We start from the raw sequence: 55,643 nt of genomic DNA, 5'->3' as shown, positions 1-55,643 counted from the left end.
CAACCTCCGTGGATCAACTGGTAATACCAGTAGATCCAGTATCCGATTGTCAATGACTGGCGTCAAGACGCTTTTATCACAGGGTTTACGCTGCTTTTCCAGAGAAACGCTGGGACGTATCCTTCGCCATCTCCAAGAAAACAGACTGGTAATACCAGTTGAGATAACAAGCCGAGCCACCTGAGGAGGAAACCGCTGTGTCCCTGACCACCGCCCCATCGCTAGCCCCCGAGCCCGCCGCCGCCCGCGCGGCGGCGGCGCAGGAAAACGCCGTCTACCGCAAGGTTGCGTGGCGCCTGCTGCCGTTCCTGATGCTCTGTTATGTCGTGGCCTACCTGGACCGCGTCAACGTGGGGTTTGCCAAGCTGCATATGCTTGGCGACCTGCAGTTCAGCGAGTCCGCCTACGGGCTGGGCGCAGGCCTGTTCTTCATCGGGTACTTCTTCTTTGAAGTGCCGAGCAATGTGCTGATGCACCGCATCGGCGCCAAGGCGACCATCTCGCGCATCATGATCATGTGGAGCGTGATTTCGGCGGCGATGGTGTTCGTGCAGACCACCACGCAGTTCTACGTGCTGCGCTTCCTGCTCGGCGCGGCCGAGGCTGGCTTTTACCCCGGCATGATCCTGTACCTGACCTACTGGTTCCCGTCGCACCGCCGCGCGCGCATGGTGGCGCTGTTCATGTGCGCGATCCCGGTGTCGGGCATCTTTGGCGGCCCGCTCTCCGGCTTCATCATGGAGTCCATGCAGGGCGTGGCGGGGCTGCGCGGCTGGCAATGGATGTTCCTGATCGAAGCGCTGCCTTCGCTGCTGGTCGGCGTTGCCGTGCTGGCCTACCTGGACAACAACATCCGCTCGGCGCGCTGGCTCACGCAGGGCGAGAAGGACCTGCTGGAGCGCAACATCGCCAACGAGAACGCCACCAAAGGCGGGCACATGACCATGCGGCAGCTGTTCTCGGACCGCCGCATCATCAAGATGGCCTGCATCTGCTTTTGCACGGTGATGGGCCAGTACGGGCTGACGTTCTGGCTGCCGTCCCTGATCCGGCAGGCCGGCGTGAGCGGCGCGCTGAATATCGGCCTGCTGACGGCCATCCCGTTCTCCGTCGCGGTGTGTTCGATGATCCTGGTCAGCCGCAGCTCCGACCGCATGCGCGAGCGCCGCTGGCACCTGATCGTGCCGTTTTGCTGCGGCGCAGCCGGCCTGGCGCTGAGCGCGATCTTCAGCGACAACGTGGTGCTCTCGCTCGCCGCACTGGCGCTCGCCGCGGGCGGCAGCCTGGCCACGTCGCCGTTGTTCTGGAGCCTGCCGACCGCGCTGCTGTCCGGCGCGGGTGCCGCTGCCGGCATCGCCATGATCAACTCGTTTGCCAACCTGGCGGGCTTTGTCAGCCCTTACATGATCGGCCTGATCAAGGACGCGACGCAGAGCACCAACCTGGCCATGTTCGTGCTGGCTGGCGTGCTGCTTTGCGGCGCGGCGCTGACCTATACGGTACCGGCGCGGCTGGTGAACAAGTAAGTCAGGCAGGTATGCGATGGCGCTGCCCGGGGCGTGCTCCGGGCGGGTCGTCGAGTACAATTTGCCGTCAATCCGGCGGCAAGCGCCGGCCTCCATCTTTCACGATCCCGCGCAGGACTTCATCGCACCCAATGGTCACAGCTACCGCCATCTCCGCCAACGCCGCGAACCTGATCCGCGAGTGGATCGAGGGCGGCAAGTATCCGGCCGGATCGCTGTTGCCCTCGCAGCGCGACCTGTCGGAGCAGCTCGGCATCAGCCGCACCTCGCTGCGTGAGGCGTTGTCCACGCTGCAGGGGCTCGGGCTGGTGGTCTCGCGCCCCGGCAAGGGCGTGTACGTGGCCGCCGACGCTGGCGACGGCGCACCACCGCCATGGCGTTTCTCCAAATCGCATTCGCTGACCGATATCTACCAGTTGCGCTTCGCGCTGGAGGGCTTCACCGTGGGGCTGGCCGCGGCGGCGCTGCTGCCGGAAGACATCGACGCCCTGCGCGAGAACACCGAGGCCATGCGGGTGTGCATCGACGCGTCCGACTTCACGCAGGCCGCCCGGCTGGACTTTGATTTTCATATGCGCATCATCGCGATCGCCGGCAACCGCGCCATCGCCGATATCCTGCGCAACAGCACTGACGTCATGCAGGAAAGCCAGCGCTTGCCGTTCTACCAGCGCGGCAGCCGCCATGCCACCTACACCGAGCATTGCGCCATCATCGACGCCTTGGCCGCGGGCGATGCCAGCCTGGCCCAGCGCGCCATGTCGGATCACATCGTCCGGGCGGCCCAGCGCGCCGGCGTGCATTTCCCCGCGGGCAGCCGCGCGGGCGACGAGGCGGCGCCGGGCCATCTCCCCGGCTGAGCGGGCCTTGCGGACGGAGCCGATAAAGGCATCCAGGATTTCTCCTAAAGTTTCTGCGTGCATCGCCGTTATCCAGGCGACGACGCAGGCGGAGTCCACATAAAAAAGGGGAGATGCAGCAATGATGTCATTTGCCAACCTGACCATCCGTACGCGCCTTGGCGTGGGATTCGCGGTGGTTTTGCTCTTGATGGCCGCGGCAATCGCGGCCGGGCTGGACCGCCTGCCTGGTGCGAGCGGCGGCGGCGCGCAGCAGGCCATCGACGGCGCGCGTACCTTGATGTTTACCCTATGGCTTGTCGCGCTTCTGGTTGGCGCCGCCTTCACCTACGGCATTGCGCGCAGTATCGCCGAGCCGCTAGGCGAGGCTGTCTATATCGCCGAGACCGTGGCCTCCGGCGACCTCAGCAAGGAATTCGAAACCGAGCGCAAGGGCGAGTTCGGCCGCTTGCTGGCCGGCATGGGCGAGATGGAGGACATGCTCACGGACCTGGTGACCCGCATCAAGGAATCGACCGATTCCATTTCCGACGCCTCCAAGCAGATCGCCGCCGGCAATGCCGACCTCTCGCAGCGCACGGAGGAGCAGGCCTCGGCGCTGCAGGAAACCGCATCGAGCATGGGCGAGCTGACCGCCATGGTCAGGCAGAATACCGAGCGCGCGCACGCGGCCAATGAACTGGCGGCGAATGCCTCGCATATTGCGCAGCGCGGCGGCACCGTGGTGGGCGAGGTGGTGGAAACCATGCAGGCGATCAGCGCCAGCTCCAAGAAGGTCGTCGACATCATCGACGTGATCGAGGGCATTGCGTTCCAGACCAATATCCTGGCGCTCAATGCCGCCGTGGAAGCGGCGCGCGCGGGCGAGCAAGGGCGCGGCTTTGCCGTGGTGGCCGGCGAGGTGCGCACGCTGGCGCAGCGCAGCGCCGCGGCCGCCAAGGAAATCCGCGGTCTCATCGGCGATTCGGTTGAGCAGGTGCGCAACGGCTCCGCGCGGGTGGAGCATGCCGGCCAGACCATGCGCGAGATCGTGACGGCGTCCAGCCAGGTCACCACCATCCTGGGCGAGATTTCGGTGGCATCGGCGCAGCAGAGCGGCGGCATCGAGCAGGTCAATCAAGCCGTGATGCAAATGGATGCGGTCACGCAGCAGAACGCCGCGCTGGTGGAGCAAGCCGCCGCCGCCGCGTCTGCCCTGGCGGAACAGGCGCACCAGTTGCAGAACGCGGTGGGCGAGTTCAAGCTGGAAGCCACCCCCGACGACGACGCCCCTGGGCAACACCGCTTTGCCGGCACGCTGTAGGGCGCGCACGCCTGATCGCTGGCGGCAGGCCTTGTGATGCGGGCGCGGCTTGCGTGCCGCGTCCTGGTCAAATCGGCTTGTATTTCTTACACGGATGGTGGGCATTTACCGCCATCGTGTTCTTGCCTGTCTCCCTCCGCACTTCATTTTTCCTCCGCGCAAGCATGATGAGCGCCCGATGCGGCGCTTCTCGGCGGCATCCTGCGCCGCAGCCACTATTCTTCAATCGGGCATCGAAGTTGCGAGCCAGTCCATGGCGACAAGCCATTCGCGTGGACTGTTCGTGCTTTTGGCCTTGTTGACGATGTCCTGCCAGGGCCAGCGCGGCCACCGCGGCCAGCGTGGCTACAGCGGCTAATAAAAAGGAGTGCCTGATGACGAAAACCGTGAGAAGCAAACTGCTGTTGGGCGTGATGCTCGCCGGCGGGTTCCTGGTTTCGGCCCAAAGTTCTGCGCAGCCGGACCGCGACTCTGACCGTGGCTACCAATACCGGGGCCAGCCGCAGCCGCACCGGGATGACCGTGGGCGGCCGGGTGACGACCGTGACAACGCGCGTAGCGGGCCGGGCCAGTGGCATAAGGGCGACAGGCTCCCCGCGGAGTACCGTGATCGCCAATATGTGGTGGATGACTGGCGTTCGCACGAACTGCCGAAGCCATCGAAGGGCCACCACTGGGTTGGCATTGGCGCGGATTACTACATGGTCGCGCCAAATGGGGCGATTGTGGATGTGGGCGGACGGCGCTAGAACGTTCTTCCCTGCCTGATCCGGCCTCATACGATCCTGCGGCCGGATTCCGGGTGCGCGCAGGGCATGGATCGATCGCATTCCATGACTACGCGCAACGTCGACGTAATCGGCGTCGTCTAAACTCAATCGGGATACAAGCCTGGAGCCGGCCACGATGGCGGCTCCGGGTGCCGGCTGCGCGCACTTTGAATCGACGTGTCTGACACTTGGTTTTTTGCTGGGGCGTAGCCTGCGTCCGGGCTGGTATCTGGCGCGCGCCGTCATGGGCGCGCCGATGGTTGACGGACGGGGGCTTGCGTGGTTGCACAAGGCGCGGCCCTGTCCGGTTTGTCCCCCACAGAAAAAAGAGGATTAAAGATGTCAACTCGTCGTCATTTCTTGAAAGGCATTCCGATCATCGCGGCGGCCGGCGCGCTGGGTGTCTCCCTGCCAGCCCGGGCGCAGGGAAGCGGCCCGATGGTGGATGAAAAGGACCCGCAGGCGGTCGGCCTTGGCTACAAGGCGGATTCGTCGAAGGTGGACAAGGCCAAGTACCCGAAGCATGACACCAGCCAGCATTGCGGCAACTGCCAGCTCTTCCAGGGCAAGGCGGCGGACGCAAGCGGCGGCTGCCCGCTGTTCGCCGGCAAGCAGGTCGCGACCAAGGGCTGGTGCAGTGCGTGGGTGAAGAAAGCGTGAAGAAAGCTTGATGCAGGTTGATGCAGGTTGATGCAGGTTGATGGAGGCTTGATGCCGTGAAGGCGGCGCTCGCGCGTCTGGGCGCGTGCGCCGCCTTTTTTCGTTCAGGCATCGATCGGCCACTTGGGCCGGCGAATGTGCCGATAGGGCAGGGAGCGCAAATTGAGCGAGACCGAGCCTGGCGCGTCCGCGTAGATGACATGGCGCGCGATCCGCGAGAACGCGGTGTGGAAGTGCTGCGCGGATTTGACGATGATTAGCGTCTTTTCGGACAGCCGGCAGCCGAGCTGCGTGAAGACATCGGTGTCCAGCGCCTGCGCGCGCCGCGTGATCAGCACGATCTCGATGCCATCCGCCTCCACCAGCGCCGCGTTGCCCACCGCCGCCGGCGCGCCCGACAGCCCCGTCATGATCATGTCAGGAACCAGCGCCTTCACGGTGCAAGCCAGGTCGATGGGCTCGCCGGACATCGGGCTGACCTTGCCGCCGATGCGCAGCGCCAGCCGCGTGCCGACGCCGGCACTAAAGGCAATGCGCACAGCGATGGGATCCCACAAGGGGCCCACCGCCACGTTGCCGATGCCACGCGCGCGCAGGCGATGCAGCAGGAACGTGGCATCGCCCGCCGCCCCGCCGCCGGGGTTGTCGGCCGCATCCGCGATCACCACGGGCGCGCCGCCCGGCGCCTTGGCCAATGCCAGCGCCTGGTCGATGGCCGCATCCGGGCCAGGGTAAGCGGGCGTCAGGGTCTCGCGCATGCGGATCAGCTCGTCGGCCAGGCGCCGCGCGAGCCGGTGCGCGGCTGCGCCATCGCCATTCGCGTACACCAGCAGCTTGGTGCCCATGTCTGGCACGTCGCCCCACGGGAAGCCATGTGCCACGGAGACCGAGAGGATGCCGTCGTGTCCCTCCAGTGCGATCAGCCGGTCGACGTAGCTGCGTGCCGGCTCCTGGTTGGTCCGGATGGTGACGACCATCGCGCAGTCGGCCACCGCCGCCACGGGGGCGATGTGGCCCGCCACCTGCGCCGCGCATAGGTCCACCAGCTCCAGCGCTCGCTCGCGGATATCGGTGTGCGGATATTCCTTGTAGGCCACCAGGATGTCGGCATGCGCCACCATGTCATCCGACAGGTGGCAGTGCGGGTCCAGCTCGGCGCCGATCACCACGCCGGGGCCAACCAGCGCGCGCACGCGGGTGAGCAGGTCGCCCTCGCAGTCCGCGTAGCCATCGGCCACCATGGCGCCGTGCAGGCCCAGCACCACCATGTCGACGGGCAGCGCCCGCCGCAGGTCGCCGAGCAGTTCATCGCGCAGCGCCTCATAGGCGTGACGCGTGGTGACGCCGCCGGGCTGCGCGCCCGCGGCCATGCCCTCGATCACCACCCAGCCGCGCGCGCGGCCGCGTTCGCGCGCGGCCCACAGCGGGCCGCTGAACATGGTCATCTCCGGCGGGTGCGTGCCTGCGGGAAAGTAGCCGCGGTCGACGAACGCATCGAGCGCGGTCGGCAGCGGGGCGAAGGTGTTGGTCTCGGTGGCCAGCGAGCCGGTAAAAACGCGCATGATCTGCCGGCCTAGTCCGCGGTGGCGCCAGAGGCCTTGACCACCGCGCCCCATTTGGTGATTTCCGAGCCGACAAACTGGCGCAGCGCCTCGGGCGTGCCGCCGCCCGGCGTCGCCACCATCGCGGCGAGCTTCTCGCGGGTTTCCTTCTCGGCCATGATCGCGTTGACTTCCTTGTTCAGCGTATCGACGATGCTGCCCGGGGTGCCAGCGGGCAGGAAGAGCGCATACCACGACACCACTTCATAGCCCTTCAACCCGCCCGCATCCACGGTGGGGATCTCCGGCGCGAAGGGCTGCGGGCTGGCGCTGGTCACGGCCAGCGCGCGCAGCTTGCCGCTCTTGATCAGGGGCATGACCGATGGCGCCGTATCGAACATCACCTGCACCTGGCCCGCCATCAGGTCGGTCAGCGCCGGCGCGCTGCCCTTGTACTGCACGTGCTCCATCTGGATGCCCGCCATCATCTTGAACAACTCGGCCGACAGGCGCGTGGACGAGCCCGCGCCGGACGACGCGAAGAAGATGCCCTTGGGATGCGCTTTGGCATAGCTGATGAACTCCGCCACCGTCGTGGCCGGCACCGACGGGTTCACCGCCATGATGTTCGGGAAGCGCGTGAGCAGCACCACCGGCGCGAAGTCCTTCTGGAAGTCGAAGGGCAGCTTCTTGTACAGCGAGACATTGATGGTGCTGGCATTGGAGCCTAGCAGGATGGTGTAGCCATCATTGGGCGAGCGCGCCACGCCGGCCGCCGCGATATTGCTGGCCGCGCCAGGACGGTTCTCGACCACGAAGCTCTGCCCGAGCCGTTCCGAAAGCCGGTTGGCCACCAGCCGCGCCACGGCATCGGAGGAGCCGCCGGGCGCGTAACCGACCACGATCTTCACGGGTTTGACCGGGTACGCGGGGTCTTGCGGCGCCGCGCCCGCGGCCTGGTGACAGAGCACGCCCAAGGTTGCGGCTGCCAGGATTGAAGCGAAGGGTTTCATGCTTTGTTTGCTCGAAGGGGATCGTGGTCGCGGATTTGCCGCCCGCACATTATTCGCAATTCCAGTCGTCCGAATCAATGTAAGCTTGCCGGGAAATTGTTGCCTATTTGGCAACGATTGGCGGAGTTTGAGCCAGTCAGGAAACGTGAAACAGGAACGGAACATGGAAGGCGGACTGAGCGCGCGGCGCCTGCAGTATTTCTTCGAAGCGGTCAACACAGGGTCGGTGCGCGGCGCGGCCGAGCGACTGGGCGTGGAGCCGTCGATCGTCAGCCGGCAGATTCAGCTGCTGGAGACCGAGCTAGGCGTGGCGCTGCTGGAGCGCAAAGGCCGGGGCATCGTGCCCACGGAGGTGGCCGCCATCGTGATGGACCATTGCCGCGACCGCCAGGCCAGCGAACAAGCGCTGATGGCCCGGCTCGATGAAGTGAACGGCCTGCAGCGCGGGGATATCCAGCTGGTGGCCAGCGAGGGCTTTGTGGATATCCTGATGAGCGGGGTGGTGGATGCGTTCTGCCGGCAATATCCCGGCATCCGCGTCTCGCTCAAGGTGGCGGGCGCCTCCGACGCCGTGCGCGCGGTGGCGCACGACGACGCGCATATCGGCGTCTTGTTCGGCGCGCCCGCGGATCCCGCCGTTCGCGTGGTCACGGCGCGCACGCATCCGCTGTGCGTGATCGCCTGGCCGGACCATCCGCTTGCGCGGCAGCGCAAACGGCCCGCCCTGAAGGACGTGGCGCGTTATCCGGTGGCGCTGATGGCGCCGGGATTCGGTTTGCGCCAGCTGATCCAGATGGCCGAGCTGTCCGAGAACATTGTTCTCACGCCCAGCTTCGTCGCCAACTCCATCCTCACGCTCAAGCGCTATGTCGAGTGCCGCCTTGGCCTGACCTTCACCTCCTCGAATTCCGTGGTGACGGAAGTCGCCAGGGGCGAGCTGGTGGCGCTGCGCACCACCAACCCCATCTTCGAGGCCGCGCAGTCGCGCCTGATCGTCAGGGCCAACCGGCCGCTGACCAGCGCGGCACGCGGCATGCTTGAGCGCATCGAAGCGTCGCCGTTGTTTGGTGGCGGGCAATGAGGGCCGGCGGGCTGCTCGCAGGCGTGGCCGTGGCTTAGCTCGGCATGGATGCCTGGGACAGGCTCGCCGTGGCTGGCGCCGCGGCGAGCCGTGCCGCGCGGCAAAGCGCGGTGGCTGTCGCAAGGCCCTGGGTCACGACGGCCATTGGCCGGTACAGCGCCGTGGCCAACACCGAAGCCATGCGCTCTTGCGTCAACGGGCCAAATGCGGCAAGGCACCTCTGCAGCGGCGGGGACGTCTCGGCGGCGATCAGGAATGCCAGGATTTCCGTGCCGGCTTCGCCCAGGCCGGCGGCCTGCGCCAAGGCCGTGGCGCGGGGCCAGGCCGGATACGCGGTGATGTAGGCGGGGTCGGCAGCGTAGCGGACGGCTTGCGCAATACCGGGGTCTTGCGCCGCCAATTGCACCCGCCGAGGATCTTGCGCCAGCTCCGCGCGCCGCAGCAGCCGTCTTATCCAATGGCAGACCACGGCGGGAGGCGGCATGTCATTCGTCATATCGGCGCTGGGTGCGGCAGGGAGCATCGGGGTTCCGGTTTGTTGTTTGTTGGTTTGCTTGTCTGTTTATCTATTTTCAGTGCGCCAGTTCCACCCGGCGTTCCGCCTGGCGCCCAAGCCGCACGCTGTGGTCGTGCAACGTGGCCTTCATGCGCCTGAGCGAGGCCGTCAGCGCGTGGCGTTCCTCGGTGCTGAAGGGGGCCACGGAGACGGAGTGGAGCGCCTTCAACCCTTTCCAGACGCGGTCCACCTTGGGCTCGGCGCGCGCGGGAATCAACGGCTGGCCGGCGGGATCGTATGCGATCCAGCCGTCGGCGTGCAAGGCGTCCAGCAGGCTTTCCGAGTGCGCCGCGGATATCGGCATCAGGCCCAGGTAAGGCTCATGGCGAACAAACTCTTCCTGGCGGATAGCGCGCAGCAAGATCCATTTCGGATAGTCGAGTCCAGCATCGCACAGAGTCTGGTCCAGCACGCGCTGCCATTCGCGCACGCTGTCCATCAAAGCAAGAAGTACGGATTCCGTCGGTTCGAGAGCCTTAGGCTGCATTGCTTTATCTCCTGTCTTTCGGGCTTGCCAGACCAGGGGCCGGCGCGTGGCCGGCCCGGGCGGCGCAGGGGATGCGGCGGGCGTCGCCTGCCTTGATTTCCTGCGGAGCAGACATTAGCAGACAACTTCTGCCATGGCGAAGTGCCCCTGCGGGCCGAAAGGTCTGGCAGTGCATTACGCAGCGCAAACCAAGGGAAAATCCCAAGTGGCTTGTCCGGTGCGCATCACGCCGGCGTTCGCGCCGCGAACTTCGGTGCGGTTGCTGGCCGGCGTTGCTTTACAGCTCGATGACAAGGCCCGGATTGAAACCCGGGTTTTCGAGCTTGCCATCCCGTGCGTAGCCGCGCGGGTTGCACACCACGCGGGTGGCGCCCAGGCGATAGTCGAAGCTGTCATGGGTATGCCCATGCACCCAGAGCGCAGGCTGCCATGCCGCGATTTCCTGGCGCAGGTCGGAGACGAAGCTGGCGTTGAGGTGCGAGCCGGCGAACTTGGGGCTGATGCTCAGCGGCGACGGCGCGAAGTGCGTGATGACGACGGTCTGGCCGTCGTGGGGCGCCTGGAACCGCTGCGCCAGCCAGGCCACCGAATCCCTGAACAGCGCCTGCGACGTGGCGGGCGTGAAGCGCTCCTCGAAATCCGGCGCAACGCGGATGCGGGAGAAGTCGCGCATCAGTGACTGGGCGTCGCGCAGGCCATCTTCGCGCTGCTGCGGGGAGGAGAACAAGCGGTAGTCCGACCACAGCGTGCAGCCGAGAAAGCGCACGCCACGGTAATGCCATTCCGAGCGCTCCAGCACCTGTACCTGCGTGCCGGCCGCGCCGGCGCGCAGGGCGTCCATGGTGGTGGCCAGGTCGCTGCCGTAGAACTCGTGGTTGCCAGCCACGTACAGGGTGGGCAGGGTGGCGGCCGCGGCCCATGCCATGGCTTCCCGGGGGCGCCAGATGTCGCCAGCCAGTATCATCACGTCGACATCGGGATTCGGAAAGTCCATCGGATAGACCGAAAGATGCAGGTCCGAAACCAGGCCAATTTTCATGCGTCTCTCCTTGGGGGGCTGGCGATGCCAATTCCGGCGCCATGCCTGGATTGCAATCCATCGCCATTAATCGCCATGAATCGCCATCAACGTCTGCGGGGACCCACAGAGTAATGCAACAGCCGGATTCGCGACATTCACCGGACATTCCCGCGCTGGCAGGCACGGTCGGGCACTACTGCGAAGCCCGGCCCCGGCCTGAACTCCAGCCGCACTTCCAGTGCGTGTGGACCAGTGCCTTGCCAACTGACCACGCCGGTGCGATCGCCGTCGTGCCGGACGGCTGCGTGGATGTGCTCTGGCGCGCCGGCCGGCTGCTGGTGGTCGGGCCTGACATCACCGCGGCCCGGCCGGACCTGACGCCCGGCGTGGTGGTGCTGGGCGCGCGCTTTCAACCGGGCGCGGCGCTGCCCTGGCTGGGCCTGCCCATGTCGGAGATCGTCGGGAGCCAGGTCGAGCTGGCTGATCTGTGGGGCGCGCGTGGGCGGGAATTTGCCGGGAGGATGGAGGAGGCCGCGGCTGCAGGGCGCGAGGTGGAAGTATTCCAGAGCCAACTGGCGCGGACGGCGTTGAGCGTCGACGCCCCGAGCCGCGAGGCGGCAGCCATCTTCGCGCTGGTGCAGGCCAACGCCGGCATGGCGGGCGAGACGATTCCCCTGCTCCTGCGCCGGCTGGGCCTTGGCGAGCGCACGCTGCGGCGCCGCAGCGTCGAGCATTTCGGCTATGGCGCGAAGACGCTGGAGCGGATCCTGCGGTTCCAGCGTGCGCTGTCGCTGGCGCTGGCATCGACGCAGCGGGCAGGCGGCAGGGCAGGCAACCGGGCAGGCAGGGCGGACAGGTCCGACTTTGGGCTTGCCGCGCTCGCGGCGGATGCGGGCTACGCCGACCAGGCCCACCTGAGCCGGGAGATCCAGTCGCTGTGCGGCATGACGGCGTCGGCCCTGCTGCGCCAGTTGTGCGCGCCAAAGGCTTGATTGGCCGTTTTGTTCAAGCTTTGCCACGGCATCCGGGTGAAAATGGTGTTCCTTATCCATCACCAGGGAGTTCGCCATGGGCACCAGAGGTCAGGACCGGCAGATCGACAACATCGAGTTCAACGTCAGCGACATCGCGCGCAGCAAGGCGTTCTATGGCGCAGCCTTTGGCTGGACCTTTACCGACTACGGCCCCGCCTACTGCGAGTTCAGCGATGGCCGGCTGACCGGCGGCTTCACCACCGGCGAAGAGGTCCGCCCCGGCGGGCCGCTCGTGATCCTGTACGCGGATGATCTGGCACGGGCGCAGCAGGGCGTGGAGGCGGCCGGCGGCACCGTGGTCCGGGCGGTCTTCTCGTTCCCGGGCGGGCGGCGTTTCCACTTCCGCGACCCGGACGGCTACGAGCTGGCGGTGTGGTCGGCGGCATAGCGCAGGCGCGTCGCCTGGCGCTGCCTTAGCGGTCTTTTCGGCGGTCAACTCGGCCATTTGCCTATCTGCCGGCGACGCCGTCGCCTGCAGATATTCGCGTTATCCCGTATTGTGTCGGCTTGCCATGCCCTCTCTCGCATCGGGAGGGTGAGCCATGGTGCATGTATCAAACAATCGGGCAGGGCGCCGGCGCATCGCGCGCGGCTTCCCGGGCGCGGCGGTAACTGGCAAAGACAGTGTCGAACACAGCAGAATCCAATCTCCCCTCTCGCGCGGCGGATGCGCCCATGACGTCGCTGGAGCGCCGCGGCATGGCCGCCATCCTGGTGGCGGTCTCGCTCGCTACGCTCGATACGGCAATCGCCAACACCGCACTTCCCAACATCGCGGCCTCGCTGCATGCCACCCCGGCGGCATCCGTCTGGGTCATCAACGCCTACCAGCTCGCCATGGTGGCCACGCTGCTGCCGTTCGCGGCGCTGGGCGGCATCGTCGGGCACCGGCGCGTGTATCTCGGCGGCTTGATGCTGTTCATCGCCGCGTCGGTGGTCTGCGCGCTTTCCTGGTCGCTGCCCACGCTGGTGGCAGCCCGGTTGCTGCAGGGCGTGGGCGCCAGCGCCATCATGAGCGTGAACGCGGCGCTGATCAGCGCGATCTTTCCGCCGCATCGGCTCGGGCGTGGCGTCGGGCTCAACGCGCTGGTGGTTGGCGTGTCGTTTGCGGTGGGGCCCACGGTGGCCTCGATCATCCTGTCGCTGGGGCCGTGGCCGTGGCTGTTTGCCGTGAACCTGCCGATCGGCTTGCTGGCGCTCTACATCGCCTGGCCCGCGCTGCCCCAGACGGTGCGCGGCGCGCACCGCTTTGACCGCGTCGCCGCGGGGCTCAACGTGGTGATGTTCGCCTCGCTGATCTTTGCGCTGGGCGAGGGCGCGCAACGCGCGCCGCTGGGGCAGTCGCTGGCGGCGCTGGCCTTGTTCCTGGTGGCGTTCGTGCTGCTGCTGCGCCGCGAGCGTGGACATCCCGCGCCGATGCTGCCCATCGATTTGCTCAAGCGGCCCATGTTCGCGCTGTCGACCATGACCGCGATCTGCTCGTTCGCCGCGCAGGGGCTGGCCTTCGTGTCGCTGCCGTTCTACTTCGAGAGCGTGCTGGGGCGCAGCCCGATCGAGACGGGCTTCCTGATGACGCCGTGGTCGGCGGTGGTGGCGCTGATGGCGCCGCTGGCCGGGCGGCTGTCCGACCGCTATGCGCCGGGTTTGCTTGGCGGCGTGGGGCTGGCGGTGATGTGCATGGGCATGGTGTCGCTGGCGCTGCTGCCGGCGCATCCCAGCGCGCTGGATATCGGCATTCGCATGGCGATTTGCGGCGCGGGCTTCGGCTTCTTCCAGTCGCCCAACCTCAAGGCACTGATGTCGAGCGCGCCGCGCGAGCGCGCTGGCGGCGCCAGTGGCGTGATTGCCACCGCGCGCCTGCTCGGCCAGGCAACCGGTGCGGCGCTGGTCGCGCTCAGCTTCGGCATTGCGGGCCGCCACGGCCCCACCCTGGCGTTGGCGATCGGCGCGGGCTTCGCGGGCGTGGCCAGCATCGCCAGCGGGCTGCGTCTGATCACGCGTGAGCCGGGCGCGGCCGCGCTGCGGCCCTCGGGCGAGTGACCGGCCGCCGGTAGTTCACCGGCGCCGTCATCGCCGTTGCTTCCGTCTTTGCCGTTGCTGCCTCAGAAGCCCACGGGCGCGTGCGGCACGTAGGGCGCCTCCAGCGCGGCGATCTCCTCGGCGGTGAGGCCGAGCGAGAGCGCCGCCACGGCGTCCTCGATATGGTGCGGCTTGGACGCGCCGATGATCGGCGAGGTGATCTCCCGCTTCTGCGACAACCACGCCAGCGCGACCTGGGCAGCCGGCACGCCGCGCGCCTGCGCAATGGCGTGCACCTGTTCCACCACCTTGCGGTCCGACGCCTCGGTATCGCGGTACAGCGTCTTGCCAAACGTGTCGCTCTCCTCGCGGGCGCTGCCGGCATGCCACGGCCGGGTCAGGCGGCCGCGCGCCAGCGGGCTCCACGGCATCACCGCGATGCCCTCGGCGGCGCATAGCGGCAGCATCTCGCGCTCCTCTTCGCGGTTCAGCAGGTTCACATGGTCCTGCATGCTGGCGAACTGCGTCCAGCCGCGCAGGCGCGAGGTGTAGATGGCCTTGGAGAACTGCCAGGCATACATCGAGGACGCGCCGATATAGCGCGCCTTGCCCGCCTTGACCACATCGTGCAGCGCTTCGAGGGTTTCCTCGATGGGCGTATGCGGATCCCAGCGGTGGATCTGGTACAGGTCGACGTAGTCGGTGCCCAGGCGGCGCAGGCTGTTGTCGATCTCGGCCAGGATGGCGCGGCGCGACAGGCCGGCCCCGTTCGGGCCGGGGCGCATGCGGCCGTGGACCTTGGTGGCGATCACCACGTCGTCGCGGCTGGCGAAGTCTTTCAACGCGCGGCCGACGATTTCCTCGGAGGTGCCGTCGGAATACACGTTGGCGGTATCGAAGAAGTTGATGCCAGCCTCGATCGCCTGCCGGATCAGGGGGCGGCTGGCTGGCTCGCCAAGCGTCCAGGGGTGGTTGCCGCGCTCGGGCACGCCGTAGGTCATGCAGCCCAGGCACAGCCGGGAGACTTTCAGTCCCGTCGCGCCAAACCTTACATAGTCCATCTTGCCTCTCCTTGAATGCGTCGCCGCCATCGATGCCGGGCGGTGGGCCCGCGGCGGACTCCGGCATGGTATGCCAATTCCAGCGAGGACGACGGCGCTCAAGGCAGCACGTAGCCACCATCGACGAACAAGGTGGATCCCGTCATATAACCGTTGCCGAACAGGAACAGCACGGCATCCGCTACTTCATCCACGTTGCCAACCCGGCCAAGCGCGGTGCTGCGGCTGTAGCTCTCGAACGCGTGCGAGCGCAGCTCGGCAGGCCGGCGCTGCCACAGGTCGCTGTCGATGGTGCCTGGTGACACGCTGTTGACCCGCACCGGCGCTAGGTCGAGCGCGAGCGAACGCCCAAGGCCCTCGATGGCGGCATTGCAAGCCGCATAGGCCGAGGCGCCCTTGATCGGGCGCGCCCCGGCGGCGCCGGACATCAGCACGATGGCGCCATCCGGCGCGATCTTGGGCGCGGCTTCGTGCACGGCGTGGTACTGGCCCCAGAACTTGCTGCGAAAGGGGCTTTCCACCGCATCGTGGTCATCGCTGTGGATAGACGCGACCTGGTAGGTGGCGCCGGGTGCGAACAGGTAATCGAGGCGGGTAATCCTGGCGAAGAACGCTGCGACGGATTCGCGCTCCGCCATGTCGACCACATGGCCGCAGGCGGCGCCGCCGGCAGCTTCGATGCGGGCGAGTTCCGCATCCAGCGCGTCTTGCGAGCGGCCGCCGAGGATCACCGCGCCGCCGGCCGCGACGACGCGGCTGGCCACGGCGCGGCCGATGCCGGAGGTGCCGCCGATGATGACGGCGGTCCGGCCGGACAGCGGCTGGGTTGGATGGGTTTGGGTGGTCTGTGCGTGCATCGATGCGTGCCTTGTCTTGAGCGTTGTCGTGAGCATTGCCGCGGGCTTTGTCGCGGTTGTTAAGGGGAATCCCAAATTGACGCTATGGGTCTTGGACTATATTCTGGAACCTCAATCCATAAAACGAACCATTACTCATGAGCACACTCGTTAATGCCGCCGATGTCCTCAAGCTCATCGCCAAGCTCCGCAGTGACATCACGGTGACCGACGTGGTGACTCATCTCGGGCTGGCCAAGAGCTCCGCCTCGCGCACGCTCAGCATGATGGCCGAGTACGGCTTCCTGGAGCGCGACAGCGTCTCGCGCGCCTACCGGCCGGGCGCGGTGGTGATGGAGGCCTCTTACCACTTCCGCGCCTCGCATACCGCGCTCACGCTGCTGCAAGGCGTGCTCGACAAGCTGGTCGGCGAGACCGGCTACACCGGCTATATCAACGTGCTGGACGGTGCCGATTCGGTCGTCATCCAGATGCGCACCGGCGCGGGCTCGCTGCAGGTCTACACGCCGCCGGGGTCGCGCGCGCCGGCTTATGCTTCGTCCATCGGCCGGGCCATCCTGTCGCGCCTGACCGATGAAGAGGTCACGGCGCTGGTGCAGGACGGCTTCGAGGTGCGGCGCGGCAACATCCCGCGCACGCGCAAGGACCTGCTGGCGCGGCTGAAGGAAGCGCGGGAAACCGGCTGGGCGCTGTCGCGCGGCGAGTTCGTGCAGAACGTGGCGGGGATTTCCGCCGCGCTGCGCGATCCGACCACGCGGCAAATCTATGGCCTTGGCATCGCCATGCCGGTGCAGGACCTCACCGATGCCATGGTCCAGCGCTTTGGCGCGCGCATCGTCGAGGCCACCAGCGACGCCGGCCGGCAGATCGGCGACCCGTACTGGCTCGCCTTTGCGCCGCGCTGACGCCGCTGCGGCCCCTGTTGTGGCCCCTTATTGCCCGGCATCCTCCTGCCACGATCCGATCACGCTGGCGATCGATGCCGTCAGGCGCTTGGCGTACGGCACGTGCAGGAACTCGTTCGGGCCGTGCGCGTTGGCGTTGGGGCCGAGCACCCCGCACACCATGAACTGCGCGCGGGGGAAGGCCTTTTCCAGCATGCCCATCAGCGGAATCGTGCCGCCTTGCCCCAGATAGCCGCAAGACGCGCCGAAGTACTGCTGCGAGGCCGCCTCCAGCCGTGAGGCCAGCCACGGCGCCGTGGCCGGTGCGTTCCAGCCGTCGGCCACGCTCTTGTCCGGCACGAAGGCCACGCGCGCGTTGTATGGCGCGTGGCTTTCCAGCAAGCGCTTGAGCTCCTGCGCGGCTGCCGCGCTGTCGACCAGCGGCGGCAGCCGCAGCGACAGCTTGAACGCCGTGCGCGGGCGCAGCACATTGCCCGCGGTAGCCAGCGGCGGCAGGCCTTCGGCGCCCACTACCGACAACGCCGGGCGCCAGGCGCGCCGGATCAGCGCGGTGGCGGGATCGGTGGTGGATGGCAGCACGCTGGCGCCGTCCGCGCCGCAGGCCCACGCAAAGCGCTTCCACACCAGGTCGCCAAGCTGGCGCGCCGCATGTTCAGCCTGCGCCTGGCGCTGCGGCGGCACCTCGCAATGGAAGCTGGCGGGCAGGATCTCGCCCGAAGCGCTGTCTTCCAGCCGGTCCAGCACATGGCGCAGCACGCGGAAGCTGGACGGCACGATGCCGCTGGCATCGCCGGAATGCACGCCTTCGTCCAGCACCTGTACTTCCAGGCATCCGCTGACATAGCCGCGCAACGACGTGACCATCCAGAGCTGGTCGTAGTTGCCCGCGCCCGAGTCCAGGCAAACCACCAGGCCGATGCGCCCCAGGCGGTGCGCCAGCGCATCCAGGTAGGCGGGCAGGTCATAGCTGCCGGATTCCTCGCAGGTCTCGATGATGCCGACGCAGCGCGGATGGCTGGCGCCGCCCGCTCTCACGGCCATCACGGCGGCCAGGGCGGCATAAAGCGCGTAGCCGTCGTCGGCGCCGCCGCGGCCGTAGAGCTTGCCGTTCTCGTACTTTGGCTCCCACGGCCCGAGGTCGCGGCGCCAGCCGTCGAACTCAGGTTGCTTGTCGAGGTGGCCATAGAAGAGGATCGTGTCGGCGCCCGCGTCCGCGGTGGCCGGGATCTCGAAGAACAGCAGCGGCGTGCGCCCCGGCAACCGGATCACCTCGACCGTCATGCCCGCGATCTTCTGTGCCTCGGCCCACGCGGCGGCCGAGCACACGACGCGATCCAGCAGGCCCCGCGCTTGCCAGCCGGCGTCGAAGGCGGGGCTCTTGGCCGGCACGCGGATGTAGTCGTGCAGCGCGGGCAGGATTTCGCCGTCCCACTTCGCATCGATAAAGGCGCCGATGGCGCGCAGGCCCGCCGCCGGGGCGGCGGCGTCCTGGCGGGGCGCGGCTGCCGTCATGCCGCCGGCTCCAGGGGCGCGAACGCCGTGCCCAGGGAGGCCTCCAGCGGCTGATACAGCTCGCGCATGTTCATGGTGCGCGACAGCAGCAGGCGCTCGCCGGGGGCCACCAGCACGCGCAGCCGCATGCCCTGGCGCACGCGCGCCGAGACCACCGGCTGGCCGTCGTCATCGAAGGTCATGATCAGGTTGGGGAAGGCACTTTGGCGCTCGCCGTGCTGTTCCAGCGTCATGTACTCGTTGATAAAGCGCAGCTCGGTGCGCGCGGTGTCGTCGAACACCAGGTGCCCCACATCCAGCCCCTCGCGCTGCTCGCAGCGGTACTCGGCCACGATGCCGTCGGCCACGATGCGCCCGCCCAGCGCCGCCGCCGCCCCATCGACGCCGCCGGACAAGAAGGCGCGGCCCACCTCGATGGCATGGCTGATCGCACCAGGCGCGCCGTGCGCGGCGGCGTAGCCCACCGTCACCGGGTTGCGTGCCACCGCCACCACGCCGCCTGCCTCCACGGACGCGCGGCGCACCAGTGCCGAGGTCAGCTCCAGCCGGCCGGAAGCCACACCTTCCAGGTAGCGTGCCTGGGCGCCGCCGGCGAAGGCCTGCACGGAGACGTAATCCGCCTCGGTGTGCAGTCCGAGCGCGCCCATCACGCTCGACGGGTGGGCGCGCCCGTTGCAGGCCAGGTCCATCACGGGGATGCCGGTGATGGCGGCATGGAACCAGCCATTCACCGTGGTCTCGGCGCCGTTCTCGTTCGAGTTCAGCGCCACCAGCGGGCGCCCGCCGGCATGTTCGCGAATCAGCTCCAGCGTGCGCAGCAAGTGCGCGGGGCGCACGCAGGGCAGCGGCGCGGCGGGCGCGCCGACGATGGCCACGGTGGTGGTGATCGCCTGCGGATCGAACTCGTCCACGCTCCACAGTTCCGGCACGCCGGCGGCAAGCGCCAGCCGGGCAACGCGCAGGCCCTCTTCGATCAGGCCGCCACCGCCACCGCCCAGGATGGCGCCGCCGAGCACGGCGGCTTCCACGTCGTCTACCGTCAATTGTCTTTTCACTACAGGCTCCTTTGATGGATGGATGTTTACTTCGTGTTGTGCCGGCTTCCGGCTTCCTGCCGCTTACTTTTTCAGCGGCAGGCTCTTGGTCAGGCCGCCGAAGAAGCTGAAGAGCGCGTCGCCGGCGATCACGCCGCCGGCAAAGACTTCAAGGCGCTCCTTTGCGGCCTGCCCTTGCCAACGCAGCATGGCGGCGCGCACCACCAGGCCAGCCGCCACCATCCAGCCTGCGGCCGGATTGGTGATGAGCAGCCCCGTGGCCAGCAGCACGCCAAGCTGCTGGCGCGCGCCGCCAATCAGTTGCAGCGCCATGCCGGGCAGGGCCCACAGCAGCAGGTTGCGCGCGGTGTCCGCCGAGATGCCGGCCTTGATGGCGGCGGCATAGGCGTTGTTGATGGGGGCGAACTGATGGTTGGCGAACAAGCCCCGGTAGGACGCCAGCACCACCACGATGGCGACCAGGAAGCCCACCATCGCCGCGATCAGCTGCTCGCGCCGGCCTTCGCGCTCATAGGCGGCATCCGCGCCTTCGCCACGCAGGATGTAGCCCGCCTTGAGGTCGTAGCCCATGTCGGCAAAGGCGGGGCCCGTGGCGGCGGAAAAGCCCGCCAGCACCACCAGCGCCTGCGGCGGAAACCCGATCCAGATGCCGATCAGCAAGGAGATCAGCGCCACCGCGAACGCGGGAAACCAGCCCGAATGCATGGCCGCGATGCCAACGATCAGCTCATGGACAAAGGCGGAGAACGCACCGTAGAGGATGAAGCCGAGCAGCAGCGGCAAGGGCATGCCTGCCTGCAGGCCGGTGGCCAGGGCCAGGCCCGCCATGATGGCCAGATAGCCGAAGCCGCCGAGCCGGAACGAAGCGCGCATGCGCCGGGCGTCGGCGCGGGCATCCACCGTGGCGCCCGCGCCCTGGCTCGCGGCCTGTGCGCACTGCGCGGCCTTGCCGAACATGGCCCGCGCCACCTGCGCCAGCGCCACCAGCCCGGCGCCGATCATCATGCCGTGCGGCACGTAGTGCGAGCCGATCTCGGTGCCGAACAGCGGCATCGAGTAACCGCGCAGCAGCAGACCCACGGCAAACGCCGTCATCGCGCCAAAGCTGCCGATAAAGGCCACGCCAAAGGCCGACATCGGCAGCTTGAGCAAGCCACCGGCCACGCCGGTGACCAGCCCGCCGGCCAGCAGCCAGGCTTGCTTGCCGCCGCTGTCGCCAGCCTTGATGGCCTCGGCCGCCGCCACGCCAAGCGGCCAGGCGCCGGACGCAGGAAAGGCGGGGGTATCGAACATGCGGTAGAGCAGGTAGGCGTCCAGCAGCATGGCCACGGACACGCCGGCCAGCATCGGCAGGATCAGCTCGGGCATGCCCATCACGTAGGGAATGCCGATCGGCAGGATGAGGCTGTTGGCCGCGCCGAAGGTGGCCGACGAGATGCTTGTCTGCGCCAGGTTCTGCACGTGGACCGAGCGGAAGCCGGACAGCACGGCAAGCGGGATGCGGGCCAGCGTCATGGCCACCAGCGCGCCGATCAGCGAGGTGTTGGGCGTGATGCCGAGGGTGGTCAGCAACTGGATGCCCACTACCGCACCGAACGCGCTGATGGCGATCATGAGCAGCAGGTTGGCGGGCGCCAGCGCGCGCGGGTGGCGCGCCGGCGGTGCGGCGCTCTCTAGCGGGATCGCAGCGTCATGCATGAGGCAGTCTCCGGGTGTGTGGGTTGGCGGGGCGGGTTCAGAAGGCGTGGCGCAGCCCGACCTGGATCGTGCGCGCGTTGGCGCCCGGGTAGGCCAGCGGCAAGCCCGGGCTGGTGTTGCCGCCAATCACATTGCCCGCGCCGTTGTGGTTGTTCAGCCAGGCCGTGGAGGTGTAGACGCTGGTGCGCCTGGACAGCGAGTAGACAAAGCCGAAGCCGAACAGCGAGGCATCCAGTTGCGCGGGGCTGTGGTCGTTCAGGAAGCTGTAGCCCGCCAGGAAGCGGCCAGCCTTGCCGACCGGCACCGCAACGCTCAACGTGTACAGGTCCTGGTCGATACGGCCGAAATACACGTCATCCGCGATGCGCTGGCGCTGGTAGCCGCCGTGCAGCGCGAACAGGCCGAAGTCGTAGTTGCCGCCCGCCATGTAGGTGGTGATGCTGCCGTTGGTCACGACATTGGGCAACACCACCACGGGCTTCACCACTTCGCCCAGCGCCGCCGCGGAGGCGAACTTGCGCACGCCATAGGCTGCGACGAGGCGCATCGGGCCACTGGCATAGTGCACGTTGACGCCATACGAGTCATCGCCTGCGCGCGGCGCGGTGCTGCGTTCGCCAAGCGCCAGCATGGCCGCCATCGTCAGCCCGCCAAACGAGGGGCTGGTGTACTTGATGGCGTTGTCGATGCGTTCGCCGCCGGGGTAGAGGCCAAGGTTGGGGAACTGCGGGGCCATGCCGTTTTCGAAAGCATCCATCTGGAACGCCACCGACACCAGCGGGCTGTATTGCCGGCCCAGCGTCAGGGCGCCTGCGCGCCCGCTCAGGCCGACATAGGCTTGCCGCCCGAACAGGCGGCCGCTCTGTCCAGCCACCCCGGTATCGCTGTTCAGGCCGTTTTCCAGCACGAATACCGCCTGCAAGCCGTCGCCGAGGTCTTCCGTGCCGCGCAGGCCGAAGCGGGATCCGGCGTATTGGCCGGACTGCATGCGGGCCGTGGTGGGGCCGCCAGCGCTTGAAAGATCCAGGCCCGTGTCCATCAGGCCGAACAGGGTGACGCTACTTGCCGTGGCCACGGCGGGGGCGCACAGCAGGGTACAGGGCAGCCATGCCCAGGTCTTCCGATGCATCGATTCTCCTCCAGCGTTTTTTCTCTTTTTTATCGAGTTCCATTTTATGGAACCAAGATCCATAAAATGGATGTGCGTATGGTAATGCATGGAGTCTGGTTGTCAAGGAGGGGTTGCAGCCAGGCCGTTCGAGCCCGTTCGAGCCCGTTTGAGCTGGCGAGTGCAGGCAGCCGCTGGCGCGGCGGTAAGGCTTTGGAGGGAGTGCGCTCGGAGAAGAGCGATGCTTGCGGGGGAGGGCAGGTTGCACGGCTTGCAGCGCTGACCCCGACATTGCCGTGCCGTTCGGGCAATGCGCTTGCGGCAGCGAGAGCCTAGCGCCGATTTCCGGGCAACCGTTGAAACGTGTCGATGCGCTGTCGCGGGTTAAGGGGTTGCCGGATTGAGGTTGGTGCTTCGGCGCGCCTCGCCAAGGCGCCGCACAAAGAACGACAGGATTTCGTCGCGCGCGGCCACTGTCGGCTCGCCAGCTTCGTCGATCAGGTGGACGGTGACGACGCTGTGCGGGCAAGGCACGTGCTGGGCAAAGAAGGCAGGGACATCGGGGTTGGCGGCGCTGTCCGGCAGCGCGCGTCCCACGAATCGGTCGCCAAGGGCCTCGGCATACGCAGTGAAGCGTTCCGCCCTGCAAAACCGATCGCCTTCAAATCGATACGCCAGCACCGTGAGATCCTCCCGCTCGAGCCGCTCGCGCACCACGGCGAGCTCCCGGGGCGCCATTTCGATGCCACCCGGATCATCCAACGGCAGCGAGGGCTGGCAGATCACCGGCGCCAGCATCGCCGGCTCAAGCATCATCGACAGCGCGAAGTTGCCGGTGAAACACATGCCGATGGCACCGACGCCGGGGCCGCCGCATTCCTGGTGCGCCAGCCTCGCCAGCGCCCTTAGCCACTGTGTCACCGGGCTCGCCTGATTGGCAGCGAATGCGCGAAACTCTGCGCTAACGCAGGCGCGCCGAAAGACCGCCGCACCTGCCTCGGCGTCCGGCACTGCCCCGTCGCGGCCGAAGAGCGACGGCATATAGACCGTCAAGCCCGCATCGCGTACCCACCGGGCAAAGCGTGCGACGTGCGGGCTGATGCCCGGCATCTCCGTCATGACGATCACGGCAGGCCCCGAGCCTGCCACGTGGACCACTTTGGCCACGCCGTCGAGCGTGATCGTGCGGTGCGTGAAATCGTCAAGGGGATCTTCCTCCATCATGCTGCGGTTCGCCATGGCGTCGTCTCCTGTGCGCTGGATAGTCAGGCCGCGTCGGCCAGATGCTGCAGGTGCGCGTAGCCGGCCACCAGCGCGAAGCGGGGCAACTGCCAGACATCGCCATTGACCCCCCAGGTGCCGTCGGCCACATCGTGGAGCCTCACCGAGGTGGCCAGGCGCCGCTGGTCGCCGGCTGGCCGAGCCTGCTGGAAGGCGTCGTGCATCAACCGCACGTACAACGCCCTGGCCGGCGCGTCCAGCACGCCTGCGGGCACATAGACCGTCGCGATGCAGGGCAGCACCTGCGATGACATGTCGACGCCGCCGCACGTCCACAAGCCGGCCTCCGCTTCTTCGATCACGACCCAGATCGCGAAGCGCTTGCGCGGGTCGTCGGGCATGCGCTCAGCCATGGCGGCGGCGTCGCTGATGCGGCGGGCGAGATCTGCGCGGGCAGGGCCGGCAAACGCGCCTTTGGGAATGTTGACGAGGATATTGGGCATCGAAGCGTGGTTGTCGTTGGGGTAGGTGCATTAGACGCTTCGGTCGGGTAGACTTTGAGTGTCAATTTAGACATCTTTAGGGCGTTTTCGGCCAATGAGGGATTTCACCGTTCTGGCGCTGTCCGGCGCCTACTCAACCAGCGTGGCTACGACGCTGGATATCCTGCGCGCGGCTTCGTTGCTTGCGCCGCGCATGCATCTGCCCCGGCCGACCTGGCGCGTTGTATCGACGTCCGGGCGTTCCGTGCCGTTGAGCGGCGGCATGCATATCGAAGCCGCGGCCTTGCCAACGCGGCCGCGTGCGCAGGCCAGGCATGCGACGACCTGGATCGTGCCGGGGCTGGGCATCGACGATGCCAACGCCATCGCCAGCCGGCTGGCGCAGGAGGATGCGCGGCTGGCGGCCCGGGCTGTTGCCACGCATGCCGCCGCTGGCGGCCATGTCGCGGCATCCTGCTCCGCGGTGTTCTTGCTACAGGCCGCGGGCCTGCTGGCGCAGCGCCGGGTCACGACATCCTGGTGGCTGGCAGCCGAGTTGCAGCGCCTGGAGCCGCGTTGCATCGTCGATGCCGACCGCATGGTCTGCGCGGATGAGTCCGTGAGCACCGCCGGCGCGGCATTTGCACAGGCCGATCTGATGCTTCACCTGTTGCGCAGCCGGTTTGGCGTTGCGCTTGCCGACGCGGTGAGCCGGGTCCTGCTGATCGACGGCCGGCAAGCACAAGCGCGCTTCGTGGTGCCGGCCATGTTGTCCAACGGCAATGCGCTGGTCGGCCGGCTGGTGGCACGGATCGAATCCGCGTTGCCGCAGCCACCCAGCATCCAGGTGTTGGCGGACGAGTTCGCCATGTCCCAGAGAACGCTGTCGCGGCGCGTGCGCGAGGCCACGGGCAAGAGTACCTTGGCGCTGGTGCAGAGCGTGCGGCTCAACCGCGCCCGCATGCTGATCGAATCGAGCCGGATGTCCGTCGAGCAGGTTGCCGAGCAAGTGGGCTATGAGGATGCCACGGCGCTCAGGCGCCTGATGCGCAAGAGGGCGGGCGTCACCCCAAGCCAGTATCGAACGGCGGGTGAAGCGGCTTGATGCGGGTCGTCATCGGCGACCATTCAATGGCGCAGGTGATATGGCGCATCCTCGTTGCCCTCTTCGGGGCTTGGGGGCGCGGCAGGCGCCCAGGTGTCGATGGAAAGCCCAGCATCGACCGCAGCCAATTGCCGGAGTGTCTGCGGTGATACGTAGACGCCGACGTTTTCGATATCCCCCTCGCAGAACAGAAAGCACAAGATATAGCCATCGCTGCCGAGCGCCGCGCGGATGTGCTGATACATCGGGGAGATCTTCTCTATCAGCGACATGATGTGCTCATCCGCTGAACATCCCTCGATCTCATCGCGGGATGTCACTTTCAGGACCGAGTGAGGAACGACGCCCAGCGCTTGGCGTTCCCCTTTCCGAGAGTAGTCGTAGGTGCTGAGCCCTATGGTGTCGGCAAGCGCCTCGGGATCGAATTGATCGCCATAGAAACAAAGGCTCGCATACATTCTGGTTAGCATTTTTCCCGTTCCGTGCGTGCAATGTCTGGCTGGCTGTCCGATTGTTGCTCCCGCGCCGAATGCAATTCGTGCGTCATTCGTTTTCTATCTTCCCCCCTTTCTCCCTTCCCGGCCAGCCGGCCAGCCACGAGAGTAGAATCTCGCAAAATTTTTCGCTTGTGGCGCACGGGAATCGACATGACACAGGGCAACGCCAATGCCAACGCCGCCGCGGTGACCGGGCTGGAGCCGGCCGCGGCAGCAAATCCACCGCACGGCCGGCAAGGCCTCACGGAACAGGAGCAGGGCGCCTACGCTCGCAAGGCCGTGATCGCCTCGGCGGTCGGCTACGCGCTGGACGGCTTCGACCTGCTTATCCTCGGCTTTATCTTGAGCGCGGTGTCTGCCGGCCTCGGGCTGACCAGCACCCAGGCGGGCTCGCTGGTCACCTGGACGCTGGTGGGCGCGGTGGCCGGCGGCATCTTCTTCGGCATCCTGAGCGATTACGTGGGCCGGGTGAAGGTGCTGACCTGGACCATCCTGCTGTTTGCCGTCTTCACCGGCCTGTGCGCGCTCGCGCAGGGCTACTGGGACCTGCTGGCCTACCGGACCATTGCCGGCTTTGGCCTTGGCGGCGAGTTCGGCATCGGCATGGCGCTGGCCACCGAGGCCTGCCGGCCCGGCCAGCGTGCCCGCGTTTCCTCCTATGTGGGCCTTGGCTGGCAGGCGGGCGTGCTTGCCGCGGCGCTGCTGACGCCGGTACTGCTGCCTTATATCGGCTGGCGCGGCATGTTTGCCATCGGCGTGCTGCCGGCGGTGGCGTCGTTCGTGGTGCGCCGCTTTATCGGCGAGCCGGAAGTGTTTGTTGCCAGCAGCAAGGTGGCGCGCAAGGGCAACCCGCTCAAGATGCTGGTGGCGGATGCCGCGACCGCGCGTGCCAGCCTGGGCGTGGTGGTGCTGTGCTCGGTGCAGAACTTCGGCTATTACGGCCTGATGATCTGGATGCCGACCTACCTGGCCAAGCAGTTCAATTACTCGCTGACCAAGTCCGCGCTGTGGACTTCGGTGACCATCATCGGCATGGCCATCGGGATCTGGGTGTTCGGCCAGCTCGCGGACCGCATCGGCCGCCGGCCCACCTTCCTGATCTACCAGGCCGGGGCGGTGGTGATGGTCTTTGTCTACTCCCAGCTATCGACGCCCTACGCGCTGCTGTTCGGCGGCGCGGTGATGGGCCTGTTCGTCAACGGCATGATCGGCGGCTACGGCGCGCTGATCTCGGAGCTGTATCCCACGCAGGCCCGCGCCACCGCGCAGAACGTGCTGTTCAATATCGGCCGTGGCGTGGGCGGCTTTGGCCCGCTGGTGGTCGGCGCGCTGGCCGCCAGCTATTCGTTCGGCACCGCCATTGCCATGCTGGCGTCGATCTATGTGCTGGATATCCTGGCCACGCTGTTCCTGATTCCGGAGCGCAAGGGCGCCGCGCTGGAGTAGCCCGGACCCTTAAGCCCCGCTCTCCACCGGCGGCCCCCCCAACGCCTTGTACAAGCTCGTGATGTTCACCAGCCGGTCAAAGCGGTTGCGCGCCGCCGCCGCCGCTGCCTGGCGCAACGTCTCCTTCGCATCGAGCCAGGGCTGCAGCGCGGTGGCGCCGGCGCGGTAGCGCGCCGCGCTAAGCCGCTCCGCCCGGCTCGCGGACTCCAGCGATTCCGCCAGCCGATCCGCGCGCACGCCCAGCCCTGTATGGTCGGACAGCGCGTTTTCCACTTCGGCAAAGGCCGTGTACAGCGACTGCCGGTATTGCACCACCGTTTCCTGGTACTCGTTCTGCGACACCTGTATTGTCAGCTGCGTGGTGTTCCATTGCAGGAAGGGCAGGCTCAGTCCGGCGCCGAGCAGCGCGGTGGGATCGCGCAGCAGCGAAGCCAGCGCCGCGCTGCCGGTGCCGACGATGCCGGTCAGCGTCAGCTTGGGGTAGAAGCTGGCGCGGGTTGCGTCGGCGTTTGCCAGGGCGGCGCGCAGGCGCCATTCGGCCTGCCGCACGTCGGGCCGACGTCCGATAACCGCGGCGGGAATGCCGGCGGCGATGCGCGGCAGCGCTTCGACGGGCAAGGCCTGCGGCTCGGCCACGCCCTGCCCGGGCGGACGGTTGAACAGGATGGCCAGGGCCTGGCGGTTTTCGCTGCGCTGCTGGTCCAGCACGGTACGCTCGGCCAGCAGGGCGGCCAGTTGCTGCTCGGCTTGCGCCAGGTCCAGGCCGGACACTGCGCCGGCGCGGTAGCGCGCGCCCACCAGGCCAAGCGTGCGCCGTGCGTCCGCGAGGCTTTGGCCGGAGATGTCGATCAGTTCGTTCAACAGCCCGGCGCGCCAGTACAGCGTGGCCGTGGTGGCCGCCAGGGCGATGGTTGCGGCTTCGAGGTCGGCCGCGCTCGCGCGCGCTTCCCAGTCCGCCGCGCCGCGCAGGCTGGCCAGCCGCCCCCATAGGTCGATCTCATAGTTCACTGTCGCATTGATCCCCCCTTCGTCGCGCCGCCCGGGGCCGTCCAGGCTCCATTGGCGCGTGCCCCTGGCCTGCGCGCTCAGTTCGGGCGCGCGGTTGGTGGCGGCCAGCCCCGCGCGCAGCCGGGCGCGCTCAAAGCGCAGCGCGGCAATGGCGAGATCGTTGTTGGTTGCCAGTGCGGACGCGACCAGCGCGCTCAGCTGTGGATCGCCAAAGGCCTCCCACCAGGCGTGCGGCTCCAGCGCCGTGCCCGGCTGCCCGGCCGTGTCCTGCCGGGGCGCATGTTGCCAGTGCTGCGGCACGTCCAGCGCGGGATCCACCTCCGGCGTGCGCAGTCCGCTGCAAGCACTCAGGGCAACGGCGATCACCGGCAGCGCGGCGAGCAGGCGCACTGGCAACGCGCGCGGAGAATGTGGCGGCCGTGGTGGCCGTAGAGAATGCGGACTGCGCTTATTCATGGCCAAGCGCCTCGATCGGTTGCAGGCGTGCGGCGTTGCGCGCCGGCACATAGCCGAACACCACGCCGGTCAGTGTCGAACACAGGAAGGCGCCGGCAACCGCGCCGGCGGAGAACACCATCTGCCATTGCGGGATCAGCAGCGCCAGCGCCAGCCCGATCAGGTAGGCCACGGCGGTGCCGATCACCCCGCCCAGCAGGCATACCAGCACGGCCTCGGTCAGGAACTGCATCAGCACGTCGCGCTGGCGGGCCCCCACGGCCATGCGGATGCCGATCTCGCGGGTGCGCTCGGTCACCGAGACCAGCATGATGTTCATCACGCCGATGCCGCCGACCAGCAGCGAGATCACGGCGACCGCCGACAAGAACAGCGTGAGCGCCTGCCCGGTGCGTTCCATGGTCTTGACGATGCTGTCCATGTTGTAGGTAAAAAAGTCCTTCTTGCCGTGGCGCAGCGTCAGCAGGCGCTCGATGGCTTGCTGGGCCGCCGCGCTGGGCTGGCCATCGCGGATGCGCACGGACAGCTCGTCGAAATGCGACTGGCCAAAGATGCGGCTGCCCGCGGTGGTGTAGGGCAGCCAGATATTGAGGCTGCTGCCGTTGTCGTCGAACATGGTTTTCTTCTCGCGCGCCACGCCGATCACCACGCAAGGCAGGTTGCCCACCAGGATGATCTGGCCCAGCGCGCTCAAGGCATTGCCGAACAGCTTGCGGCGGGTTTTTTCGTCGATCACGGCCACTTGCGCGTGCCTGCGCAGCTCGTCCGGCAGGAAGGCCGCGCCTTGCGTCAGGCCCAGGCCACGCACGCGGAAGAAGCTGGCGCCCACGCCATGCACAGTGGCGTTGACGTCGACGCTGCGGTACCTCAGGCGCTGGACCTTGCTGGTGATCGCAGTGGCGCTGTCCACATACGGCAGCGCGTGCAGGGCCTCGATATCGGCGGCCACCAGGGTGCGGATGCCGGCGGCGCGGTCGTCGCCAAAATCCTTGCCGGGGAAGATCTCGAGCGTGTTGGCGCCGATGGCGCGGATATCCGCCATCACGTAGCGCTTGGCGCCTTCGCCGATGGCCACGATCGACACCACGGAGGCGATGCCGATGATGATGCCCAGCATGGTCAGCGCGGTGCGCATGCGATGCGCCATCAATGCGCCCCAGGCCATGGAAAAGGCCTCGGTGAAGCCCTGCCAGGCGCGCGCACGCCGCAGCGGAGCCTCGGCGTTGCCGCCGGCCCCCGGGGCTTGCGTGGCCGGCCTGGCTTGCACGAGGCTGCTGCCCGGCTCATCCTCGGCCCGCGGCGGCCGGTTCGCGCGGTCGGCCACGATACGGCCGTCGGCGATCTCGATGATGCGCTCGGCGTTGCGCGCCAGTCCCATGTCGTGGGTGACGATGATCACGGTGTGGCCGAGCGCATGCAGCTCGCGCAGGATGGCCAGGACTTCCTTGCCGCTATGGCTGTCCAGCGCGCCCGTGGGTTCGTCCGCCAGGATCACCTGGCCGCCGTTGATCAGCGCGCGGGCAATGCTCACGCGTTGCTGCTGGCCGCCGGAGAGCTGGGAAGGGCGGTGTCCGGCGCGCTCGCCCAGGCCCAGCCGCTCCAGTAGCTGCAGGGCGCGGGCACGGCGCGCGGCGCGGTCGGTGGCGGCGTAGATGGCCGGCACCTCCACGTTGTCCGCGGCGGAAAGCTGGGCCATCAGGTGGTAGCGCTGGAAGATAAAGCCGAAGCGCTCGCGGCGCAGGCGGGCCAGCGCGTCATCGTCCAGGGCCGTCACGTCCTGGCCCGCCACCAGGTAGCGGCCAGCGTTGGCCTGGTCCAGGCAGCCCAGGATGTTCATCAGCGTGGACTTGCCGGAGCCGGACGCGCCGACGATGGCGACCATCTCGCCCGCGCAGATGGCCAGGCTGACCTGGCGCAGCACGGGGATGTCCTGGTCGCCGGCGCGGAACGTGCGCTCCACATGCTGCAACAGCAAGAGCGGGGCATGCGTCATGGCCTGGCCTCCGCGTTGACGGCGCCGGCATCGCCGGTGATGACGCGGTCGCCTTGCGCCAGGCCGCTCAGCACTTGCGCATGCGCGTTGTTGCTCAGGCCTGTGCGCACCTTCACCGTCTCCACGCGCTGGTCCGGGTGCAGCACGCGGACTTCCACGCTGCCGTCCTGGCCGCGCGGCCCCAGCGCGGCCAAGGGCACCAGCAGCGTGTTCCTGGCCTCGCCCAGCATGATGGCCACCTGTGCCGTCATATCGATGCGCAGCTTGTGGCCCGGATTGGGCACGTCGAACAACGCATTGAAGAACACGGCGTTGTTGATCTTCTCCGGCGACGGCTGAATGGCCTGCAGCGACGCGTGGTAGCGGCGGTCCGGCTCGCCCATGATGGTGAAGTAGACCGCCTGCCGGTCGGCGATGCGGATCACATCGGCCTCCGACACCTGCGCCTTGACGGTCATGGCATCGAGGTTGGCCAGCTTGAGGATGGTCGGTACCTGGTAGGACGCCACCACGGTCTGGCCTTCCAGCGTGGTGAGCGCCACTACCTCGCCGTCCATCGGCGCGACGATGCGGGTGTAGCCAAGGTCGATGCGGGCGGACTCGGCCTTGATGCTGAGCTGCGCGATATCGGCGTCCAGAGCGATCAGCTCGGCCTCCAGCGAGCGCAGGTCGGCTTCGGCGATTTCAAGGTCCTGGCGCGAGGCCGCCTCCTGCGACTGCAGCTCGCGCTGGCGTTGCCAGTTCAGGCGGGCCTGGCGCAGGCGCGAGCGCTTGGCGTCACGCTGGGCCTTGCCGCTGGCCACGGCGGCATTCGCCTGGCGCAGCGCATTCTCCAGCAGCACCGGGTCGATCTGGGCCAGCAACTGACCCTGCTTGACCTTGTCGCCGAGCTTCACCTTCAGCGATTTGAGCTGGCCATTGACCTGCGCGCCGACTTCGACCTGGCGGATGGGCTGCAATACGCCATTGGCCAGCACGGTGACTTCGAGGTCGCCGCGGGTGACGGTGGCGGTGATGTACTCGGGGTGCTTGCCGGGTGTCAGGCGCCAGGCCGCCAACGCAATGATGGCGGACAGGGTGAGCATGGCGATGATCAGGCCGTGCCTGCGGCGGTTCGGGGGATGGGCCATTGGCGTTGCGGGGATCTACGGAAAAAGGATCAAGGTCAGGCAATCTGCGGCGGATGTCTTGGGGAATAGGCGCAGAGGCCTATTTTTGAAATCAAAGGCAGTGGCGATGCATGAGGGGATTGTGAACGGACAGGCCTGCCGTGTCTGTGGGCAATCTATCCCCGCTTGTATGAAAGTGTGGCGAGATGTGCGGCTTTGTCGTCGCGCCTGTGTTGGCGGGGGCGCGCGGTGCGGCTGGGCGAGGGCGGGCCTTGCCAGCGTGGGATTTGCCCGATTAGTCTCGCCGTGCCGGACATGGAGGCACAGGCACTGGCGCGAGGTACCGGGCGGGCAGCGTGATGGCAAGGCGCGTGCAGCCCGCCACGCCGCTGTCCAGCGAGGCCTGGCCGCCGTGGGCCAGCGCATCCAGCTCGCGCACGTCCAGCCGCAGGGCCTCGAGGCGCTGCGCGCGCTGCAGCGGATCGGGCCGGGCATCGGCGGACTGCAGCAGGGCGATGCCGAATTCCAGCCGCGTGATCGGCGTCTTGAGCTCATGCGAGATGCCGTGGATCATGTCGCGCTGCTGCATGACGGAGGCCTCGATACGCGACGCCATGTCGTTGAACTGGCGCGTCAACGGATAGAGGTTGGCGCGCCTGGACAAGCGCGCACGGGCGGCAAGGTTGCCGCGGCCGAACTGCCTGGCCGCCTCGCGCAGGGCATTGAGTTCGCGCCAGTGATAAAAAAGCCAGCCAATCACGGCGAGCAGCGTGGCGGATGCGATCAGCGTGTAGGCGATCAACTCGATCCTGGCCTGGCTCGCGTTCCTTTGGCTGATATGCAGGACCTGGCCGTTGCGCAAGGGCAGGTAGGCATCGTCGCCATCATCGCCAAACACGATCTTGTCGTCGCGCAGGTCGCGCAGGTCGCGCAGGTCGCGCAGGCGGCGTTCGCCCAGATGGGCCACGGCATGCATGCCGACCACGGCGAAGCCCTCTCTCGCGTTGCGCCGCAACGTCTGCAGCGCGGCCTCGCGCGCTGGGCCCGGGTGGCGCGCCAGGTAGCCGGTGAGCAGGAAGGCATAGCTTCCAACCTCTTTGCGCTCGCTCTCGCTGAGTTGCTGGTGGTACGCGGGGATGAGTACATGGTCGATCGCGGCAAAGGCAGCGAACACGCCCAGGTTGAGCAAGAGAAAAAGCTTGAAGAGGGATCGGAACATCTTGGCTTGTCTCCTTCGCGCTTTGGCGGCGGGCGAAAGGATCTCGTCGGGTGGATCGCATTGGTCTTGCCCGGCCAATGCGAAGCGATTCTAGAGGCTAACGCTTCGCCCTGAAGCGGCTCGTATCAACTCGAGACAATTACGCACAATTACGCACAGTTTCGCGTCACTTTCCAACAGACACCGATAGGCCCTGTCCCTAGACTCTGGGGCTTGATCCAAGGGGGCTTAGGTGAATCGCATGTTGAGAAGAAAGTTGGAGAGATCGATGTGGGCCGGCGCATTTCTGGCCAGCGGCCTTGGCTGTGCCAGCGCGTATGCCGACAATATTTACACGGTCGGACTGGGCCTGGGCGTCGCGCCGCGCTATGAGGGCAGCAACGAGTACCGGCTGATCGGCGGCCCGCTGTTCAGCGCGGAGTTCGGCAATGGCTTTTTCATCAGTCCCCTGCGCGGCGGCGCGGGCTACGGCCACACGTTCTCCAACGGCATGTTTGCGTCGTTTGGCCTCGACTACGACCTGGGCCGCACCGACAGCAAGCGCTTCGACCTGCCGGGCTCCGATCACCTGAAAGGCATGGGGCGGATCCCGGGTTCCCTGGTTGGGGCGTTGCAGGTCGGCATGCCGGTGTACGGCGGCGCCGTACTCAGCGTGACGCTCGACGCGCCGATGACCAAGCGCGACCGTGGCCTGAGCGGCCATATCGACCTGTCCGTGCCGGTGTACAAGGCCGGCAAGCACCTCGTCAGCGTCAGCCCCAGCCTGCATTTCGGCTCGCGCAAGTACACCCAGACCTTCTACGGCGTGACCGACGCGCAAGCCGCGAACAGCCAGTTCCGCCCCTACACCACCAAGGCGGGATTCGACCGCGCCAGCGTGGCCGTGTCCTGGGAATACGAGATCTCGCCCTCCTGGTCGGTAAACAGCACGGTGGCCGTGACCCGCTTGCTGGGTGACAGCGCCAACAGCCCGATCGTGCAGTCGAAACAGTCGTTCGTTGGCCTGACGGCGCTCAAGTACCGCTTCTAGCCACACCGGCTGCACCGGCCGCACCGGCTGCGCAACTCCGTTCTGCTTTGCTCCTGTTCGCCGAGGGAAGACATGACACCGCGAATCCCCATCCTGATGTACCACCAGATCGATGCGCCGCCGCCGCGTGGCACACCGATGCGCAGCCTTGTGGTGGCCGTGCGCGATTTCTCCTGGCAGATGCGCCTGCTCCGGCTGATGGGCTATCGCGGCCTGGCCTTGCGCGACCTGCTGCCTTACCTGCGCGGCGATAAGGCCGGCAAGGTGGTGGGCATCACGCTGGACGACGGCTACCGGAACAACCTGGACCATGCGCTGCCAGTGCTGCAGCGTTGCGGGTTCAGCGCAACCTGCTATGCGGTCAGCAGCCTGCTCGGCAGGACCAATGCCTGGGACACGGCCATTGGCGTGCCGGAGACGCCCCTGATGACCATGCAGGAACTGCGCACCTGGACCCGTGCGGGCATGGAAGTCGGCGCGCATACGCGCACCCATGTGGACCTGACCAGGATGGATGGCGATGCCGCGCGCGACCAGATCGCGGGCAGCAAGCTCGCGCTGCAAGATGCGCTGGGGGCACCGGTGCGGCACTTCTGCTATCCCTATGGTGCATTCAATCAACCTGTCGCCGACCTGGTGCGGGAAGCCGGCTACCACAGTGCGGTGACCACGCAGCGCGGCCGCGCCGCGATCGGCGGCAACCTGTTCGGCCTGCCGCGCGTGCCGGTCGCGCGGACCTCGCATGCCGGACATTTTTTGCTGAAGCTGGCGACTACCTATGAAGATCGCCGCGGCATGGAGGTGGTGTCATGATGCACGCTGACCGAGGCGCCGCGCTGTCCGCCGGCCAGTTGCGGGTGCTGGTGCTGAACTCCCGGATGGATGGCGGCGGCATCGATTCGCACACGCTGTCGCTGTGCCGGGCCCTGCGGCTGCAGGATTGCGTGGTGAGCTTGGCCGCGCCGGCGCGCGCACGCTGGATTGACGCGGCGCAAGCCATGCCCGGCATCCAGGTGCTTGCGCTGGATGCCGGGCGCGTGGTCTGGCCGCTGGTGCTGTCACGCTATATCCGCGAGCAGCGCATCGATGTCATCCACGCGCATCACGGGCGCGATTACTGGGTGGCGATCGCGGCCTGGATGCTGTCTGGCCGAACTGCATCGGTGGTGGTGACGCGTCACCTGATGACCCAGCTCAAGGAGCGCACGCGCCGCTACCTGGCGGCGTTCTCCAACGTGATCGCGGTGTCCGATGCGGTGCAGGAGTCGCTGCGCCGGGTTGATCCGGAGCGTGCCTTGCGGCTGCGGCGGATCTACTGCGGGATTGACACCGAGCGCTTTCGCCGCATTGCCTTGCGCGGCTATCGCGTGCGCGAGACCCTTGGGCTGCCGCAGGACGCGTGGGTCTACGCGATGATCGGCGGGGCGCAACGGCCCCACGGCAAGGGGCAGTTCTACTTCGTCAATGCCGCTGCGCAGGTGCGGGCGCGGCACCCGCACGCGCATTTCCTTTGCGTCGGCGACGGCGACCTGATCCCGCAGTTGCGCCATGAGGCGCAGGCGCTGGGTTTGGCCGGGTGCATCCACTTCCTGCCGTTCGAGCATGATGTAGCGTCGCTGATGCAGGCGATCGATGTGCTGGTGCATCCGGCCGTGGGCAGCGAGGCGCTGGGGCTGGTGATACTGGAGGCACTGAGCTGCAGCAGGCCAGTGATCGCCACCGCGCTGGACGGGATACCCGAGACCTTTCTCGATGGCGCCCACGGCGTGCTGGTTCCTCCGCGCGACGCGCACGCCCTGGCGCAGGCCATGTGCCAGCTGGCGGCGGACCCTCGGCGCGCGGCCCGCATGGGTTGGCGCGGGCGCGGCTGGGTGGAGGCGAACTTCTCGCTGGCCTCGCTCGGGCGCGAAACCGTGCAGCTGTACCGGGATTGCATGGCGGCGGCGCGGCATCGGGACAGGGCAAGCATCGCGCAAAGCGGGCAGACTGCGCCGGCCGCGTCGGAGCGGACCTGAAACGGTGCGTTTCGGCACCAGGGTGGGGACAGTCGTCTATACTTGTCAGCATGCTAACGAATTTGGTGAGTTGAATGTCCTCTGCAAAACGTCAAACGACGCGCTCCGCTCCTCCGGTCGAGGATCCGGCGCCGTCCGAAGCGGACCCGGCCAAGGAGCTTCTGTGGGCGCGGCCCGGCTTCCTGGTGCGTCGCCTGCACCAGATCCACGTGGCCATGTTTTTCGAGGAATGCAAATCTCCCAGCATCACGCCGGTGCAGTACGCCATCCTGACGGTATTGTCCGTGTTGCCCGGGCTGGACCAGACCGCGCTGGGACAGGAAGTCGGTTTTGACCGCACCACCACCGCCGACGTGGTGCGCCGCCTGGAAGAACGTGGCCTGGTCGAGCGCAAGGACAATCCGGCCGACCGCCGCACGCGCCACGTGCACCTGACCAAGGAAGGGCAGACCGTGGTGGCGTCGCTGCGCGCCGATATGGAACGCGCGCAGGAGCGCATGCTGGCGCCGTTGCGCCCGGCGCAGCGCAAGGTGTTCATGGACTTGCTGTCGACGTTGGTCGAGGCTAACAACGACTATAGCCGCACCGTGTTGCGCATCATGTAGCGACAGTGCGCCGGCATGGCGCCGGCGCTTGGGCCATACCCGCTCAGACCGGATACACCAGGTCGTTGGCGATGATGGTGGTGTCGTACACGACCTGGCGCTCGGCCAGCAGCAGCTTGCCCTCGATGCGGGCGAAGCGGTCGTGATACGTGCCCGCCATGTGGATGGTGGTGGGCCCTTCCACCAGCGTTTGCAGCAGCAGGAAGCTGGCCTGGGCCTGGATCTCGCCAGACTCGCCTTGATCGGTGACGCGCGTATTGGTGACGAGATGCAGCATATAGCGCGGCGCGAACATCTGGGTGCGCGCAATCGCCACCGCCCGGTCGTGCATCATGCCGCGGCCTTCGGCATAGACCAGGCCCACCGGCAGCCCGAGTTCCACGTTCTCCCGTGCGGTGACGCGGTAGATGCAATCCTCGGTAAAGAACTCGGGCCACGTTTCCACCATGCCGGCATCGAGCACGGCGCAGTATTCGCTGTGGAAGGCGTCGATCTCCATGCGCAGCGCTTGCGCGCGCGCGGGGGCCAGCTGGCAGGGGCGAAAGAGGCTATGCGCCATCGGTGTCATGGTTGGGGTGATTGTCGGTGTCATGCTGTTCAGAACCCCATCACGCTGCGGTAGTACTGGTACATGGCGCGGATCGCGGACTCCGAGATCAGCGAGTTGGCGGTGCCGACGTGTCCGGGATCGAGCTTCAGCACGTTGCGGTCGGTGCTGGAGCGGCGCACGCCCTCCTGCACGAACTTCATCGCTTCGTTGTCTTCCAGGCCAAGGAAGCCGGCCGGGCCCATCAGGTTGCCCTGGCGCAGGCGGTGGCGCGTCATCTCCTCGGTGTCGTCCTCATAGCCGAACATGGTCCACTGCATCAGCATGCTGTCCGGGCCGTTGGGCACGATCTGGCGCACGCCCAGCGTGTTCATCTCGCGCTGCACGATCAGGTTCGGCCAGATGGTCTGCATGGTGACGGACCACGGCGAATCGAACTCCTTGATGTACTCCAGGAAGCGGTCGTCCTGCAGGCGCATGCCTTCGTGGTAGGAGCGCATCTCCTTCTTGTTCTCGTCGCTCACCGCCGCATACTTGTCTTCCTTCTTGGCCGACGCCATGGTGCCGTGGCGGCCGTGCACCGGGTCCGCGATCATGGCGGAGTCGTTGCCGGCGACCAGCAGGCCAAACACCACCAGGAAGGAGTGCAGCAGCGTGGCGTGGTACGGGTCCTTCAGGTTCTCGTGGTACATCTTCCAGTTGCAGGGCAACTCGTTCTTGTAGTACCCGAGGATCTTGAGCGGCTTGCCGTTGAACACCACGTCGAAATCCTTGAGGATTTCCGGCGTCATGTACACGTCCAGCGGTTCCATGTCGTTGGCGTACGAGGCGAAGATCACCCCGTTGCGCGTGGCCACGTTCAGCTTCACCAGGCCATGGTCTTCATTGCGGAAGTCCTTGGGCATGCCACCGGCACGATTCACGCCGCGCTTGAACGGCACGCCCTGCAGGTTGCCCTTCAGGTCGTAGGACCACTGGTGATACGGGCAGACGAACTCCTTGGCGTTGCCCTGGCCATGCCGGCAGAACTCCGCGCCGCGGTGGGCGCAGCGGTTCTCGAAGACATTGACGGAGCCGTCTTCAGCGCGCGCCACGACGACGGGCGTCGGCCCGACGTAGGAACGCTTGAAGTCGCCCGAGTTGGGAATCTCGGCCTCCAGCGCGACGAAATTCCACGAGCGGCCGCGGAAGATTTTCTCCAGTTCCAGGTCGTACACGGCATTGCTGGTGTACACCCAGTCAGGGATGAAATGCAGGGCGTCCTCCGGCCACAGGCAGGCGGCCAGTTCGGCATCCTTGGCGCGCGGCGTGCGGTTGATGACCGCATGGGTCTGGTACATGTTTCGTTCCTCGTTCAGGATTGGGTTTCGCTCGCGCGCACGGCGGCGGCTTCGCGCGCCGCCTGCTTCAAGGGCAGGGCCGTGTCGCACAGCAAGCCGATATCGCAGGCGGTGCCTTGTTCGATCAGGTTGCGGAGCTGGCGCAGGTCGCCGCCCGCGTTGACGGCGATGGCGTGGCGCAGTTGTGCGCCGGCCATGCCAAGCAACAGGAATTTTGGGGGGGTGTCGCCCTCGGGTGCTTCTGCGCTGCCGCGCAGCGTGTAGCGCAGCGTGGGGTCCATGGCGCCCAGCATCTGGATATTGCAGCCGAGCTGGTCGGTCCAGAACCAGGGTAAGGCGGCCGGGGCCGTCGGCACGCCGAGCATGGCGGCCGCGGCGATGCGGGCCTGCTCATTGGCGTTCTGCCACGACTCCAGGCGCATCTCCTGGCCAAACAACGGCTGGTATTGGCTGGTGCAATCGCCGGCGGCAAACACACCCGGCGCGCTGGTGCGGCAGTGCGCGTCGACCCGGATGCCGCCGTTGCCCGGGTGGAGCGCAAGCCCGGCTGCCTCTGCCAGGCCCACGTTGGGCTGCAGCCCGATGGCCACCACCACCAACGGCGCGCGCAAGGCGGTGCCGTCCGCCAGCATGACGGCAACCTCGTCCGCGGCCGGCGGGATCGACGCGATCTCGCAGCCCAGGCGCAGGTCGATGCCGAGGCCGCGCGCGCGTTGCGCCAGCCAGTCCGAGAACACGCTCGGCACGGCGCGCTGCAGCAACAGCGGCGCGGCTTCGACCACTGTCACCGCCAGCCCCATGGCGCGGGCGGTGGATGCGGTTTCCAGTCCAAGGAAACCGCCGCCGATCACCAGCACCGCGCGCTCGCGGCGCAGCGCGGCCCGCAAGCCGCGCGCATCGGCGAGCGAGCGCAGGTAATGCACCCGGGGCTGCCCCTCGGGCAAGGCGGGCAGGGTGCGGGCACGCCCACCGGTCGTCAGCAGGCAGCGGCTGAAGGAAATCGCCTGGCCATCGGCGCAATGCGCCGTGGCGCTGGCGGGATCGAGCGAGGCCACGGTGGTGGCCAGGCGCAAGTCGATGCCTCGCTCGGCATAGAAGCCCGCCGTGTGCACGCCGATGCGCTCGTCTTGCTGTTCGTCCGCCAGCACGGCCTTGGACAGCGGGGGGCGCTCATACGGCGCATGGGCCTCGCCGCCGACCATGACGATGCCGCCGTCATGGCCCAGCGTGCGCAGCGCGGCGGCGGCCGTGGCGCCAGCCTGGCCGGCGCCGATGATCAGGATGGGGGCGTCTTGTGACATGGCCGGCGCTCAGGCGGTGACCATGACATCGACCAGGACATCGCTGTCCACGATCTTGACCGGGTAGACCTTGATGCCCTGCGTGGCGGGCGCGCACATGGCCTGGCCGGTGCGGATATCGAAGCGCGCCTGGTGCAGCGGGCATTCGATGCAGCCATCCTCCAGATAGCCGTCGGACAGCAGCGCGTACTGGTGCGTGCAGACGTTGTCGGTGACGAAGTACTCCCCTTCGCTGCGGTACAGGGCCAGCTGCGCGTCGCCTAGCGTGAGCGGCATCACTTCATCGTCCTGAAGCTGGCCGGTAGTGGCGATCTTGGTCCAAGCCATGATGCATCTCCTTTGATCAGTATGCTGAGTATTAATGATCAGTGTACTGATTTAAATTGCCGACTGAATCAGCGTTAACCCTTGAGCGTCGCCGAGGCGGCCGAGGTGGCCGAGGTGGCGGAATGGCCGTGCAAGGGCGTGGCGGCGCTGGCCGGGGCAGGGCGCGCCCGCGCGGCCCGGCGCTCCAGCAGGGCTTGTACCTCGCCCATGATGCCGCGGCGAAAGGTGAGCACGCAGACCACGAAAATCAGGCCTGTGACCATGCTGACCGACTCTCCCAGCGTATTGAACCAGTCCACGCCCGTCATCGCGGCCAGGCTGCTGCCGGCATCGCCGAGTTTGTTTTCGACCGCGACAATCACCAGCGCGCCCAGGATCGGCCCGGACAAGGTGCCCATGCCACCCACCAGCGTCATCAGGATGACGGATCCGGACATGGCCCAGTGCACGTCGGTCAGCGTGGCAAAGCCGAGCACCAGCGTCTTCAATGCGCCTGCCAGTCCCGCCAGCGCGGACGACAGCACAAAGGCCAGCAGCTTGAACCTGTCCGTGTCGTAGCCCAGCGAGATGGCGCGCGGCTCGTTTTCCTTGATGGCCCGCAGCACCTGACCGAAAGGCGAGTTCACCACCCGCGCGATCAGCAGCAGTGCGGCGCCGACCACGATGGACGCCACGTAGTACATCGTCAGGTCGCCCTCCAGCGAGAACAGCCCGAACAGGCTGCCGCGCGGCACCGCCTGCAAGCCGTCCTCGCCGCCCGTCACCGGAGCCTGCAGGCAGAAGAAGTAGAACATCTGCGCCAGCGCCAGCGTCACCATCGCAAAGTAGATGCCCTGGCGCCGGATCGCCAGCGCGCCAAAGGCCAGGCCGAGCAGCGCGCCGAACGCCGTGCCGGCCAGCAGCCCGAGCTCCGGCGTGGCGTGCAGGGATTTCATCACGTAGCCGCAGGCATAGGCCGCGCCGCCAAAGAACGCGGCATGGCCGAAGGACAGCAGCCCGGTAAAGCCCAGCAGCAGGTTGAAGGCGCAGGCAAACAAGGCGAAGCACATCAGCTTCATCGCCAGCACCGGGTAGGCGCCGAGAAAGGGGGCAAGCGCGACGGCCGCCATCAGCAAGGCGCCGGTCAGTCTTGCGCGAGAGTCAACGGTCATTATTTTTCCTTTCCGAACAGGCCGGCGGGGCGCACCATCAGCACGCACACCATGGCCACGAAGACGACGGTTGCCGAGGCTTCCGGGTAGAACACCTTGGTCATGCCTTCGAACACGCCCAGGCCCAGCCCTGTAAAAATGGAACCGAGGATCGAGCCCATGCCGCCGATCACCACCACGGCGAACACGGTGATGATCAGGTTCTGGCCCATCAGGGGCGAGATCTGCATCACGGGCGCGGCCAGCACGCCGGCAAAGGCGGCCAGCCCCACGCCGAAGGCGTAGGTCAGCGTCACCAGCAACGGCACGTTGATGCCGAATGCTTCCACCATGCGCGGGTTCTCCGTGCCGGCGCGCAGGTAGGCGCCAAGCCGCGTCTTCTCGATCACGTACCAGGTGGCGAAGCACACCACCAGCGAGGCCGCCACCACCCAGGCGCGGTAGTTGGGCAGCACCATGAAGCCCACGCTGGTGGCGCCCGTCAGCGCCTCGGGCGTGGCGTAGGACAGGCCGGAGACGCCATACGCCGAGCGCAGCAGCCCTTCGATCAGCAGGCAGATGCCTAGCGTCAGCAGCAGGCCATAGAGGTGATCGAAACGATAGAGCCGGCGCAGCATGGTGCGCTCCAGCACCACGCCCAGCACGCCGGTGACGAGCGGGGCGAGGAGCAGCATCAGCCAGTAGCTCAGCCCCAGGTAGGCCAGCCCCATCCAGGCCAGCACGGCGCCCAGCATGAACAGGGCGCCATGGGCAAAGTTGATGACATTGAGCAGGCCAAAGATGACTGCCAGCCCAAGGCTCAGGATGGCGTAGAACGAGCCGTTGACGAGTCCGAGCAGCAGCTGGCTCAGCAGTGCGGGCATGGGTATGCCAAAAAATTCCATGACGAGGGTTCCTTACACGCCAAGCAGGGCGTTCAGCGTGGGCATCTTGCGCGCGAGCGCGCTGGCGTCGAAGCACTCCACCATGCGGCCGTGCTCCATCACGTAGAAGCGCTCGGCGAGTGGCGCGGCGAAGCGGAAGTTCTGCTCCACCATGACGATGGTGTAGCCGCGTTTCTTGAGCGTGGTGATCATTCTGGCGAGGGTCTGGACGATGACGGGGGCCAGGCCTTCGGAGATTTCATCGAGCAGCAGCACGCTCGCGCGGGTGCGCAGGATGCGGGCGACGGCCAGCATCTGCTGCTCGCCGCCCGACATGCGCGTGCCCTGGCTCTTGCGGCGTTCCCACAGGTTGGGGAACATCGCGTAGATCTCGTCCAGCGGCATCGGCTCGCGGCCTGACGTTGCAACGTCAGGCTTGAACACCGGCGGCAGCATCAGGTTTTCCTCGCACGACAGGCTGGAGAAGATCGCGCGTTCTTCCGGGCAATAGCCCAGGCCTAGCGGCGCGATGCGGTGCGTCTTCATGCCGATGGTCTCGGTGCCGTTGACGCGGATCGAGCCCTTGCGGGCGCCGACCAGCCCCATGATGGCGCGCATGGTGGTGGTGCGGCCCGCGCCGTTGCGGCCCAGCACGGTGACGACCTCGCCCGGGTTGACGGTCAGGTCCACGCCGTGAAGGATGTGGGATTCACCGTACCAGGCGTGCAGGTCCTGGATCTGCAGGGCGGGGGTGGGTTGGCTCGTGGGTTGGTTCGTGGGTTGGCTCATCATGCGGCCTCCGCCGGTTCGGCATCTGCCGTGCCCATGTACGCATCCATCACTTGCGGGTTGCGCGTCATTTCCTCGTATGGCCCTTCCGCCAGGATGGCGCCGCGCTGGAGCACGGTGATGCGCTCGGCGATGGACGACACCACGCTCATATTGTGTTCCACCATCAGCACGGTGCGTCCGGCGGAAACCTGCTTGATCAAGGCGGTCACTACCTCCACATCCTCGTGCCCCATGCCTTGCGTGGGCTCGTCGAGCAGCATCAGCTCGGGGTCCATTGCCAGCGTGGTGGCGATCTCCAGCGCACGCTTGCGGCCATAGGCCAGCTCGGCGGTCGGCAGGTCGGCAAAGCCCTCCAGGCCGACGGCCTTGAGCAGCGCGACCGCGCGGTCGTTGAGCTCGTCCAGCGAGCGCTTGCTCTTCCAGAAGTGATAGGCGGTGCCGAGCTTGCGCTGCAGCGCCACCCGCACGTTTTCCATCACGGTGAGCTGGGGGAACACCGCCGAGATCTGGAAGGACCGGATCACGCCCTTGCGGGCGATCTGGGCGGGGCGCGCCCGCGTGATGTCCTCGCCGTTGAACAGGATGGTCCCGGCGGAGGGCGCATGGAACTTCGTCAGCAGGTTGAAGCACGTGGTCTTGCCGGCGCCATTGGGCCCGATCAGGGCGTGGATGGCGCCGCGCCGAACGCGCAGGTCGACCTGGCTGACGGCGGTGAAGCCCTTGAACTCCTTGGTGAGCCCCCGGGTTTCAAGGATGACGTCAGCCTGGCTCATGCGTGCTCCGCTTTTGGGTCTTGGCAGGTTGGGTCTTGGCAGGTTGGTTCTGCATCGCGGCTCACTTCTTCACCAGTGCGCATTCGCTGGCGGACAGCGGGCGGAATGCCGAGTCGCCGGGGATGGTGCTGATGTACTTGACCAGGTCCCACGGGCCCTTGGACTCCGCCGGCGTCTTGGCCTGCGCCAGGTACATGTCATGCACCATGCGGCCATCCACGCGCACCTTGCCGGCATGCACGAAGTCGTCGTTGACCGCCAGGGCGCGCATCTTCTCCGCCACCGCCGGGCCATCCACCGTCCTGGCCGCCTCAACCGCCTTCAGGTAGTGCAGCACACCGGAATACACGCCGATCTGCCCGTGCGTCGGGTAAGCCTTGTGCTTGGCGTAGAAGCGCTCCACGAAGGCCTTTGACCTGGCGTCGAGGTCGAGCTTGAATGGGTCCACATAGGTCAGGCCCTGCGCCACGCTCGGGCCCAGGCTCTTCAGGTCGGTGATGAAGGTCGACGGCGTGATCACGGTCTGTCCGCCCTTGATCAGGCCGAACTCGCCCGCGGCCTTGACGCCGTTGATCATGTCGTTGCCGGCGTTGGCCAGCACCACCACCTTGGCCTTGGACGCAGAGGCGGCCACGATGGGGCTGCTGAAATCGCTGGCGTTAAGCGGATGCTTGGTGCTCCCCACGTTCTTGCCGCCGCTGGCCTCCACCTCCTTGCGGAAATCCGATTCCAGCGACTGGCCCAGCGCGTAGTCCACGGTGATGTAGTACCAGCTGTTCTTGCCGTCGGCGATCAGCCGCTTGACCAGCGGCGCCGACACCGAATACGTATCCCAGCCCCAGTGAAAGCCGGTGGGCGAGCAGTTCTGGTTGGTCAGCGCCATGGCGCCGCCGGTGGAGACGATATTGATCTTCTGTTTTTGCCTGGCGATTTCCTGCACCGCCAGCGCGGTGGAGGAGTTGGGGAAATCGATCACCATGTCCACGCCATCGGTGTCGAACCAGCGGCGCGCCAGCGACGAGGCGATGTCCGCCTTGTTCTGGTGGTCGCCAGAGAGCACCGTGACCGGCTTGCCGAGCGCCTTGCCGCCGAACTCTTCAACGGCCATCTGCGCCGCGAGCACCGAGCCGCGGCCCGAGAGATCGGCGTAGGAGCCGGACATATCGGTAATCACGCCAACCTTGACGCCGTTGGCATCCGCCAGCGCGGCGGTGCTGCAAAGCAGGGCGATCAGGGCGGGGATCAAGGCAGGAATCGGGGTGCGGCGTGCGTTGTGCAGAGACTTCATGGGGGCGCTCCAGACAGGGTGAGTGGGGTTCGGGAACCGGGATAGAAAACCAGATGGCTTCGCCTTGGTGCAGCGATCAGTATGCTGATCATTAACTGCAGTGTACTGAGCAAATTTCGCGCCAGAGGACGAAGCCGGGCTACAGGGCTACAGGGCTACAGGGCTACAGGGGGCACAGTGGGATCAGGTATCCAGGTTGCGGCCACGGGTCTCGGGCACGAACACCATGCCGACGACAAAGGCGATGGCGGCGATCGAGACCGGATACCAGAGGCCGAAGTACACATTGCCGCTGGACACGTTCATCGCCGTCACGACGAACGACAGCATGCCGCCGACCCAGCCCGCGCCCAGGTGGAAGGGCAGGGACAGCGACGTGTAGCGGATGCGCGCCGGGAACAGCTCGACCATGAACGCCGCCAGCGGGCCGTACACCATGGCGAGCAAGAGGATGGGGATCAGCAGCATCAGGAACAGCATCGGGCGGTTGATGGCGGCCGGGTCTGCGTGCTCCGGCCAGCCGGCGGCCACCAGCGCCTGCTTGATCGCCGCTTTGTCAAAGCCCTGCAGCGTGGTGTCGCCGATGCGCAAAGCGGGCTGCGCTCGGGCATCAATCTGCGTGAATTCGTAGCCGACGCCAAGATCCGTCAGGTAGCCCTTGACCTTGTCGCACGCCGACACCGGCTCGGCAAACAGGCGGAAGTGGCAGTCGCCGGCGCGTAGCTGCACCGTGTTGCGCTGCTGGAACTGCTCCAGCGCCGGGTTGGCGTAGTGCGTCAGCGCCCTGAAGATGGGCTGGGTGGCCAGCGCCGCCAGCAGGCAGGCGGCCATCATGATGTGCTTGCGGCCGATCCGGTCCGACAGCCAGCCGAAGAACAGGTAGCAGGGCGTGGCGATCACCAGCGCGATGCCGATCAGCAGGTGCACCAGTTCCAGCGGCACGTGCAGCGTCTTGTTGACGAAGAACATCGTGTAGAAATGACCGGTGCCAAAGATGGCGCCGAGCCCGGATGCCACCACGAACAGCAGCAGCACGTACTTCAGGTTGGCCCAGTTCGTGAAGCTGTCCAGGATGGGGGATTTCGACGTGGCATTCCCGGCTTTCATGCGCGCAAAGATCGGCGACTCATGCAGCTTGCCGCGGATGTAGACCGACACCACCAGCATCAGGAACGAGACCAGGAACGGCAAGCGCCAGCCCCATTCGCGGAACTGCGCCTCGGTGAGGAGTGTCTTGAGCAGGTACACGACCAGCAGCGACGAGAGCAGGCCGAGTGTGGCCGTGGTCTGCAGGGAGCTGGTGTAGAGCCCGCGTTTTTCCACCGGAGAATGCTCGGCGACGTAGGTCACCGCGCCACCCACTTCGCCGCCCAGCGCCAGCCCCTGCAGCAGGCGCAGCACCACCAGCAGGATGGTGGCGGTGATGCCGAGCTGGCCATAGGTGGGTAACAATCCGACACCCACCGTGGCGATCCCCATGAGCAGGATCGTCACCAGGAAGGTGTGCTTCCGGCCGATCTTGTCGCCCAGCCGGCCGAACAGCAACGCCCCGACCGGGCGCACCAGGAAGCCCGCGCCGAAGGTGGCAAGGCTGGCGAGGAAGGCCGTGGTCTCGTTACCGGGCGGGAAGAACAATGCACCAAAGTAGACCGCCAGCGCCGCGTAGATATAAAAGTCGTACCACTCCATCAGCGCCCCGAAGGACGACGCGAGGATCACCTTGCGTTCTTCCCTTGTCATGCCCTGCTTGCGCACGGCGGCACCGTCATTGGCCAGGCTGATCGTCATGGTCGTTTCTCTCCGGGGCCAGGTCAGCCTGCCCGTGTGTGTATCCCACACTGTCAGCATGCTGAGTAATTTCAATCAGTGTACTGAGCAGAATTTGTCAGTGTTATGGGGGTTAACCCTTTTGGCTCCGGCTAGACATTCCCCAACCTCGTTGCTATATTAAAAATGCTCAGCATACTGATCAATTAGCAAGCCCCCACCAAAACAGGAGTCGCCACAGCATGACGAGAATTCGGAAGATTGCCCTGGAAGAGCACTTCATGGCCCCCGGTTTCCAGGCCTATTCGAAGGGATACCTCCAGCACATCGACGCAGCGGTCATGGCCGATCTCGCCAGGCGCCTGGCGGATTTCGACGACATACGCATCGGCGAGATGGACCGCGCCGGCATCGATTTCACCATCCTGTCGCAGACCGGCCCGGGCGTGCAGGGCGAGACGGATCGCGTCGCCGCCATTGGCCGTGCCCGTGAGAACAACGACTTCCTGGCGGCACAGGTGGCGCGGCACCCCACGCGCTTCGCTGGCTTTGCCGCGCTGCCGATGCATGACCCCGTCACGGCCGCGGACGAGCTGGAGCGCGCCGTGAAGCAGCTTGGCTTCAAGGGCTCGCTGGTCAACGGCCACACGCAGGGCGTGTATTACGACGATCCATCCTATGACGCGTTCTGGGAGCGCATGCAAGCGCTGGACGTGCCCATGTACTTGCATCCGACCGATGCGTTTGTCGCGCCGCATGTGTATTCGGGCCATCCCGAAATCAGCGGCGCGGCCTGGGGCTGGGGCGTGGAGACGGCCAGCCACGCGCTGCGCCTGGTGTTCGGCGGCGTGTTCGACCGCTTCCCCCGGCTCAAACTCATCCTTGGCCATATGGGCGAGGGGCTGCCGTTCCAGCGCTGGCGCTTCGATAGTCGCTTTGCGGTGTACTCGCATGGCATCAAGCTGGCGAAGAAGCCGTCGGAATACATCGGCAGCAATATCGTGATCACCACGTCGGGCGTGTGCTCGCCGGCTGCGCTGAACGGCGCGATTGCCGAGATGGGCGCCGAGGCCGTGCTGTTCTCGGTCGACTATCCCTACGAATCCACGGCGATTGCGGCGGACTTTATCGAGCAGGCACCGATGGACGAGGCCACCCGCCGCCTTGTCTGCCATGGCAATGCCGAACGCATTCTCAAGCTTTGAACCCCGAAACAACGGAGCGCCCCGTGCAAAAGACTTTCCGGATCGGCCAGATCGTGCCGAGTTCCAACACCACGATGGAAACCGAAATCCCCGCGATGCTGCTCGCGCGCCAGCAGGTGCGGCCTGAGCGGTTCACCTTCCACTCCAGCCGCATGCGCATGAAGAAGGTGGTCAAGGAAGAACTTGCCGCGATGGACGGCGAATCCGACCGCTGCGCGCTGGAACTGAGCGACGCCCGCGTCGACGTACTGGGCTATGCCTGCCTGGTGGCCATCATGGCGATGGGCCACGGCTATCACCGCGTCTCGGAGAAGCGCCTGCAGGCTCATACCGCGGCTAACGGCGCCGATGCGCCGGTGGTCACCAGCGCCGGTGCGCTGATCGATGCGCTCAAGGTGATCGGCGCCAAGCGTATCGCCGTCGTTGCGCCGTACATGAAGCCGCTGACCGAGCTGGTGGTGGACTACATCCGCAACGAAGGCTACGAAGTGGTGGACTGGCGCGCGCTGGAAATCCCCGACAACCTTGAAGTCGGCCGCCATGATCCTGCCAGGCTGGCCGGCATCGTCGCGCAGATGAACACCAAGGATGTGGACGCCATCGTGCTGTCCGCCTGTGTGCAGATGCCGTCCCTGCCGGCGGTGGCCAAGGTCGAAGCCATGACCGGCAAGCCGGTCATCACCGCCGCCATCGCCACCACCTACGCCATCCTCAAGCAACTCGACCTGGAGCCCGTGGTGCCAGGCGCCGGCGCTTTGCTCTCGGGCGCTTACTAAGATGAGTACCTTTGTTTGTGGCGGCAACGTCCACGCCAACGGCATCCGCCAGCACTATCTCCGCTATGGCGGCCACAGCGGTGCGCGCGTGACGCGCGATCCGGTGATCGTGGTGCCGGGCATCACCAGCCCGGCCATCACCTGGGGCTTCGTAGGCGAGCGCCTTGGCGAGCAGTTCGATACCTATGTGCTGGATGTGCGCGGACGCGGCCTGTCGTCTGCGTCGGACACGCTGGACTACAGCCTGGACGCCCAGGCCGCCGACGTGCTGGCGTTCGCGCAGGCGATGAACCTGCCCAGCTACAGCGTGGTGGGCCATTCGATGGGCGCGCGCATCGGCATCCGTGCCGCGCGCAGCCAGCCTGCCGGGCTGGCGCGGCTGGTAATGGTGGATCCACCCGTGTCCGGTCCGGGCCGGCGCGACTATCCCGCGCAGCTCGCCTGGTATGTGGACTCCATGGCGGTGGCGCGCCACGGCGTGGACATCGAGACCATGCGGCGCTTCTGTCCCACCTGGACCGACGAGCAACTGGCGTTGCGCGCCGAATGGCTGCACACCTGCGACGAGCGCGCCGTGCTGGCCAGCTTCCAGGGCTTCCACACCGACGATGTGCACGCCGACTTGCCGGGCATTGGCATTCCCGCCTTGTTGATGGTGGCCGGCCGCGGCGATGTGGTGCGCGCCGAGGATATCGAAGAGATTCGCGGGCTGCTGCCGCAGCTTGAAGTCAGCCATGTACCGGGCGCCGGCCACATGATTCCCTGGGACGACGAGGGCGGCTTCTACAACGCGCTGGGCGACTTCCTCGGCGCCGAAATTGTCCCCCGGCAAAAGGCCGCGGCCTGAACTACCGATCGACCGATCTACCGATCAGCAGGAGAGAACATGCCAGTCAGTGACCACGCTCTGATCCAGGCCTGGAAACAGGTCCTCACGCTGTCCCGGCTCGCGCCCGGGCAGACCGTCACCATTCTCACCAGCGCCGCCACGCATCCGCAGACGCTGTCGTGCGCGCTGGTTGCCACCCAGGCGATGGGCGCCATCGTCAATCGCCTGGACCTGCCGCCCGTCAACGCGGACAAGGCCTTGAGCCGCGATCCGCTGGCCTACCTGGGCACCACGGCGCTCACCGGCAACCGCGCGGCCATTGCGGCGCTCAAGGAGAGCGACCTGGTGCTGGACCTGATGACGCTGCTGTTCTCGCCCGAGCAGCACGATATCCTCAAGACCGGCACCAAGATCCTGCTGGCGGTGGAGCCGCCCGAAGTGCTGGTGCGCATGGTGCCCACCGAAGCCGACCGCGAGCGCGTGAGCGCCGCCAACGCGCGGTTGTCGCGGGCGAAGGAGATGACGGTGACATCTGGCGCGGGCACCGACCTGCGCTGCCCGCTCGGCGAGTTTCCCGCCATCAGCGAGTACGGCTTCGTCGACGAGCCGGGGCGCTGGGATCACTGGCCCAGCGGCTTCGTGCTGACCTGGCCGAACGAGGGCGGCGCGAGCGGGCGCATCGTGCTGGACCGCGGCGACATCCTGCTGCCGCAGAAGGGCTACGTGGCGGACCGGGTCGAGTTGACCGTGGAAGGCGGCTTTGCCACGCGCATCGAAGGCGGCCTGGATGCCGAGCTGCTGAACGACTACATGGCGTCGTTCAACGATCCGCAAGCCTACGCCATTTCGCACATCGGCTGGGGCTTGCAACCGCGCGCGCGGTGGTCCACGCTGGGCCTGTATGACAGGGAGGCCTCGATCGGCATGGACGCGCGGGCTTACGAGGGCAATTTCCTGTTCTCGCTCGGCCCCAACAATGAGGCAGGCGGTGGCCGCACCACCGCCTGCCATATCGATATCCCGTTGCGCAACTGCACCGTGAGCCTGGACGGCGAGGCAGTGGTCAGGCAAGGCAAGGTACTGGACGGATGGAACAGCAAATGACGAGACATGGCGAACTCCCCACCTACGAGCGCCAGGGCTTCGGCACCCAACTGCCGCTACAGGGCCCCGTAGGCCTGCTGATCGTCGACTTCGTCAACGGCTTCGCCGATCCGGCGATGTTCGGCGGCGGCAATATCGCCGAGGCCATCGCCAACACGGTGCCCCTGCTGGCCAGCGCGCGGGAACAGGGCTGGGCGGTGGCGCACAGCCGCATCGTGTTTGCCGACGACGACGGCGACCACAACATCTTCACGCTGAAGGTGCCCGGCCTGCTGACGCTGAAGGAGCATGGGCCGGCCAGCGCGATCGTTGCGCAGCTGGCCCCGCGCGATGGCGAGCTGGTAGTGCGCAAGACCGTGCCGTCCGCCTTCTTCGGCACGTCGCTGGCGGCGTGGCTGACGCAGCGCGGCGTGCGCACGCTGGTGGTGGCCGGCGCGGTCACCAGCGGCTGCGTGCGCGCCAGCGTGGTCGATGCCATGTCGCACGGTTTCCGCCCGCTGGTGGTGTCGGACTGCGTGGGCGACCGCGCGCTTCAGCCGCACGCGGCCAATTTGTTCGACATGGAGCAGAAGTACGCCGCCGTGATGCCGCGCGAGCAGGCGCTGGCGACGCTGGCCCGGCTCTGAGCGGCGCCCGGTGCGCACGCTGATGCGCACCACGCACGCGCATCGGCTGAAGCCCCAATTGACGGGCGCGGCCCGTTTCGCCAATGTGTCGATAAGCTCAGTGCACTGAACATGTGCCGCTGGACGTGCGATCAGGCAGGTGCACGGAAATTGCTTGCCGACTTGTTGGTTGCCGGGCTATCCGCTACCCACGAACCCCACAAAGCAGTCACGGACGGCGGCAAGCCCGGGCTGGAGAAATGTATGGACAAAGACCACATCGAGAAGCAAGGCGGGCAGGGCGTAGGCGCGCGCGTGGCGCGCAAGGAGGACGCGCGCCACCTGCATGGCAAGGGCCGCTTCGTCGCCGACATCGCCATGCCCGGCCTGCAGGAGGTTGCGTTCCTGCGCAGCCCCATGGCGCATGCGCGGCTGCTGGCGCTGCACAAGCCGGAAGGGCTGGAGCATGCGGTGATCGGGCGGGACGATATGCATGGCGCGCTCGATATCGTGGCCGACTCGGCTTTCCCGTCATACCAGCAGTCGGCGCAGCCGCCCCTGGCCGCCGGCAAGGTCCGCTTTGTCGGCGAGCCCATCGCCATGGCCTTCGCGCCGACCCGCGCCCAGGCCGAGGACATCGCCGAGCGCATCGTCGCGGAGCTGGATGAACTGCCGGCGCTCACCGATGTCGATGGCGCACGGCAGGCCAGCGGCACCACGCGCGTGCACGAGCACTGGAAGGACAACCACTTCCTCACACTCACCGCCGACAAGAATTTCGACGCGCTCAGCAAGACGGCCTCCGTGGTGGTCAGCCGCAAGATCGACCTGGCGCGCCAGTGCATGGTGCCGATGGAAGGCAAGGCCGTGCTGGCCTACTGGGACCACCAGTTCGACCAGCTGATCGTCTACAGCGCCACCCAGGTGCCGCACATGATCCGCACGGTGCTTAGCCATTGCCTGGGCCTGGAGCAGGAAAAAGTCCGCGTGATCTCGCCCGACGTGGGCGGCGCCTTTGGCTACAAGTGCGTGCTGCAGCAAGAGGAACTGTGCATCGCCTGGCTCGCCATGACATACCGCAAGCCGTTCCGTTTTATCGAAGACCGGCGCGAGCACCTGACCGCGGGCGCCAACTCGCGCGAGCACCACTACGAGGTCACGGCCTACGCCGACGCGCGCGGGCGCCTGCTGGCGCTGGACGCCAGGATCGCCATCGACGGCGGCGCCTATTCGGTGTGGCCCTTCACCATCGGCCTTGAACCCGGCCAGGCCATCGGCAACCTGCCGGGGCCGTACGCCTTCGACGGCTACCGCTGCATCACGGAATGCGTGGCCACCAACAAGCCCGGCTTTGTCCCGTACCGGGGCGTGGCGCGCACGGGCGTGTGCTTTGCCATGGAACTGCTGATGGATGCGCTGGCGCGCGAGGTCAAGCGCGAGCCGTGGGAGATCCGTTGCGAGAACCTGGTCCAGCCGGAATCCATGCCCTATGTCAACGTCACCAACAAGCACTTCGATGGCGGTGACTACCCGGCCAGCGTGCGCAAGGCCGCGCAGATGATCGGGCTGGCGCGCATCCGCGAGCGCCAGCGTCAAAGGCTGAACGATCCTTCGGCGGGCTCGCGCTATCTCGGCGTGGGCTTTGGCACCTACACCGAGCAATCGGCGCACGGCACCTCGGTATTCGCCGCCTGGGGCACACCGGTGATTCCCGGCTTCGATTCCGCCACCGTGCGCATCACGCCGGATGGCGGGCTGGAAGTCCGCGTCGGCGTGCACTCGCATGGCCAGGGCATGGAGACTACCTTTGCCCAGATCGCGCACGAGATCCTCGGCATCGATGTGTCGCGCGTGAAGGTCGTGCACGGGGACACCGGCGTGACGCCGTTCTCCACCGGCACCTATGCTTCGCGCTCGCTGGTGATGTCGGGCGGCGCGGTATCGCGTGCTTGCAAGGCGCTGGTGCCGCGCCTGCTGAAGATCGGCGCGCATATGCTGCAGCGTCCCGAGGACGAGGCGACGCTGGCTGGTGGTTCGGTCAAGGCGGGCGACGCCGCCGTGCCGATCAGCGAAATCGCCAACGCCTGGTATATCAACCCGCAGCGGCTGCCCGCCAATGTGGATCCCACCGGGCTGGAAACCACCATGGGCTACAAGCCCAACGTGGATACCGGCAGCTTCACATACTCCACCCACGCCGCGCTGGTGGAGGTGGACACCGATTCCGGCCACGTCGAGATCCTCGACTACGTGGTCGTGGAAGACTGCGGCACCATGGTCAACCCCATGGTGGTGGAAGGGCAGACTTATGGCGGCGTGGCGCAGGGTATCGGCACGGCCATGTTCGAGGAGATGCGCTACGACGGCAACGGCCAGCCGCTGGCCTCCACGCTGGCCGACTACATGCTGCCTGGCCCGACCGAAATCCCCTCGATCCGCATCCACCATTTCGAGACGCCGTCGCCGCATACGGAATTCGGCGCCAAGGGCATGGGCGAGGGCGGCGCCATCGCGCCCCCCGCGGCCATCTTCAACGCGGTCAACGACGCGCTGGGGCAGTTCGGCGTGGAGTTGCTGGAGACGCCGCTCACGCCGCGCAAGGTGCTCGAAGCGCTGGCCCGCGCCGAGCAAGCCCGGAAGCCGCAAGCCACGCCAACCAGAGAGGCGGCCTGAACCATCATGAAAGCAGCTGCATTCACTTATCACGCGGCCCCCACGCTGGCCGCCACCTGCGCCGAGCTGGCGGACCGCACCGACAACGCCAAGGTCATGGGCGGCGGGCAGTCCATGGGCCCGATGCTTAACCTGCGCCTGACGCGCCCCGATGCCATCTACGATCTGTCGAAGCTCGCCGAGTTGCGCACGGTCACCACGCAGCAGGATCGCGTGCGCATCGGCGCCGCGGTCACCCATGCGCAGATCGAGGATGGCGAATTCCCGGCACTGCGCGGCGGCATGCTGCAATCCGTGGCGAGCGGCATCGCCTACCGCGCCATCCGCAATCGCGGCACCATCGGCGGCAGCCTGGCGCACGCCGATCCCGCGGCGGACTGGGTGGTGGTGCTGACCGCCGTTGGCGCGCAGATCGAGCTTGCATCGAAGGCCGGCATGCGCCTCGTGCCCATAACGGAGTTCATGCTGGGTGCGTACACCACGGCGCTCACCGAAGGCGAGCTGATCTGCGCTGTCCATGTGCCGAGCCAGCCCGATACGGTACGCTGGGGCTACCACAAGCTGTGCCGCAAGACTGGCGAGTTCGCCGAGGCCAGCTGCGCCGCGTACTTCGATCCGTCCACGCGCTTCGCCCGCATCGCACTGGGCGCGCTCGACGGCGCGCCGGCGCTGCTGCGCGGCCTCGCCCACGACATTGCCGCGCACGGTCCCGCCGCGCTCACGCCGCAGGCCGTGCTGGCCGCCGTGACGCAAGCCACGCCGGCCAAGGATGCGATCGACCGCAAGCTCTGCTGCGCAGCCGTCACTCGCTGCATCGAACAACTTTTCAACTGAGGGCCGCAGTGGAAACCATCACACTGACGATCAATGGCCGCGCCGCGTCCGGCGCCTGCGCGCACCGCACCCACCTGGGCGACTTCCTGCGCGACGCACAGGGCCTCACCGGCACCCACCTGGGCTGCGAGCACGGGGTTTGCGGCGCCTGCACCGTGCTGGTCGACGACAAGCCCGTGCGCTCGTGCATCACCTTTGCCAGCGCCTGCGCCGGCAGCAAGGTGGTGACCATCGAAGGCTATGACGACGACCCCGTGATGCGCGACCTGCGCGCTGCGTTCAACCAGCACCACGCGCTGCAATGCGGCTACTGCACGCCCGGCATGCTGGCCACCGCGCGCGACATTGTGCTGCGGCTGCCGGATGCCGACGAGGCAACCATCCGCCATGAGCTATCGGGCAACCTCTGCCGCTGCACGGGCTATATGGGGATCGTGGCCGCGATCAGCTCCGTGCTGGCGCAGCGCAAGCCACCTGCAACGGGCAACGCGGTGCAAGCCGTAGCAGCGACCGTGAAACGCGAATTCGTCTGCTTCACGCCTGCTGCCGACAGCGCTGTCCAAGCCCAAGCCGAGCCTGCCGCCAAGGAAGAAGCCGAGCGCAGCGCCGACAAAAAGGGCTGGTCGCGCATCGACGGCAGCTTCAAGGTGCCGTTCCCGGCTGATGACGTGTGGGGCTTCATGGCGGACCTGCCGGCGGTGGCAAGCTGCCTGCCAGGCGCGGCGCTCACCGAGCAGGACGGCGATCGCGTCAAGGGGCATGTGGCGATCAAGTTCGGGCCGATGGCGGCGCGCTTCAACGGCGCGGCGCGGCTGGAGCGCGACGACGCGAACCGGCGCGGCGTGCTCAAGGGCGCGGGGCAGGATTCGCTGAGCAACTCCAAGGCCGCCGGCGACATCACCTATGTGCTGCAGGCGATATCGGCGGGCGAGACCGAAGTGCTGATCGACCTGCAATACTCCCTGCAAGGCCCGCTCGCGCAGTTCTCCCGCTCGGGGCTGGTGCGCGATTTCGTCCGGCGCATGATGGCGGACTTCGGCAAGAACGTCGCCCGCAAGATGGACCCGTCGTTGTCGGAGAGCGAGCGCAGCCAGGCCACGCAGATGAATCCGGTGTCGATGATGCTGGGGGTGATGTGGGAGAGGGTGAAGCGGGTGTTTGGTGTGGCCCGCTGACGCGGGGGAGGGGGGCTTTGGGGGGCGGGGGGTTTTTTTG

Annotated in this window: 52 protein-coding genes; 24 read left to right on the top strand and 28 right to left on the bottom strand. The window is 67.0% G+C overall.

Annotated elements, in window-relative coordinates:
* Nucleotides 1-203 precede the first annotated feature (203 nt).
* The 5 genes from AC1RQC_RS09600 to AC1RQC_RS09580 all read left to right on the top strand — a co-directional run bounded on the left by AC1RQC_RS09600 (nt 204) and on the right by AC1RQC_RS09580 (nt 5,119).
* Entirely contained in the window at nt 204-1,526 is a 1,323-nt protein-coding gene (locus AC1RQC_RS09600) for an MFS transporter (protein ID WP_492372283.1), read from the top strand.
* Between the two features lie 131 nt (nt 1,527-1,657).
* A complete protein-coding gene (locus AC1RQC_RS09595) occupies nt 1,658-2,386 on the top strand; it encodes a FadR/GntR family transcriptional regulator (protein ID WP_492883071.1) in 729 nt (242 codons plus the stop codon).
* Between the two features lie 121 nt (nt 2,387-2,507).
* Complete coding sequence (locus AC1RQC_RS09590; RefSeq protein ID WP_492883069.1) at nt 2,508-3,689, top strand: methyl-accepting chemotaxis protein; 1,182 nt, start codon at nt 2,508-2,510, stop codon at nt 3,687-3,689.
* A 374-nt stretch (nt 3,690-4,063) separates the two neighbouring features.
* Nucleotides 4,064-4,438 carry an RcnB family protein gene (locus tag AC1RQC_RS09585; protein ID WP_492372252.1) on the top strand — a complete coding sequence of 125 codons (375 nt, stop codon included), beginning with the start codon at nt 4,064-4,066 and terminating at the stop codon, nt 4,436-4,438.
* 360 nt (nt 4,439-4,798) lie between these two features.
* Nucleotides 4,799-5,119 (top strand): high-potential iron-sulfur protein, encoded by a 321-nt coding sequence (locus tag AC1RQC_RS09580; protein ID WP_492372251.1) that lies wholly within the window; start codon nt 4,799-4,801, stop codon nt 5,117-5,119.
* Nucleotides 5,120-5,223: 104 nt separating this feature from the next.
* Here AC1RQC_RS09580 and AC1RQC_RS09575 read toward each other — a convergent pair whose 3' ends face one another.
* The gene (locus AC1RQC_RS09575; protein WP_492883067.1) at nt 5,224-6,681 is read right to left on the bottom strand and encodes a M81 family metallopeptidase; all 1,458 of its coding nucleotides are present in this window, start codon (nt 6,679-6,681) and stop codon (nt 5,224-5,226) included.
* A gap of 11 nt (nt 6,682-6,692) precedes the next feature.
* The gene (locus AC1RQC_RS09570; RefSeq protein WP_183033087.1) at nt 6,693-7,673 is read right to left on the bottom strand and encodes a tripartite tricarboxylate transporter substrate binding protein; all 981 of its coding nucleotides are present in this window, start codon (nt 7,671-7,673) and stop codon (nt 6,693-6,695) included.
* A 163-nt stretch (nt 7,674-7,836) separates the two neighbouring features.
* Here AC1RQC_RS09570 and AC1RQC_RS09565 point away from each other — a divergent pair, with 163 nt between their 5' ends.
* Nucleotides 7,837-8,754 carry a LysR family transcriptional regulator gene (locus AC1RQC_RS09565; protein WP_492372248.1) on the top strand — a complete coding sequence of 306 codons (918 nt, stop codon included), beginning with the start codon at nt 7,837-7,839 and terminating at the stop codon, nt 8,752-8,754.
* A 34-nt stretch (nt 8,755-8,788) separates the two neighbouring features.
* Here the strand turns inward: AC1RQC_RS09565 and AC1RQC_RS09560 are convergent, their stop codons facing one another.
* From AC1RQC_RS09560 to AC1RQC_RS09550, 3 genes are all read right to left on the bottom strand, one after another.
* Nucleotides 8,789-9,277, bottom strand: coding sequence for a hypothetical protein (locus tag AC1RQC_RS09560; RefSeq protein ID WP_492372247.1), 489 nt, complete (start codon nt 9,275-9,277; stop codon nt 8,789-8,791).
* Between the two features lie 49 nt (nt 9,278-9,326).
* Entirely contained in the window at nt 9,327-9,797 is a 471-nt protein-coding gene (locus tag AC1RQC_RS09555) for a MarR family transcriptional regulator (protein WP_492372246.1), read from the bottom strand.
* 277 nt (nt 9,798-10,074) lie between these two features.
* Nucleotides 10,075-10,836 (bottom strand): metallophosphoesterase, encoded by a 762-nt coding sequence (locus tag AC1RQC_RS09550; RefSeq protein WP_492372245.1) that lies wholly within the window; start codon nt 10,834-10,836, stop codon nt 10,075-10,077.
* A gap of 146 nt (nt 10,837-10,982) precedes the next feature.
* On the opposite strand from AC1RQC_RS09550, the gene AC1RQC_RS09545 reads away from it, so the two are divergent.
* The 3 genes from AC1RQC_RS09545 (at nt 10,983) to AC1RQC_RS09535 (ending at nt 13,892) form a co-directional block, all read left to right on the top strand.
* Entirely contained in the window at nt 10,983-11,810 is an 828-nt protein-coding gene (locus AC1RQC_RS09545) for a DUF6597 domain-containing transcriptional factor (protein WP_492883293.1), read from the top strand.
* A gap of 76 nt (nt 11,811-11,886) precedes the next feature.
* A complete protein-coding gene (locus AC1RQC_RS09540) occupies nt 11,887-12,240 on the top strand; it encodes a VOC family protein (protein ID WP_492811217.1) in 354 nt (117 codons plus the stop codon).
* A 287-nt stretch (nt 12,241-12,527) separates the two neighbouring features.
* Entirely contained in the window at nt 12,528-13,892 is a 1,365-nt protein-coding gene (locus AC1RQC_RS09535) for an MFS transporter (protein ID WP_492372243.1), read from the top strand.
* 62 nt (nt 13,893-13,954) lie between these two features.
* On the opposite strand, the gene AC1RQC_RS09530 is transcribed toward AC1RQC_RS09535, so the two are convergent.
* Together AC1RQC_RS09530 and AC1RQC_RS09525 are read right to left on the bottom strand one after the other, a co-directional pair.
* Nucleotides 13,955-14,932, bottom strand: a complete 978-nt coding sequence (locus AC1RQC_RS09530) for an aldo/keto reductase (RefSeq protein ID WP_492372242.1) — start codon at nt 14,930-14,932, stop codon at nt 13,955-13,957.
* A 98-nt stretch (nt 14,933-15,030) separates the two neighbouring features.
* Entirely contained in the window at nt 15,031-15,789 is a 759-nt protein-coding gene (locus AC1RQC_RS09525) for an SDR family oxidoreductase (protein ID WP_492372241.1), read from the bottom strand.
* Between the two features lie 137 nt (nt 15,790-15,926).
* Between AC1RQC_RS09525 and AC1RQC_RS09520 the strand changes: the two genes are divergently transcribed.
* A complete protein-coding gene (locus AC1RQC_RS09520; protein ID WP_150986080.1) occupies nt 15,927-16,694 on the top strand; it encodes an IclR family transcriptional regulator in 768 nt (255 codons plus the stop codon).
* Nucleotides 16,695-16,721: 27 nt separating this feature from the next.
* Here AC1RQC_RS09520 and AC1RQC_RS09515 read toward each other — a convergent pair whose 3' ends face one another.
* The 6 genes from AC1RQC_RS09515 to AC1RQC_RS09490 all read right to left on the bottom strand — a co-directional run bounded on the left by AC1RQC_RS09515 (nt 16,722) and on the right by AC1RQC_RS09490 (nt 23,791).
* Complete coding sequence (locus tag AC1RQC_RS09515; RefSeq protein WP_492372240.1) at nt 16,722-18,206, bottom strand: M20/M25/M40 family metallo-hydrolase; 1,485 nt, start codon at nt 18,204-18,206, stop codon at nt 16,722-16,724.
* Nucleotides 18,203-19,261 (bottom strand): S-methyl thiohydantoin desulfurase domain-containing protein, encoded by a 1,059-nt coding sequence (locus AC1RQC_RS09510; protein ID WP_492372239.1) that lies wholly within the window; start codon nt 19,259-19,261, stop codon nt 18,203-18,205. Before AC1RQC_RS09510 ends, AC1RQC_RS09515 begins: the two co-directional genes overlap by 4 nt.
* A gap of 63 nt (nt 19,262-19,324) precedes the next feature.
* Nucleotides 19,325-20,959, bottom strand: a complete 1,635-nt coding sequence (locus tag AC1RQC_RS09505; protein ID WP_492372238.1) for an OPT/YSL family transporter — start codon at nt 20,957-20,959, stop codon at nt 19,325-19,327.
* A gap of 37 nt (nt 20,960-20,996) precedes the next feature.
* Complete coding sequence (locus AC1RQC_RS09500; RefSeq protein WP_492372237.1) at nt 20,997-22,088, bottom strand: porin; 1,092 nt, start codon at nt 22,086-22,088, stop codon at nt 20,997-20,999.
* Nucleotides 22,089-22,451: 363 nt separating this feature from the next.
* Complete coding sequence (locus AC1RQC_RS09495; protein ID WP_492372236.1) at nt 22,452-23,306, bottom strand: dienelactone hydrolase family protein; 855 nt, start codon at nt 23,304-23,306, stop codon at nt 22,452-22,454.
* Nucleotides 23,307-23,332: 26 nt separating this feature from the next.
* On the bottom strand, nt 23,333-23,791 hold the full coding sequence (locus AC1RQC_RS09490) for a tautomerase family protein (protein ID WP_492372235.1): 459 nt from the start codon (nt 23,789-23,791) through the stop codon (nt 23,333-23,335).
* Between the two features lie 94 nt (nt 23,792-23,885).
* On the opposite strand from AC1RQC_RS09490, the gene AC1RQC_RS09485 reads away from it, so the two are divergent.
* Complete coding sequence (locus AC1RQC_RS09485; protein ID WP_492372234.1) at nt 23,886-24,875, top strand: GlxA family transcriptional regulator; 990 nt, start codon at nt 23,886-23,888, stop codon at nt 24,873-24,875.
* Between the two features lie 23 nt (nt 24,876-24,898).
* On the opposite strand, the gene AC1RQC_RS09480 is transcribed toward AC1RQC_RS09485, so the two are convergent.
* Nucleotides 24,899-25,345 carry a DUF4279 domain-containing protein gene (locus tag AC1RQC_RS09480; protein ID WP_492883063.1) on the bottom strand — a complete coding sequence of 149 codons (447 nt, stop codon included), beginning with the start codon at nt 25,343-25,345 and terminating at the stop codon, nt 24,899-24,901.
* A gap of 177 nt (nt 25,346-25,522) precedes the next feature.
* Here AC1RQC_RS09480 and AC1RQC_RS09475 point away from each other — a divergent pair, with 177 nt between their 5' ends.
* A complete protein-coding gene (locus tag AC1RQC_RS09475) occupies nt 25,523-26,818 on the top strand; it encodes an MFS transporter (protein WP_492372232.1) in 1,296 nt (431 codons plus the stop codon).
* 9 nt (nt 26,819-26,827) lie between these two features.
* On the opposite strand, the gene AC1RQC_RS09470 is transcribed toward AC1RQC_RS09475, so the two are convergent.
* From AC1RQC_RS09470 to AC1RQC_RS09455, 4 genes are all read right to left on the bottom strand, one after another.
* Nucleotides 26,828-28,282 carry an efflux transporter outer membrane subunit gene (locus AC1RQC_RS09470; protein ID WP_492372231.1) on the bottom strand — a complete coding sequence of 485 codons (1,455 nt, stop codon included), beginning with the start codon at nt 28,280-28,282 and terminating at the stop codon, nt 26,828-26,830.
* Entirely contained in the window at nt 28,275-30,275 is a 2,001-nt protein-coding gene (locus AC1RQC_RS09465) for a MacB family efflux pump subunit (protein ID WP_492372230.1), read from the bottom strand. The genes AC1RQC_RS09470 and AC1RQC_RS09465 overlap by 8 nt, the downstream gene beginning before the upstream one ends.
* Nucleotides 30,272-31,405: a macrolide transporter subunit MacA gene (gene macA, locus AC1RQC_RS09460; protein ID WP_492372229.1), complete on the bottom strand. Its 1,134-nt coding sequence runs from the start codon at nt 31,403-31,405 to the stop codon at nt 30,272-30,274. The genes AC1RQC_RS09465 and macA overlap by 4 nt, the downstream gene beginning before the upstream one ends.
* A 274-nt stretch (nt 31,406-31,679) precedes the next feature.
* Nucleotides 31,680-32,603, bottom strand: coding sequence for a HAMP domain-containing protein (locus AC1RQC_RS09455; RefSeq protein ID WP_492883061.1), 924 nt, complete (start codon nt 32,601-32,603; stop codon nt 31,680-31,682).
* A 268-nt stretch (nt 32,604-32,871) separates the two neighbouring features.
* Between AC1RQC_RS09455 and AC1RQC_RS09450 the strand changes: the two genes are divergently transcribed.
* The 4 genes from AC1RQC_RS09450 to AC1RQC_RS09435 all read left to right on the top strand — a co-directional run bounded on the left by AC1RQC_RS09450 (nt 32,872) and on the right by AC1RQC_RS09435 (nt 36,253).
* On the top strand, nt 32,872-33,633 hold the full coding sequence (locus AC1RQC_RS09450; protein WP_492372227.1) for a MipA/OmpV family protein: 762 nt from the start codon (nt 32,872-32,874) through the stop codon (nt 33,631-33,633).
* Nucleotides 33,634-33,705: 72 nt separating this feature from the next.
* Complete coding sequence (locus AC1RQC_RS09445; RefSeq protein WP_492372226.1) at nt 33,706-34,446, top strand: polysaccharide deacetylase family protein; 741 nt, start codon at nt 33,706-33,708, stop codon at nt 34,444-34,446.
* Complete coding sequence (locus tag AC1RQC_RS09440; RefSeq protein ID WP_492372225.1) at nt 34,443-35,648, top strand: glycosyltransferase family 4 protein; 1,206 nt, start codon at nt 34,443-34,445, stop codon at nt 35,646-35,648. The genes AC1RQC_RS09445 and AC1RQC_RS09440 overlap by 4 nt, the downstream gene beginning before the upstream one ends.
* Before the next feature lie 74 nt (nt 35,649-35,722).
* Nucleotides 35,723-36,253 (top strand): MarR family winged helix-turn-helix transcriptional regulator, encoded by a 531-nt coding sequence (locus AC1RQC_RS09435; protein ID WP_492372224.1) that lies wholly within the window; start codon nt 35,723-35,725, stop codon nt 36,251-36,253.
* A 43-nt stretch (nt 36,254-36,296) separates the two neighbouring features.
* Here the strand turns inward: AC1RQC_RS09435 and AC1RQC_RS09430 are convergent, their stop codons facing one another.
* The 10 genes from AC1RQC_RS09430 to AC1RQC_RS09385 form a co-directional block, all read right to left on the bottom strand.
* Nucleotides 36,297-36,812, bottom strand: coding sequence for an aromatic-ring-hydroxylating dioxygenase subunit beta (locus AC1RQC_RS09430; protein ID WP_492372281.1), 516 nt, complete (start codon nt 36,810-36,812; stop codon nt 36,297-36,299).
* Nucleotides 36,813-36,850: 38 nt separating this feature from the next.
* The gene (locus tag AC1RQC_RS09425) at nt 36,851-38,140 is read right to left on the bottom strand and encodes an aromatic ring-hydroxylating dioxygenase subunit alpha (RefSeq protein WP_492372223.1); all 1,290 of its coding nucleotides are present in this window, start codon (nt 38,138-38,140) and stop codon (nt 36,851-36,853) included.
* A gap of 14 nt (nt 38,141-38,154) precedes the next feature.
* A complete protein-coding gene (locus tag AC1RQC_RS09420) occupies nt 38,155-39,441 on the bottom strand; it encodes an NAD(P)/FAD-dependent oxidoreductase (protein WP_492883059.1) in 1,287 nt (428 codons plus the stop codon).
* A 9-nt stretch (nt 39,442-39,450) separates the two neighbouring features.
* Complete coding sequence (locus AC1RQC_RS09415; protein WP_150986098.1) at nt 39,451-39,768, bottom strand: non-heme iron oxygenase ferredoxin subunit; 318 nt, start codon at nt 39,766-39,768, stop codon at nt 39,451-39,453.
* 74 nt (nt 39,769-39,842) lie between these two features.
* Nucleotides 39,843-40,919, bottom strand: coding sequence for a branched-chain amino acid ABC transporter permease (locus AC1RQC_RS09410; RefSeq protein ID WP_492883057.1), 1,077 nt, complete (start codon nt 40,917-40,919; stop codon nt 39,843-39,845).
* The gene (locus AC1RQC_RS09405; RefSeq protein ID WP_150986100.1) at nt 40,919-41,803 is read right to left on the bottom strand and encodes a branched-chain amino acid ABC transporter permease; all 885 of its coding nucleotides are present in this window, start codon (nt 41,801-41,803) and stop codon (nt 40,919-40,921) included. The genes AC1RQC_RS09410 and AC1RQC_RS09405 overlap by 1 nt, the downstream gene beginning before the upstream one ends.
* Nucleotides 41,804-41,815: 12 nt before the next feature.
* On the bottom strand, nt 41,816-42,571 hold the full coding sequence (locus tag AC1RQC_RS09400) for an ABC transporter ATP-binding protein (protein WP_492811397.1): 756 nt from the start codon (nt 42,569-42,571) through the stop codon (nt 41,816-41,818).
* Entirely contained in the window at nt 42,571-43,347 is a 777-nt protein-coding gene (locus AC1RQC_RS09395; protein ID WP_492883055.1) for an ABC transporter ATP-binding protein, read from the bottom strand. Before AC1RQC_RS09395 ends, AC1RQC_RS09400 begins: the two co-directional genes overlap by 1 nt.
* 61 nt (nt 43,348-43,408) lie before the next feature.
* Entirely contained in the window at nt 43,409-44,635 is a 1,227-nt protein-coding gene (locus AC1RQC_RS09390; protein ID WP_492372219.1) for an ABC transporter substrate-binding protein, read from the bottom strand.
* Nucleotides 44,636-44,818: 183 nt separating this feature from the next.
* Nucleotides 44,819-46,423 carry an MFS transporter gene (locus AC1RQC_RS09385; RefSeq protein ID WP_492811257.1) on the bottom strand — a complete coding sequence of 535 codons (1,605 nt, stop codon included), beginning with the start codon at nt 46,421-46,423 and terminating at the stop codon, nt 44,819-44,821.
* 221 nt (nt 46,424-46,644) lie between these two features.
* Here AC1RQC_RS09385 and AC1RQC_RS09380 point away from each other — a divergent pair, with 221 nt between their 5' ends.
* From AC1RQC_RS09380 to AC1RQC_RS09345, 8 genes are all read left to right on the top strand, one after another.
* Entirely contained in the window at nt 46,645-47,607 is a 963-nt protein-coding gene (locus AC1RQC_RS09380) for an amidohydrolase family protein (RefSeq protein ID WP_309406136.1), read from the top strand.
* A gap of 23 nt (nt 47,608-47,630) precedes the next feature.
* Nucleotides 47,631-48,383 carry a maleate cis-trans isomerase family protein gene (locus tag AC1RQC_RS09375; RefSeq protein ID WP_492883053.1) on the top strand — a complete coding sequence of 251 codons (753 nt, stop codon included), beginning with the start codon at nt 47,631-47,633 and terminating at the stop codon, nt 48,381-48,383.
* A 1-nt stretch (nt 48,384) separates the two neighbouring features.
* A complete protein-coding gene (locus AC1RQC_RS09370; RefSeq protein WP_416052053.1) occupies nt 48,385-49,230 on the top strand; it encodes an alpha/beta fold hydrolase in 846 nt (281 codons plus the stop codon).
* 39 nt (nt 49,231-49,269) lie between these two features.
* Nucleotides 49,270-50,316: a 2,5-dihydroxypyridine 5,6-dioxygenase NicX family protein gene (locus tag AC1RQC_RS09365; RefSeq protein ID WP_492372215.1), complete on the top strand. Its 1,047-nt coding sequence runs from the start codon at nt 49,270-49,272 to the stop codon at nt 50,314-50,316.
* The gene (locus tag AC1RQC_RS09360; protein WP_492811262.1) at nt 50,313-50,942 is read left to right on the top strand and encodes an N-carbamoylsarcosine amidohydrolase; all 630 of its coding nucleotides are present in this window, start codon (nt 50,313-50,315) and stop codon (nt 50,940-50,942) included. Before AC1RQC_RS09365 ends, AC1RQC_RS09360 begins: the two co-directional genes overlap by 4 nt.
* Before the next feature lie 243 nt (nt 50,943-51,185).
* On the top strand, nt 51,186-53,594 hold the full coding sequence (locus AC1RQC_RS09355; protein WP_492811264.1) for a xanthine dehydrogenase family protein molybdopterin-binding subunit: 2,409 nt from the start codon (nt 51,186-51,188) through the stop codon (nt 53,592-53,594).
* A gap of 6 nt (nt 53,595-53,600) precedes the next feature.
* Nucleotides 53,601-54,428, top strand: coding sequence for an FAD binding domain-containing protein (locus AC1RQC_RS09350; RefSeq protein WP_492883050.1), 828 nt, complete (start codon nt 53,601-53,603; stop codon nt 54,426-54,428).
* An 8-nt stretch (nt 54,429-54,436) separates the two neighbouring features.
* Entirely contained in the window at nt 54,437-55,603 is a 1,167-nt protein-coding gene (locus tag AC1RQC_RS09345) for a xanthine dehydrogenase family Fe-S subunit (RefSeq protein ID WP_492883048.1), read from the top strand.
* Nucleotides 55,604-55,643: the final 40 nt, after the last annotated feature.

The sequence above is a fragment of the Cupriavidus sp. GW822-FHT03E04 genome (assembly GCF_058801495.1).
Note: the sequence above shows the minus strand (reverse complement) of the source record. Positions and strands in the feature narration are given on the sequence as shown.

Coding starts and splice junctions, on each gene's coding strand:
- AC1RQC_RS09515 (WP_492372240.1), bottom strand. CDS start 18,206: ATGACGGCAGCCGCGCCCCGCCAGGACGCCGCCGCCCCGGCGGCGGGC.
- AC1RQC_RS09405 (WP_150986100.1), bottom strand. CDS start 41,803: ATGGAATTTTTTGGCATACCCATGCCCGCACTGCTGAGCCAGCTGCTG.
- macA (WP_492372229.1), bottom strand. CDS start 31,405: ATGGCCCATCCCCCGAACCGCCGCAGGCACGGCCTGATCATCGCCATG.
- AC1RQC_RS09480 (WP_492883063.1), bottom strand. CDS start 25,345: ATGCTAACCAGAATGTATGCGAGCCTTTGTTTCTATGGCGATCAATTC.
- AC1RQC_RS09590 (WP_492883069.1), top strand. CDS start 2,508: ATGATGTCATTTGCCAACCTGACCATCCGTACGCGCCTTGGCGTGGGA.
- AC1RQC_RS09425 (WP_492372223.1), bottom strand. CDS start 38,140: ATGTACCAGACCCATGCGGTCATCAACCGCACGCCGCGCGCCAAGGAT.
- AC1RQC_RS09555 (WP_492372246.1), bottom strand. CDS start 9,797: ATGCAGCCTAAGGCTCTCGAACCGACGGAATCCGTACTTCTTGCTTTG.
- AC1RQC_RS09550 (WP_492372245.1), bottom strand. CDS start 10,836: ATGAAAATTGGCCTGGTTTCGGACCTGCATCTTTCGGTCTATCCGATG.
- AC1RQC_RS09535 (WP_492372243.1), top strand. CDS start 12,528: ATGACGTCGCTGGAGCGCCGCGGCATGGCCGCCATCCTGGTGGCGGTC.
- AC1RQC_RS09360 (WP_492811262.1), top strand. CDS start 50,313: ATGACGAGACATGGCGAACTCCCCACCTACGAGCGCCAGGGCTTCGGC.
- AC1RQC_RS09565 (WP_492372248.1), top strand. CDS start 7,837: ATGGAAGGCGGACTGAGCGCGCGGCGCCTGCAGTATTTCTTCGAAGCG.
- AC1RQC_RS09500 (WP_492372237.1), bottom strand. CDS start 22,088: ATGCATCGGAAGACCTGGGCATGGCTGCCCTGTACCCTGCTGTGCGCC.
- AC1RQC_RS09485 (WP_492372234.1), top strand. CDS start 23,886: ATGAGGGATTTCACCGTTCTGGCGCTGTCCGGCGCCTACTCAACCAGC.
- AC1RQC_RS09350 (WP_492883050.1), top strand. CDS start 53,601: ATGAAAGCAGCTGCATTCACTTATCACGCGGCCCCCACGCTGGCCGCC.
- AC1RQC_RS09385 (WP_492811257.1), bottom strand. CDS start 46,423: ATGACGATCAGCCTGGCCAATGACGGTGCCGCCGTGCGCAAGCAGGGC.
- AC1RQC_RS09380 (WP_309406136.1), top strand. CDS start 46,645: ATGACGAGAATTCGGAAGATTGCCCTGGAAGAGCACTTCATGGCCCCC.
- AC1RQC_RS09525 (WP_492372241.1), bottom strand. CDS start 15,789: ATGCACGCACAGACCACCCAAACCCATCCAACCCAGCCGCTGTCCGGC.
- AC1RQC_RS09575 (WP_492883067.1), bottom strand. CDS start 6,681: ATGCGCGTTTTTACCGGCTCGCTGGCCACCGAGACCAACACCTTCGCC.
- AC1RQC_RS09440 (WP_492372225.1), top strand. CDS start 34,443: ATGATGCACGCTGACCGAGGCGCCGCGCTGTCCGCCGGCCAGTTGCGG.
- AC1RQC_RS09415 (WP_150986098.1), bottom strand. CDS start 39,768: ATGGCTTGGACCAAGATCGCCACTACCGGCCAGCTTCAGGACGATGAA.
- AC1RQC_RS09420 (WP_492883059.1), bottom strand. CDS start 39,441: ATGTCACAAGACGCCCCCATCCTGATCATCGGCGCCGGCCAGGCTGGC.
- AC1RQC_RS09580 (WP_492372251.1), top strand. CDS start 4,799: ATGTCAACTCGTCGTCATTTCTTGAAAGGCATTCCGATCATCGCGGCG.
- AC1RQC_RS09505 (WP_492372238.1), bottom strand. CDS start 20,959: ATGCATGACGCTGCGATCCCGCTAGAGAGCGCCGCACCGCCGGCGCGC.
- AC1RQC_RS09570 (WP_183033087.1), bottom strand. CDS start 7,673: ATGAAACCCTTCGCTTCAATCCTGGCAGCCGCAACCTTGGGCGTGCTC.
- AC1RQC_RS09465 (WP_492372230.1), bottom strand. CDS start 30,275: ATGACGCATGCCCCGCTCTTGCTGTTGCAGCATGTGGAGCGCACGTTC.
- AC1RQC_RS09390 (WP_492372219.1), bottom strand. CDS start 44,635: ATGAAGTCTCTGCACAACGCACGCCGCACCCCGATTCCTGCCTTGATC.
- AC1RQC_RS09470 (WP_492372231.1), bottom strand. CDS start 28,282: ATGAATAAGCGCAGTCCGCATTCTCTACGGCCACCACGGCCGCCACAT.
- AC1RQC_RS09395 (WP_492883055.1), bottom strand. CDS start 43,347: ATGAGCCAGGCTGACGTCATCCTTGAAACCCGGGGGCTCACCAAGGAG.
- AC1RQC_RS09450 (WP_492372227.1), top strand. CDS start 32,872: ATGTGGGCCGGCGCATTTCTGGCCAGCGGCCTTGGCTGTGCCAGCGCG.
- AC1RQC_RS09455 (WP_492883061.1), bottom strand. CDS start 32,603: ATGTTCCGATCCCTCTTCAAGCTTTTTCTCTTGCTCAACCTGGGCGTG.
- AC1RQC_RS09560 (WP_492372247.1), bottom strand. CDS start 9,277: ATGCTCCCTGCCGCACCCAGCGCCGATATGACGAATGACATGCCGCCT.
- AC1RQC_RS09365 (WP_492372215.1), top strand. CDS start 49,270: ATGCCAGTCAGTGACCACGCTCTGATCCAGGCCTGGAAACAGGTCCTC.
- AC1RQC_RS09520 (WP_150986080.1), top strand. CDS start 15,927: ATGAGCACACTCGTTAATGCCGCCGATGTCCTCAAGCTCATCGCCAAG.
- AC1RQC_RS09585 (WP_492372252.1), top strand. CDS start 4,064: ATGACGAAAACCGTGAGAAGCAAACTGCTGTTGGGCGTGATGCTCGCC.
- AC1RQC_RS09370 (WP_416052053.1), top strand. CDS start 48,385: ATGAGTACCTTTGTTTGTGGCGGCAACGTCCACGCCAACGGCATCCGC.
- AC1RQC_RS09430 (WP_492372281.1), bottom strand. CDS start 36,812: ATGGCGCATAGCCTCTTTCGCCCCTGCCAGCTGGCCCCCGCGCGCGCG.
- AC1RQC_RS09445 (WP_492372226.1), top strand. CDS start 33,706: ATGACACCGCGAATCCCCATCCTGATGTACCACCAGATCGATGCGCCG.
- AC1RQC_RS09595 (WP_492883071.1), top strand. CDS start 1,658: ATGGTCACAGCTACCGCCATCTCCGCCAACGCCGCGAACCTGATCCGC.
- AC1RQC_RS09495 (WP_492372236.1), bottom strand. CDS start 23,306: ATGGCGAACCGCAGCATGATGGAGGAAGATCCCCTTGACGATTTCACG.
- AC1RQC_RS09540 (WP_492811217.1), top strand. CDS start 11,887: ATGGGCACCAGAGGTCAGGACCGGCAGATCGACAACATCGAGTTCAAC.
- AC1RQC_RS09410 (WP_492883057.1), bottom strand. CDS start 40,919: ATGACCGTTGACTCTCGCGCAAGACTGACCGGCGCCTTGCTGATGGCG.
- AC1RQC_RS09400 (WP_492811397.1), bottom strand. CDS start 42,571: ATGAGCCAACCCACGAACCAACCCACGAGCCAACCCACCCCCGCCCTG.
- AC1RQC_RS09355 (WP_492811264.1), top strand. CDS start 51,186: ATGGACAAAGACCACATCGAGAAGCAAGGCGGGCAGGGCGTAGGCGCG.
- AC1RQC_RS09530 (WP_492372242.1), bottom strand. CDS start 14,932: ATGGACTATGTAAGGTTTGGCGCGACGGGACTGAAAGTCTCCCGGCTG.
- AC1RQC_RS09435 (WP_492372224.1), top strand. CDS start 35,723: ATGTCCTCTGCAAAACGTCAAACGACGCGCTCCGCTCCTCCGGTCGAG.
- AC1RQC_RS09490 (WP_492372235.1), bottom strand. CDS start 23,791: ATGCCCAATATCCTCGTCAACATTCCCAAAGGCGCGTTTGCCGGCCCT.
- AC1RQC_RS09475 (WP_492372232.1), top strand. CDS start 25,523: ATGACACAGGGCAACGCCAATGCCAACGCCGCCGCGGTGACCGGGCTG.